This window comes from Labedella populi, from assembly GCF_004078655.1.
Classification (GTDB): domain Bacteria; phylum Actinomycetota; class Actinomycetes; order Actinomycetales; family Microbacteriaceae; genus Labedella; species Labedella populi.
The window spans coordinates 1-56,973 of the sequence record NZ_RZNC01000002.1 but is presented as its reverse complement, the minus strand read 5'-3'; the positions used below and the strand labels follow the sequence as shown (position 1 = coordinate 56,973).

Below are 56,973 nucleotides of genomic sequence, written 5' to 3'. Positions count from 1 at the left end.
CGGCGCGACCTCGTACGCGTTCTGGATGAGCGCGCCACCGAGGGCCCCCGCGTACGTGATCAGGGCGACGACGAGAGCGCCGATGACATAACCCCACCACGATGCTCGCGTCAGCACGACGATGAGCAGTACCCAGGCCAGGAAGAACACGACGACGGGGACGTAGAACGCCGCGCTCGTGAGGATCGCGGTGCTCGCCGCGGCGTAGTCGACGGATTCGCCCGCGACGAGCGGCGTCAGCAGCAGCGCCGCGAAGTAGAGGGCACCGAAGACCAGGGTGGTAAGGAGCCCGACGAGCACACCGAAGCCACGGTTGCCCTTCTTCTTGGGCGGAGTGGGAGCCTGCACGTAGACGGGGCGCTGCGCGGCGTCGGAGTCGGAACCGGAGCGGGAGTCGGAACCGGAGCGGCCGGTGCCGTCGGCGCGGTCGTCCCCGTCGTCTGCTGAAAGGTCACGGTCGAGTGGCGCGGTCGCTGGGCCCGCCGCTCCCGTCGCCGCGACCGCGGCGACGCCGGCGCCCGCGCCTACGGCTGCCGGCTCTCCGAGGGCCTGCGGCGGGTACGGGTGGTGCTCTTCGTCCGGGGACGGCTTCGTGAGCGGGGGCTCGGAGTCTGCGTCGGATTCCTGGTGGGCTCCGTAATCGATGACGATCTCCTCGCCACGCGGGCCTTCGGTTGCCGGCGCCGGCTCCGCGTCCGTCGCACCGATCGGATACGGCTCACGCTCCTCCCCCGCGAGATCGTCGGAACGCGCCGACGAAGACGTAGAGGGAGAGGTGGAGGTGGAGGAGGACGTGCCGGAAGCGACCGGAGCCTCGTAGACCTCGGCCGGCGTCGCGGGCTGCACCGGCTCGGCGGGCACTCCGGCCGCCTCGCGGTCCGGGGCGTGTTCCGCTGCTGCGTTCACTCCCGCGTCGTACTCTCCCTCGTTCGCGCCGCCCTGCCGCACCGCGTCGAGGTTCGTGTCCTCATGCGACTGTTGATCCGCGACGAACGACTGCTGATCCTCGACGAACGATCCGTCGGGCGACGTCTCGCGGGGCGAGTTCTCGTGGTCTGGCGTGTTCGACGTCATGGCGGAGCTCCCGTTTTTCTGCAGCGAGCAGGTCGTCTGCTCGGGCACGACTCTAACGCGGGAGTGCACCCCCGGCCGGGTGGCACGCGGGGGTCGGACGAGCCCGTCCGTTCGACGGCTCCCTCACCGGGACTACTCGGACGCCGGCCAGAGGGACTCGACGATGTCCTGCGTGTACCGGTCCGGTGCGAAGTTCACCCAGTGCGTCGCGATCCACACGCCGCCGCGGACGAAATGGGACTCACCCGTGCGGTAGGTACCGAGGTCGTCCGTGACGGTGTCGCTCTGGATGCAGCGCCGCCCCTCCGACTCGTCGTAGCACTCGAAGGCGAGTGCGTCGAGTTGCTCGAGGACGGCCGCCGCCGTGCCTTCGTCGACCTGCGTGATGTTGGTGTTGAGGCCGTACTCGCCCGCGAAGCCCCAACTGCACTTGACGGTGTTGCCGTCGGTGATGAGCGCGGCGAGGACCGGATCGGTCGCACCGAGGCTGTCCGTGACCGAACCGTCGTTGAGCGGAAGACCGGTCGACTCGAGGTAGTCGTACATGTCCGGCGAGTAGATCTGCTCGCAGTCCGTCGGGCGGGGGGCGGCGATGGCGGGCTCGACGGTCTCCGCCGGCACCGGACGCGAGCCGTCGCCTCCGGCGGTTCCCGTGTCGGGGCGGGTGGGGTTCGCCATGCCCGCGCCGCCCATGTGGGTCAGGAGCGCGAACACGCTTCCGGCGAGGAGGGCGAGAACGGCGGCGATCGCGATGGCCGAGCCGATCCACAAGCGGCTGCGAGGCGGCGGCGCCTCGCGGTCCCCGTCGGGCTCGACGGGCGACGAGTCACGGTGTTCACCGGCGACGTCGGGTTGCGTCATGGCTCCTCCAGGGGCGGTCGATCCTCCGTCGATGCTACCCGGCCACGCGCGACGCGCCGCTGCGGCGAACGGTGCCCTCACGGGATCGCGAGCCGACGGTGGTCGCTATTCGTCGGCTCCGTCCGTCGAATCGCCCGCGCCGAGCAGGACGTAGACGGAGCCCGTGGACGTCGCCGTGAACTGCTCCGTCTCCTCGTCGGAGGCGACTTGGAGGGACGTGATGAGGAACAGGCGTTCCCCGTGTTGCACACGGTCGACGAAGTCGAGCACGGCCTCGTTCGAGCCCGTGACGGAGACCGTGATCTGCATCGCGTAGAAGTTCTCGGGAGTGATGAGCGGATCCGTGATGACGGGCGGGCCGGACGGCTCGGCGGGTGCCGCCGGGGCGGCCGGGGCCTCTCCCTCGTTCGCCTCGGCTCCGTCAGACTCCGGGTCGACGGGGACCTCGACGACCGGCGGCGTATACGCGACGAGAGGCGAGGGCGTGACGTTCGTGACCGTCGTGCCGCTCGCCGCGGCGAGCGCGTCGAGCTGGTTGAACAGGAGCGTCGTGTCCTCCGTGACGGGGATGGAGCCGCGAAGATCCTCCCGCTCGTCCTCGAGCGCGCCGAGGCTCGCGAAGTCCTTCTCGAGGCGCGCGACCGTCGCCTCCGTGGCGAGGTTCTGGGCCTCGACGCCGCGACGTTGCTCGTCGGTCGCCCGCATCGCGGCGAGTTGCGGCTCCACGCCGACGAACCAGCCGAGCACGAGGACGGCCACCGCGACGATCGCGGCGCCGATGATCCACAGCCTCTGCGCGTTCATTCGCCGCCCTCCGTCGTGATGTCGGTGCCGTCGGTGGCGTCGGCCCCCTCGGCCCCGATCTTCTCGTCGTCCGGCGTGAAGCGCTGCGACCACGCCCCCTCGTTGATCTGCATCGTCACGGCCGACGTGTACGACTGGCTCTCCTCGTCGAGGGTGACCGAGTTCGGCGTCGCACTCACATAACCCGGGAGCTCGGCGAGGCCGTCAAGCCACGACGTCACGTCGGGAAGCGTGGCGCTCACGGCCGAGAACGTGAGCGTCGCGACCCGGGACTGCTGCAGCGGCTCGTCCGACTGGGCGAACTCGGCGAGCGGCGATGCCGACTCGACCGAGACCGACATGACGACGACGTCTGTCGGAAGCTTCGACTGGACGCCGAGCAAGTAGTCCTTCCAGAGGATCTCGGTCGATGCTCCGACCTTCTGCCCGCTCTCGATGAGGGCGATCTCCTCCTGCACGCGGCGGACCTCGATGTACTTCGCCTGTTCGGCCAGCAGATCCGAGGTTCGAGCCTGAGCGGCGAGGAGAGCGAACTGGCTCTGGACGTTGAGCCACGTCGCACCACCGGCCGCCAGCCCGACGACGACGAGCACCCCGAGGAGTCCGAGCAGGAGCCGACGCCTCATGGACTTCGCCCGGTGCGCGGCGATGATCTCCGGCGGCATGAGGTCGGCGCGTGGGCGCCGACCGACCGCGAGTTCCTCGATCGTGCTGCGGCCGCTCACGCTGCGGCCTTCCCGGCGGTTCTCGCCTCGGCGTCCCCGACCGCGAGGCCGAGGGCGACGGCGAACTCGGCCTGACGCGCCTGCAGCGCGGCGACATCGACGCCGCGGGCCGTTCCGAACGTCGGCAGGACGTCGACGGGGACGACGGGGAGCCGCGTCAACTCCGCAAGCGCCTCGGGAAGGCCGCGCAGGAAGCTCCCGCCCCCGCACACCTGGATGCGTCGGATGGGTGCGTCCGAGCGGGTGTGTGTGAAGTAGGCGACCGTGTTCCGGATGCTGCCGAGGAGGTCGCTCGTCACCTCGTTGATGATGTTCATCGCCGGTTCGAGCGACGACTCCGGGACCCGAGTGGTGAGACCGACGGAGCGCTTGAGGATCTCGGCCTCACTGTTCTCGATCTCGAGCCGGAGGCGCAGCGCCTCCGTCGTGTCGTCCCCGCCGGACGGGATGATGCGGAGGAACTGCGGGACGCCGTGGGTCGAGATCACGACGGTCGTCGCCGTCGCCCCGACCTCCACCACGGCCTCGGTGTCGAGGCCCGCGGCGGCCGACGCCGCCGTTCCCAGGAGCAGTCGTGAGAGGGCGAAGGGCACGAGGTCGACGCCGCGGGTCGTGAGACCCGCGAGTTCGACGGCCCGTACATTGCCGAGCACCGCCTCCTTGATGGCCGCGACGAGAAGCCCGTTCACCACGGGTCCCGATTCCGAGTTCGCCTCCGAGACGGGGTAGAAGTCGAGCAGCGCCTCCTCGACCGGCACCGGGAGGTGGTCCTGCACCTGGTACGGGAGGGATTCCCGAATGCGGGTGATAGACATCCGTGGGAGCGTGAGGTCACGGGCGAGGACGCGCTGGTTTCCCATGCCGATGACGACGTCCTTCGAGCCGAAGCCCGCAGTCGACCACAGCCGTTTCAGGGACGAGGCGACCGTGCGCTGCTCGATGACCTCGCCCCGGGACACGGCGCCTTCAGCGAGCGGGATCTCCCCGAACCGGAGCACTGTGGGCCGCGCCTTATCCGGGTCTTTGAGCTCGACTGCTCGGATGGCGACGCTCCCGATGTCGATGCCGACGACGCTCGATGCCATGTGGATCTCCTGTCCTGTGGTGCTGGTGGTGCGCGGGGTACTGGTGGTGCTGATTCCTGGTGGTGCGGGGTGCTGGTGCGTCTAGTACTGCACGTGCGTGTGCTGATGCGTGTACTGCTCCTGGCGGATCGGCCTCAAGCGAGGCCGAGTGATGAGAGATAGAGATCTGCGAGCGGCGCTCCGGCGACGATGCCGATCCATGCCCCGAGGAGCATCCACGGACCGAAGGGGATACCGGAGCCGCGGCGAGCGCGGCCGGTCGCGAGAAGGACGATCGCGAAGAGGCCGCCCGTGAAGAAGGCGCCGCACGCGCCGACGATGAGCTCTTCCCAGCCCAACCAGGCGAGGGCGAAGCCGAGGACTCCGGCGAGCTTCACGTCGCCGAGTCCCATCGCACCGGGCTTCACGAACGCGAGGACGAGGTAGAAGGCGGCGAGCACGACTCCTCCGATCGCCGCTCGTCCGAGCGCGCCCGGGTCGCCGGCGATGATCGAGGCCGTTCCGAGGAGGACGGTGAGCACGACGTATGCCGGAAGGACGATGCGGTCCGGCAGGCGGTGCACGTCGAGGTCGATGAGACCGAGCGCGAGTGAGATCGCGGCGAGGTAGAGGAACGCGACGAGCCCGAGGCCGGATGCGATCACGGCGGTCGGCGTTGCCTGGAGCCCCGTGCTCGCGGTCCACCACCAGGCGACGCCCACGAAGGCGGCGCCGCCGGCGAGCTCGACGAGCGGATACCGCGCGGAGATCGGTTCACGGCACGACCGGCACTTGCCGCCGAGGACGAGCCATGACAGCACCGGCACGTTGTCATACGGCTTGATGCCCTCGCCGCAACCCGGGCACGCGCTCGGCGGGCTCACGACCGAGAGTCCGTTCGGCACGCGGTACACGACGACGTTGAGGAACGAGCCGATGAGGAGACCGAAGACGCCGACGAGGACGGCCCCGACGGTGAGGAGGGGGACGAGATCGGCCGGAGTCATGCCGGGCTCCCATCGGGGTTGAAGGCCGTCTTGACCTCGACGATCTCCGAGACACCGTACGTGGTCGAGACTGGGGACAGGAACTTGGGCGGGGCCATGTACTTGAAGCGCGGATCATACGAGTAGCTCTTCACGTATCCCGTTCCCCCCGTTGTTGCGACCGGCCCGCGGAACTTCTGAGCGATAGCCCCCATCACGGTGAGAGTGCCCAGTCCATCACCCTTGTCATGGTTCTGGACGATGAAGGTGTGGGCGACGGAGAGAATCGCCGCGTCAATCCGTCGGTCCTTCGTGCTCGAGAGATTCTCGTAGTTGCTGCAGGTCGTCTTCCTTCCGTATCTGTCCTCGTTCCATGACGTACATTTCACCGGCTTGTGCACCCACACCGAATTCTCACCCACGAGTCCGAGGACGTCATCGGAGGCGCTCTCGTACCTGAGGTCCCCGGTCACATAGATGTAGTTCTGTGCCGCCAGCGTCACCTCACCGTCGAGGGTGCCTTTGACGTAGACATCGCCGTTACGACATCCATAGTGCGCCGGGGAAGCGTACGGCACTTCCTCATCGACAGCGGGATACCGGACGCTGGAGCCGAAGAGCCAGCTATTCCCGTCCGTACATGAGAAGGACGTCGGGTTCGTCGTCGTCGGCCAATAATTCACGTTGGTCGACCGGTCAGGAACGTTCTGCACGTAAATCAGGTTCTGCGGGATGACATCGATCGTTGCACCGGCCTCTGACCCGAGCTGCCCCGTGGCGGTGCCCACGGCGCCGCACTCGGGCGGGGTGCTCCCGTCGGCGGCCCCCTCTCCGAGGATTCGCGTCTGCTTCGTGAAAGGCGACTTGACGTTCATTTGCCCGTCGCTTGTTAACGTGATGATCGTGGGACCGGTGTATAGACAACCGGGCCGCTGCACCGTGTCGAGGTCCGTGCGGGTTTCGCTCAGCATCTGCGAATTGGTCTTGGGCATGCCCACGCTTTTCGCGACCTTCGGCTTGACGGTGAAGACGGGATCCCCCGGGCAACTCCACCCGCCGACCTTCTTGTACAGATCGCCGACGCTGTTGGCCGTCGTGAACTCACCGCGGAATTTCGTCTGGCCGCAGACCAGCACCGTGTCGTTCGAATGAAGCGGACCGTTGATGACGTCATTCGCTGCGAACTGGATGTCCGTGCAATACGACGGATGCTGATTGTACGGGCTCGACCACGCGTAGGCCGGGACACAACGCGAGTTCTTGGTGAGGATGGGGTCCGTCATCTCGTAGTCGGTGAAGTAGAGGTAGTCGACAAAACCTTCCTGCTTCACATTGACGACAATCGTGCGAACGACATCCCCGACGCGTCCGCTCGAACGGACGCGGAGAGACCCCGTCGCCTCGTACTGCCTGTTGTCGACCTCATATCGGAATTGGGCACCGTTGGTGCTACCGGGAACAGACGCCCATGTGCCGGCGATTCCTGATCCGAAGGCGTCGTTCGGTTCAGTCGGGAGCCTGACGTCGCTGCCGGCGCTGAAAACGGCGCCCGGGTCGCCGTACCTGACATAGGTGTTGTCGTTGGACAGCCGCGATTTGTAATCCTCGACACCGGCATAGGCGGCCGCGATCGCGGCGTTCCAATCGGCATCGTGCGAAGACTTCCGCGTCCCGCTCACCGCGATCGCGGTCGCCGTGCCGACGAAGACGAGCAGAACCATGCCGATGATGATCGTCATGGCGAGCGCTGCGCCGTCGTCAGCTCCATCCCGCCACCGCGACAGGACACGGGCGAAGCGGCTCACGGGAGTGTCCGATTCTGACCGAGGTTCGGGATGCCCACCGTATTCACGAGCGTCACCCGCGCACGTTCGTCCGTGGTCGATCCCTGGATGGTCAGCGTGATGGTCACCGAAGCGATGCTGCGAAGAGTCTCCTCATCCGTCACACCGCCCGGCGGCACCGTGATCGCCGCCCCGTTCACATCCGAATAGGTGAACAATGGCTGGCGCGCTCCGCCATCCGACAGCGCCTCGGCCTGCGGCACCACCGAGGCCGCGAGCTCACGCGTCGCCGTCGGCGCTTCCCAGGCGGGGAAGCTGTAGAACCCGTTGACGGGTCCCGCCGCCGCCCACGTCGTCTCCATCAGATTGTCATCGACGACGGAGAAGCGCACGCGAACCGGAGTCTGATCACTATTGGCGAGGTTCACGTACGCATACATGGTGAGCGAGGTGCCATCGGCCGCGACGAAAGTGGGCTTCGGCTCGATCGCCCCCGCGACCGGGTAGGGAGTGCCCGCGCGAACGACGCGAGTCATCTCGTTCATGCCGTTCGAGGCCATCCGGGTGTTCGTGTCGAGCGAGGACGAGACGGAAACCACCTGGACGGTGCTGATGTAGAGATTCGCGATGAGTGTCGTCACGATGCCGAAGACGAGGATGCCGACGACCAGTTCGACCAGCGACATCCCGCTCTCACCCGTCTGGGAGGAATAGCGCCGCCGCGCGCGCTCGCGTTCCAGCGTCATGGAGTCACCACCGGTCGGCGAGGATCGAGAATGACGAGTCCGTTGGTGGAGCTTCCGCCGGTCACCGGCACCGCGGACGTGCCCGGCATCACGCCCACCGTGCCGGAGCTGGTCGTGAAGGACCAGACTCCGAACGGCATCACGAATTGTTTCTCTCCGCTGATGGAGCCGAGCACATAGGTCATCGAGGTGTCACACCCCGGCGCATCGCCCGAGGGGGTGTCTTCGGAGGCACTGACCGAACGTGCCGTCACGGTCGCCGTCGACCCGGCCGGCATCGTCAGTTTGACGACAGCCACCGGAACGGAAGCGGTCGTCGACGTCCCCGGTGCCGCTGACGTCGGGGGAACGACGAATCCAGAGACAGCGGCTCCGTCCGCCGCTGTCGTATCGGGCCAGCGTGCCGGGTCGATCGCATCGCACGCGATACCGCCGCCGGACACCTCGGAGATCTTGCCCGCCAGGACGGTGTAGCCCGAGTCGGAGGGGAACAGCTTCGGGCGGACCGAGCCGACGGTCGTCGTGACCGTTCCCGCCGTGCTCGAGAAACTGAGATCCAAAGCCTCCGGAGCGGTGACACTTCCACCCGCACCGTGAATGAACGTCGGGGCGAAGTCGACCGCTAGGTCATAGGAGAACGAGACGGCGGTGGCAGACCCTTGAGTGACGCGACGATCCTTCTGCGTTTCGACTGCCGCGTGTGCCGAGGTGACGTACCCGTCCTTCGCGATCGTCACGTCGTAGTTGCCGGGCTTGATCTTCAGGGCATAGGTGCAACCACTCAGGTCCGTCACCGGGATGGGTTCCGTGGGCGACTCCGCACCTTCTGGCGTCGACGACGGTTTGACCGTTACGGCGATACCGGGAGCGCCCGTGCCGTCTGCGCGCGTCACCTGCACCGTGATCGTCCCCAGAGTCGGATCGTTGATCTTCGATCCGGGAGCCACGACGGTGTCGGAACGCACCGTCCGCGCGGCGCCACCGACACCCCAGGATACGGCGACATTGATCCGCTTGTGTTGGAGAACGCCATCGCCCGACCCGCAGTCGGACGACGCGATACCGCTGTTCACCCAACCCGTGCTGCGCGACACCGTGTAGGGGACGCCGTCGACCTCCTGGACGCGTGTGGCGTTCTGGATGGAGAAGATGTCGTCGACGGAGCGGACGAGGTCGATCTCCTGCGCCGCGAGGTTCGCGGCGACCTGACGCCCACGGTTGTCCCGAGAGGACTGCAGTGTCGCGAGCATGGAGTAGGCAACGCCTAGGGCGAGGATCGCGAACACCATCATCGCGACGACGAGCTCGACGAGGGTGAGGCCGGAGTCCGGGGAGGAGGGCGTCGCACGGATCGAGCGGGAGGGAGCGGGGAACACCCTGCGGAGTTCTGGCATCGTTCCTTCCTCTTTTGCATGAAGCAGGGCGGCGCTTGAAGCCTTGTTCCGGTGTCGCTTGGCAAAATTCACGCCCGTTAGAACGCCGGCGTCGTCGGACGCTCGAGCTTAGGAGCTGGCTGCGTAACGGACGACGGTGGGGCGCCAAACAAGCGACGCCCCACCGGACCACTATCGAAGCCGAGCCTCGAACAGATCAGCGATTTCTCGTTACGGGGTTGCAGTCGGGCAACCGCCGTCTTCTACGCCACCCGCCGAGGTGATGTGGAATTCTTTCGCGGCGTCATCAGCGCGCGGCGCCTCGATGCAGAAGGCGTCCGCCGCACCTGTGACGCTGATGGTTCCCGTGTCCGTCGACTGGGTCCAACCGTAGTTTTCAAGTGCCGTCTTGGTCGCCGCAACGGTCTCGTCCGGGAACGTTCCGTCCTCGGTTAGGTATGCAGTGACCGCGATCTTCGCATTCGTCAGGTCGGACTGAACCGCGGAGTTCCGGGCATTGTCCTGAACACCGATGTAGATCGGGATGGCGATCGCGGCGAGGACGCCGATGATGATGACGACCACGAGGAGCTCGATGAGCGTGAAGCCCTTGTCGCTGTCCTTGAGGGCGGCCTTACGTGCGGCGAGTGCCGCGGTGATACGAGCAACCATGAGGGGTTCCGTTCTTGGTGATGTGCGTGCAGGGCGTGGGTCGTAAGGCCGGGTTTTCCTTGACCCTGGACGATGTTAGGCGTGAACAACTGCTCGTGAAGACACGCCAACGGGGGTGAAAATGCCCCGGTCGTTACCCCAATATCGGGGTGGCACCCCCTCCGGGCGTACACCGAACGGGGGGCACGTGTGCCGCAGTCGGGGGGTGAATCGTGTGAATTGAGAGACCACCTCCGGATCTTCATTTCGGGGTGACTACGGCGGGTCGGGTTCGGTCGTATGGGTGCGGCCGGCCGGGCTCGTCCACACGAGTCGCGCTCCCCCGCCCGTCGGCGCAGGATCCGTCCGCGCGACACTCCACGCCGTCTCGTGCTTGAGGTGGTGGTGCCCGGAGCACAGCGCGGCGAGGTTGTCGGCGGCCGTCTCGCCGCCGTCGGCCCAGGCGACGGTGTGGTCGATCTCGCAGCCGCGAGCGACCCGGCCGCAACCGGGAAAACGGCACCGTCCGTCGCGCAGCTGCACGAAGCGTTTGAGATCGGCGGGCACGGCATACGAGTCGCGGCCCACCGAGAGGACGACGCCCGTCTCCGGGTGGGTGAGGATGCGCGTGAAGCTCGGCGCTTTCGCGGCCAGACGTCGCGCGGTGTCCGCGTCGATGGGGCCGTAGCCATCGAGCGCGCCGGGCGCCTCTGAGGCCCCCAGAAGCGTCAGGACGGGCACCGTGACGTGAACGGTCGGCCGGATGGCGTCCGCCCCGGAGACACCCTCCGAGGCCGCACCGAGGAGGAGGTCACGCGCAATGTCGGCTCGCGTCTGCGCGAGGGTGCGGCCGCTCCCCCGCGCGGCTCGTCGAGCAAGGCGCGACAGCCGTGCGTAGGCGGCGTGCGCCTCCTCGGCCGGGAGGTAGTGGTGCAGCCAGGCCATGCCGTCGTCGGCGTTCTCGAGCACGACGCGGCGCTCCGACGTCGCGCGGCGCACCCGCACCTCGATTGACTCCGGAAGCAGCCGCTCACGAACACGACGCGCGCGTCGACGCACCGCTGGAGGGTTGAGCGCCTCGGCGAATGGCACGGTCTCGGCTTCGAACCGTGCGAGCCGCTTCTCCGCGTCTCGCGGATCGGCGTCGCTCGGGTGCGCGCCGAGCCCGATGCTCTGCTCGACGAGGACCCGCGCATGTCGCTCACCGATGCGCCCCTCGGCGAGCGCCATGAGTGTCTGCGGAAGTCGCCGGACGAGCCGCTCCGCCTCGTCGACGTCGCGGGCGATGACGGCCTCGGACTCGTGCACGGCCGTCGCGATCTCCGCGATCAGAGCCCGATGCGCAAGTTCTGCTCGCCGCCCCGGGTCGAGCCCGACGGATGCCGACCAGCCGCCGCGGCGCCCCAGTTCGTCGGCGACCTCGGCGGCCGCACCGATGCGGTCGAACTCGGGCTCGCGGGAGCGCAACTCGACGAGGACCCTCGCCTGCAGCGCCGCCTCGCGCGACGCGACAGCTCGACTGGCGACGAGCGCGTCGAGCAGCGCCGCGCGGGAGGCGGTGGCGAGCTCGTCGGGGTCCATGAGGAGAGTGAACCATGGGCCACCGACAAACGGATTACGTCCGCCATCAGGGGTTCTACTCGGTGGATAACGGCGGGAGGCGACACCTGTGGACGACGGTTGCGAGGGCGAGGAGCGCGCCCGAAAAGCGCACAGCGCCCGCACCGAACAGCACAGCGCCCGCCCTCACCGAACCGCTCCGCTCCGCCCCCACAGCCCGTCCCGAGAGCCCCTACTCGATCGCCGTGTAGATGCTGAAGATCGGCAGGTACAGCGCCACGATCATGCCGCCCACGACGATTCCGAGGAACGCGATGAGCAACGGCTCGATGAGCGCCGTGAGCTGAGCCGTCGTCGTCTTGACCTCCTGGTCGTAGAAATCCGCGATCTTGTCGAGCATCTGCTCGAGCGCTCCCGAGTCCTCACCGACGGCGATCATCTGCGTCACCATCGGGGGGAAGACCTTCTCGTCGATGAGCGGCGCTGAGATCGACTGCCCCTGCCGCACGGCGTCCTGCACGCGCGTGAGCGCGTTCTCGACGACCCAGTTGCCCGAGGTCTCCCCCACGATCTGCAGCGCTTGCAGGATCGGCACGCCGGCGCCGATCATGTCCGAGAAGTTCCGTGCGAACCGCGCCACGGAGAGTTTCGTCATGAGCGGCCCGAACACCGGGGCCTTGAGCTTCAGCGGGTCGACCGTGCGTCGCACCTTGTCGGTGTTCTTGTTCTGCCGCCACCACACCGTGCCGGCGATCGTCAGCACGAGCACGAGCGGCCCGAGCCACACCATCTGCTTCGACAGGATGACGAGCAGCATCGTCGGCGCCGGCAGGTCCGCCCCGAACCCCGCGAACATCGTCTCGAAGATCGGGACGATGAAGATGAGCATCGCCGCGACGGACACGAAACACATGATGATGACGATCACGGGGTACGTCATCGCCGACTTGATGCTGTCGCGCAGCTCCACTTCCTTCTCGAAGTTCGTCGCGACCGTCGCGAGCGCGTTGTCGAGGAAGCCGCCCGTCTCACCCGCACGCACCATGTTGATCATGATGGGAGGAAAGTCGCGGGGGTGCTTCCGCATCGCGTCGGAAAGCGATGTCCCGGCCTCGACGTCGTCGCGCACCCGCGCGAGGATCTTCGCGAGACCCGCCGACTCCGTCTGCTCGGCGAGGATCGTGAGGGTGCGAAGGAGCGACAGCCCGGCGCCCGACATCGTTGACATCTGCCGGCTCATGATTGCGAGGTCCTTGAGCGTGACGCCCTTGGACAGCCCGGGGATCGAGATCTCCCGGTTGAGTCCCGTCCCGTCCGATGCCTGCTCGATCGAGACGGGCGACAGCCCCATGACCCGCAGCCGGGACGCGACCTGCGCCTCGCTCGTCGCGTCGACCCGGCCCTTCACGATCTTGCCGCTCGCGTCACGCCCCTTGTAGGCGTACCCGGTCATCGTGGGCATGGTGCGGCTCCCCTCAGAGCGAGGGCCGAAGCACGCTCACGGTGCCGAGTCGTCACGACGCGCTCCCGGAGAACGCATCGCCGAAGTCGATCCCGGACGCACGCATCGCCTGGGCCGCGGCCTCCGTCGGCGACTCGGCGCGACCGAGCAGGCGGGCGAACGCCGCAGGATCGTGCGCTTTCGCCTCGGCGGCCTTCCGCGTGATCGACCCGGCGTTCACGAGCTCGGCGAGGTGCTGGTCCATCGTGTGCATGCCGAGGTCCTTACCGGCCTGCATCGACGAGATGATCTGGTAGGTCTTGCCCTCACGGATGAGGTTCCCGAGCGCCGGCGTCATGACGAGGACCTCGGTCGCGACCACGCGGCCGGAGCCGCTCGCCTTCGGCACGAGCGTCTGACAGACGACTCCCTGCAGGGTCCCGGCGAGCTGCGTGCGGACCTGGTCCTGCTGGTGCGGCGGGAACACGTCGATGACGCGGTCGATCGTCTGGGCGGCGTCCTGCGTGTGCAGTGTCGCGAACACGAGGTGCCCCGTCTCGGCGGCCGTGAGCGCGACGGAGATGGTCTCGAGGTCGCGCATCTCGCCGATGAGGATGACGTCCGGGTCCTGGCGCAGCACGTGCTTGAGCGCGTTCGCGAAGCTCCGCGTGTCCTGACCCACTTCACGCTGGTTCACGATCGACAACTGGTTCGGGTGCATGAACTCGATCGGGTCCTCGACTGTCACGATGTGATCGCGCCGCGTCTTGTTGACGAGGTCGATGAGAGCCGCGAGCGTCGTCGACTTGCCTGAACCCGTCGGTCCCGTCACGAGGACGAGCCCGCGCGCGAGGGTCGCGAAGCGCGACACCGAGTCGGGCACGCCGAGCGCCGTGAGCGGCTTGATCTCGGTGGGGATGAGACGGAAAGCCGCGCCGATCGAGCCGCGCTGCTTGTAGTAGTTGACGCGGAAGCGGCTCGCCTCCGTGAGCGGGTGGGCGAAGTCGAGCTCGAGTACCTCCTCGAACGCGTCGCGCTGGCGGTCGTCGAGGATCGCGAGGAGCTCGCGTGACACGGCCGCCGCGTCCCAGGGGCGCGCGCCCTCGATCGGCTGAAGCCCTCCGCTCACCCGGATCGTGGGCGGGGCGTCGCGCGTGATGTGGAGATCGGAGCCGCCGAGGGCGACGAGCTCGTGGAGCGCCTCGGAGAGCGACACGTCGCGAAGCGCAGCGCCGGACGTGGACTCTGCCGATCCGGTCGGCGCTGAGGCAGCCGGTGCCGATGCCGGTGCCGGTGCCTGTGCCTGTGCCTGTGCCGCGAACGATTGCGCCGCCGGGGCCGGAGTCGGCGTAGCGGCCTCCGCTCGCGCCGCCTCGACCGCCGCGGCCGCCTCAGCAGCCGCGGCGGCCTCCGCGGCCGCCGCCGCGAACGCATCGGTCTGCGTGCTCGCCTGCCGCTGTGCGCGACGGGACAGCTGCCCGGGCTCGCCGGGCGTCCAGCCGCCGGCCTCGTCGCCCGGCGGGGTCACCGGGATCTCGTAGATGGGTCCGGTCACGCGTCTCTCCCTCGTCTGGTGCTGTCTCGTTCGCCGGTCTGCGCGCTCACACGGCCACCCGGAGGATCTCCTCGAGGGAGGTCAGCCCGAGCAGGGCCTTCGCGAACCCGTCCTGCCGCAGCGTCAGCATGCCCTGCCGCTTCGCGACGCGGGCCACGTCGGCGCTCGACGCCCGTTCGACGGTCAGCCGCTCGATCTCCTCTGAGACCGCCATGACCTCGTGCAGCGCGATCCGCCCGCGGTAGCCCGTGTTCGAGCACTGCCGGCATCCGACGGGGGCGAAGAGGTGCACGGGCGAACCGTCGGGGCCGACCGAGGGGAAGCCGAGCCGGTCGAGTTCCTCGACCGTCGGCTCCGCCGGCTGCTTGCACCGGTCGCACAGCTTCCGCGCGAGGCGCTGCGCGACGACACAGTCGAGGGCCGACCCCACGAGGAACGGCTCGATGCCCATCTCGGTGAGGCGCACGACCGCGCTCGGGGCGTCGTTCGTGTGCAGCGTTGACAGCACGAGGTGACCGGTGAGCGACGCCTCGATCGCGATCTGGGCGGTCTCGTGGTCGCGGATCTCACCGAGCAGGACGACGTCGGGGTCGCTTCGCAGGATCGACCGCAGTGCGCTCGCGAAGGTCAGTCCGGCCTTGGGATTCACTTGCACCTGGTTGATGCCGTCCATCCGGTACTCGACCGGGTCCTCGACCGTGATGACGTTGATCTCCGGCCGGGCGACGGCCCCGAGCGTCGAGTAGAGCGTCGTCGACTTGCCGGAGCCGGTCGGCCCCGTCACGAGGATCATGCCGTGCGGCTTCGAAATGGCCTTCTCGTACACCGCGTAGTTGCGCTCGAGCAGGTTGAGGTCGCGGATGCTCATGGCCGTGTTCGAGTTGTCGAGGATACGCATGACGACCTTCTCGCCCCACACCGTCGGCAGTGTCGCGACGCGCAGATCGATCTGACGGCCCCCGTGAACGACCGACATGCGGCCGTCCTGCGGCTTCCGACGCTCGGCGATGTCGATGTCGCTCATGATCTTGAGCCGCGAGATGACACCGTTCTGGATCGCCTTCGGCGCGCTCTGCATCTCGTGGAGGACACCGTCGATGCGGTAGCGGACGCGCAGCTCGTGCTCGGCCGGCTCGATGTGGATGTCGGACGCCTGGTCCTGGATCGCCTGCGAGACGAGCAGGTTCACGACGCGCACGATGGGGGCGTCGTCCTCCGACGACTCCGTGACGAGCGCGGCATCGCTCGACGTGCTCTCCTCCTCGAGCGTCGTCGTGAGGTCGCTCAGCTCGTCGTCGGCCCGGAGGTACCGGTCCATCGCGGCCGCGAGATCGTGCTGCTCCGCCATCACGGGCTCCACGACGAGGTGGGTGGCGGCGCGCACGTCGTCGATCGCGAAGACGTTGTTGGGATCGGCCGTCGCGAGGCGGATGCGGCCGCCCTCGACGCCGATCGGGAGCACGCCGTGGCGCCGACAGATCGCCGAGGACACCATCGACACGGCCGTGCGGTCGACGGGGTACTCGAGGAGCTCGACGAAGTCGAGACCGCGCTGGATGGCGCGCGCGCGAGTCACGTGCGCCTCCGTCAGGACGCCGTCCGCGACGAGTCCCCGGACGACGGCCTCCTCGTCGGAGTGGTTGCGGCTCAACCGCTCGAGTCGATCGAGGTGCTGCAGGGGCAGGATCCCGTGCAGGATGAGCGTTTCCGTCATCGACGCCACGTCGGTCACCTCCGAGTTCCCCGTGGCGGATCACACCACTTCCGCCGGTCGTGTCTGGTGCACACGGTCATCGGCCCGAGTAACGCTATTCGACGCTCATCGGGGGGAACAGTCCCACAATGTGGTCTCCCCCGTTCGGAGGGCGTGGGAAGGACTCTCTCGGGAACGCACATCCCGGGTACGCCGAAGGGCCCCGGCTCATGCCGGGGCTGTCCCCACGCGTCGATAGGCGGCATGGCGTGCGGAAGTCCACGAGGTCGCACGGCCCGGGTACGCCGAAGGGCCCCGGCTGGTGCCGGGGCCCTTCGGCGTGGATCGCGTCTCTCGGAGACTCCTGCCTAGCTGTAGTTGCCGGGCGTGAAGTCGTCGCTCGAGAAGCTGTCGAAGTCGACGAACGAGAGGTCCGCCTCGCTGAACGCGCCGTCGTCCGCGAAGATGCGGTTCGGGTAGCGCTCGGCCTTCGCCTCCTCCGTCGCCTCGACGGCGACGTTGCGGTAGCGCTGGAGACCAGTGCCCGCGGGGATGAGCTTTCCGATGATGACGTTCTCCTTGAGGCCGACGAGCGGGTCGCGCTTGCCTTCCATGGCGGCCTGCGTGAGGACACGCGTGGTCTCCTGGAACGACGCTGCGGACAGCCACGACTCGGTCGCGAGGGACGCCTTGGTGATACCCATGACCTCCTGACGAGCCGACGCCGTCTTCCTGCCCTCGGTCAACGCCTCACGGTTGAGGTTGTTGTACTTCGAGCGGTCGACGAGCTCACCCGGCAACAGGTCGGTGTCGCCGTGGTCGACGACGGTGACCTTGCGGAGCATCTGACGGACGATGACCTCGATGTGCTTGTCGTGGATCGGCACGCCCTGCGAGCGGTAGACGCCCTGGACGCCACCCACGAGGTGCTTCTGGACCTCGCGGACGCCCTGAACGCGCAGGACCTCCTTGGGGTCGACGGCACCGACGTGGATCTTCTGCCCGAGCTCGACGTGCTCGCCGTCCTCGACGAGGAGGGTCGCACGCTTCAGCACCGGGTAGACGACCGGCTCGTCGCCGTTGTCGGGGGTCAGGATCACCTTGCGGCTCTTGTCCGTCTCCTCGATCGTGATGCGACCGGCGGCCTCGGCGATCGGGGTCGCACCCTTCGGGGTACGGGCCTCGAACAACTCCTGCACGCGGGGAAGACCCTGCGTGATGTCGTCGGCCGACGCGGAACCACCCGTGTGGAAGGTACGCATCGTGAGCTGGGTTCCCGGCTCACCGATCGACTGGGCCGCGATGATGCCGACGGCCTCACCGATGTCGACGAGCTTTCCGGTCGCGAGCGAGCGACCGTAGCAGGCAGCACACACACCGACAGCGGACTCGCACGTGAGGACCGAGCGGACCTTGATCGACTCGACGCCGGCGGCGACGAGCTTGTCGATCAGGACGTCTCCGACGTCCGATCCGGCCTCGGCGATGACCGTGCCGTTCGCGTCGACCGCGTCGGCCGCGAGCGAACGGGCGAACACGGAGTTCTCCACGTTGGCGTCACGGACGAGCGTGCCCTGAGCGTCGAACGCCGCGATCGGCAGTTCGAGGCCCTTGGTCGTCCCGCAGTCGTCCTCACGGATGATGACGTCCTGCGACACGTCGACGAGACGACGCGTGAGGTAACCGGAGTCGGCCGTACGGAGGGCCGTGTCGGCCAGACCCTTACGGGCACCGTGCGTCGCGATGAAGTACTCGGCCACCGACAGACCCTCGCGGTACGAGGAGATGATCGGACGAGGGATGATGTCACCCTTCGGGTTGGACACGAGTCCACGCATACCGGCGATGTTCCGGATCTGCAGCCAGTTACCACGAGCACCGGAGGACACCATGCGGTTGATGGTGTTGTCGACGGGGAAGTTGTCCCGCATCGCCTTCTGCACGTCGTCGGTCGCCTGCGTCCAGATCTTGATGAGCTCCGCACGACGCTCGGCGTCGGTCGTGAGTCCCTTCTCGAACTGCGACTGCACCTTGGCGGCCTGCTTCTCGTAACCCGCCACGATCTCGCGCTTGTTCGGCGGCGTGAGGATGTCGGACAGCGCCACGGTCACACCGGAACGCGTCGCCCAGTGGAAACCGGCGTCCTTGATGCGGTCGAGCGTCGCCGCGACCTCCACCTTCGGGTAGCGCTCGGCGAGGTCGTTGACGATCGACGAGAGCTGGCCCTTGTCCGCGACGGCGTCGACGAACGGGTAGTCCACCGGGAGCGCCTCGTTGAAGAGGGCACGACCGAGGGTCGTGGTGTGCAGGAACGGCTTGCCCTGCTCGAAGCCCTCCGGCGTGCTTCCCTCACCGAAGTACAGGCCTTCGAGACGGATGCGCACCTCGGCGTTCAGGTCGAGCGTGCCCTGGTCCTTCGCGAGGATCGCCTCGGCGATGCTCGAGAACGCACGTCCCTCGCCCACGGCACCCGGGGTGACGGTGGTGAGGTGGTGCAGACCGATGATCATGTCCTGCGAGGGCAGGGTCACCGGACGGCCGTCGGACGGCTTCAGGATGTTGTTCGACGCGAGCATGAGGATGCGCGCCTCGGCCTGGGCCTCGACGGACAGCGGGAGGTGGACGGCCATCTGGTCACCGTCGAAGTCCGCGTTGAACGCGGCGCAGACGAGCGGGTGGAGCTGGATGGCCTTGCCCTCGACCAGCTGGGGCTCGAAGGCCTGGATGCCGAGACGGTGCAGGGTGGGCGCACGGTTGAGGAGCACGGGGCGCTCGCGGATGATCTCCTCGAGCACGTCCCACACCTCGCCGCGCGAGCGCTCGACCATACGCTTGGCCGCCTTGATGTTCTGAGCGTGGCTCAGGTCGATCAGGCGCTTGATGACGAACGGCTTGAACAGCTCGAGCGCCATCTGCTTGGGCAGACCGCACTGGTGGAGCTTGAGCTGCGGGCCGACGACGATGACCGAACGGCCCGAGTAGTCGACGCGCTTTCCGAGCAGGTTCTGACGGAAACGTCCCTGCTTTCCCTTGAGCATGTCGGACAGCGACTTGAGCGCACGGTTTCCGGTACCCGTGACCGGGCGACCACGGCGACCGTTGTCGAACAGCGCGTCGACGGCCTCCTGGAGCATGCGCTTCTCGTTGTTGACGATGATCTCGGGCGCACCGAGGTCGAGCAGACGACGGAGCCGGTTGTTGCGGTTGATCACACGACGGTAGAGGTCGTTGAGGTCGGAGGTCGCGAAGCGGCCACCGTCGAGCTGCACCATCGGGCGCAGCTCCGGCGGGATCACCGGAACGACGTCGAGCACCATCGCCGCCGGCGAGTTGCCGGTCTGGACGAAGGAGTTGACGACGCGCAGGCGCTTGATCGCACGGATCTTCTTCTGGCCCTTGCCCTCGGCGATCTGCTGGTGGAGCAGTTCCGCCTCGGCCTTCAGGTCGAAGGCGAGCAGGCGCTTCTTGATCGACTCGGCACCCATGTACGCCTCGAAGTACAGGCCGAAACGGTCCTGCAGCTCGTGGAACACGGCGTCCTCGGGCTTGAGGTCGCCGACCTTGAGGGTGCGGAAGTCCTCCCACACGCGCTCGAGGTGGGCGATCTGCTCGTCGAAGGACTTGCGGGTCTGACCCATCTCCTTCTCAGCGGCGTCCTTGGTCTTGCGCTTCTGGTCGGCCTTCGCGCCTTCCTCCTCGAGAGCCGCGAGGTCGTCCTCGAGCTTCTTGAGGCGGTCGGCGATCCGGGCGTCACGCTGGTCGCCGAGCGTCTTGATCTCGAGCCGCAGCTCGTTCTCGAGACCCGGCATGTCCTGGTGACGCGCCTCCTCGTCGACGCTGATCACCATGTATGCGGCGAAGTAGATGACCTTCTCGAGGTCCTTCGGCGCCATGTCGAGCAGGTAGCCGAGACGGCTGGGAACACCCTTGAAGTACCAGATGTGGGTCACGGGAGCGGCGAGCTCGATGTGGCCCATGCGCTCGCGACGGACGGAGGACTTGGTGACCTCCACGCCGCAGCGCTCGCACACGATGCCCTTGAAGCGCACGCGCTTGTACTTGCCGCACGCGCACTCCCAGTCGCGGGACGGTCCGAAGATCTGCTCTCCGAACAGGCCGTCCTTCTCGGGCTTCAGCGTGCGGTAGTTGATGGTCTCCGGCTTCTTGACCTCACCGTACGACCAGCGACGGATGTCGTCGGCAGTGGCCAGGCCGATGCGGAGTTCGTCGAAAGTTGTTGCGTCGAGCAATTCTTATCTCCTACGGAATGTTTCTCGAAGTTCTAATGACGTGGAGGCGCTGGGCCTGGATCAGATCTCGTCGATGGACGAGGACTCGAACCGCGAGGAAATGTTGATGCCGAGCTCTTCCGCCGCGCGGAACGCATCGTCGTCGGTGTCACGGAGACTGACCGCCGTGCCGTCGGCCGAGAGGACCTCGACGTTCAAGCAGAGCGACTGCATCTCCTTCATGAGGACCTTGAAGCTCTCGGGGATGCCGGGCTCCTGGATGTTCTCGCCCTTGACGATCGCCTCGTACACCTTGACGCGGCCGAGGATGTCGTCGGACTTGATCGTGAGGAGCTCCTGGAGCGCGTATGCGGCGCCGTAGGCCTCGAGAGCCCACACCTCCATCTCACCGAACCGCTGGCCACCGAACTGCGCCTTACCACCGAGCGGCTGCTGGGTGATCATCGAGTACGGTCCCGTGGAGCGGGCGTGGATCTTGTCGTCCACGAGGTGGTGCAGCTTCAGGATGTACATGTAGCCGACCGAGACGGGTGCCGGGAACGGCTCGCCCGAACGACCGTCGAACAGGCGCGTCTTACCGGACGAGCCGATGAGACGGTCACCGTCACGCGTGACGTTCGTCGAATCGAGGAGACCGGCGATCTCGTCCTCCGCGGCACCATCGAACACGGGCGTCGCGACCTTCGTGCCGGGAGCCGCCTCGCGGGCCTGCTCCGGCAGGTTCTTCGCCCACTCCGGGTCGCCCTCGATCTTCCATCCCTGCTGGGCGATCCAGCCGAGGTGGAGTTCGAGCACCTGTCCGAAGTTCATTCGACCGGGGATGCCGAGCGGGTTGAGGATGACGTCGACCGGCGTGCCGTCCTCGAGGAACGGCATGTCCTCGACGGGCAGGATCTTCGCGATGACACCCTTGTTGCCGTGGCGGCCGGCGAGCTTGTCGCCCTCGGTGATCTTGCGCTTCTGGGCGATGTAGACGACCACGCGACGGTTGACGCCCGAGCCGAGCTCGTCGTCGCCGTCCTCCGCGTTGAACTCCTTCACCGCGATGATCGTGCCCGACTCGCCGTGGGGCACCTTGAGGCTCGTGTCACGCACCTCGCGGCTCTTCTCGTTGAAGATCGCGCGGAGCAGGCGCTCCTCGGCCGACAGCTCGGTCTCGCCCTTCGGTGTGACCTTGCCGACGAGGATGTCGCCCGGACGGACCTCGGCGCCGATGCGGATGATGCCGCGCTCGTCGAGGTCCTTGAGCAGCTCGGGGCTCACGTTGGGGAGGTCACGCGTGATCTCCTCCTTGCCGAGCTTCGTGTCGCGCGAGTCGACCTCGTACTCCTCGATGTGGATCGACGAGAGCACGTCGTCCTTCACGAGGTTCTGGCTGAGGATGATCGCGTCCTCGAAGTTGTGACCCTCCCACGTCATGAACGCCACGAGGAGGTTCTTACCGAGCGCGAGCTCGCCGTTCTCCGTCGCGGGGCCGTCGGCGATGACCTCGCCGACCTCGACGCGATCGCCCGCGTTGACGATGACGCGGTGGTTGTAGCTCGTGCCCTGGTTGGAGCGGTCGAACTTCCGCAGGTAATAGGTCTGCGTCCCGCCCTCGTCGAGCTGGATGGTGACGACGTCGGCCGAGACCTCGGCGACGACACCGGCCTTCTGTGCGGTGAGCACGTCACCGGCGTCGATGGCCGCGTAGCCCTCCATACCGGTTCCGACGAGCGGCGAGTCGCTGCGGAGCAGCGGGACGGCCTGACGCTGCATGTTCGCACCCATGAGGGCGCGGTTCGCGTCGTCGTGCTCGAGGAACGGGATGAGCGACGTACCGACCGACACCATCTGGCGCGGCGAGACGTCCATGTAGCCGATGTCCTCGGCCGGCACGAGGTCGACCTCTCCGCCGGTCTGGCGGGCGAGGACGCGGTCCTCCTGGAAGTGACCGTCGGACTTCAGCGGCGCGTTGGCCTGGGCGACGATGAAATCGGCCTCCTCCATCGCGGTGAGGTAGTCGATCTGGTCGGTGACCCGGCCGTCGACGACGCGACGGTACGGCGTCTCGATGAAGCCGAACGCGTTGATACGGGCGAACGACGCGAGCGAACCGATGAGGCCGATGTTCGGGCCTTCCGGGGTCTCGATCGGGCACATGCGACCGTAGTGCGACGGGTGGACGTCACGGACCTCGACGCCGGCACGCTCACGCGACAGACCACCGGGGCCGAGCGCCGAGAGACGACGCTTGTGCGTGAGGCCCGCGAGCGGGTTGTTCTGGTCCATGAACTGCGACAGCTGGGAGGTTCCGAAGAACTCCTTGATCGCGGCGACGACCGGACGCACGTTGATGAGCGTCTGCGGCGTGATGGCCTCGATGTCCTGCGTCGTCATTCGCTCGCGGACAACGCGCTCCATCCGGCTGAGGCCCGTGCGGACCTGGTTCTGGATGAGCTCCCCCACCGCGCGGATGCGACGGTTGCCGAAGTTGTCGATGTCGTCGGTGTCGAGACGGATCTCGGCCGGCTTGCCGCCCCGGAGGCCGTTGAACGTGGTCTCCTCAGCGTGCAGGCGGACGAGGTACTTGATCGTCGCGACGATGTCGTCGACCGTCAGGACCGAGTCGCTGAGCGGAGCGTCGAGACCGAGCTTCTTGTTGATCTTGTACCGGCCGACCTTCGCGAGGTCGTAGCGCTTCGAGTTGAAGTAGAAGTTGTCGAGGAGCGCACGAGCGGCCTCGGCGGCCACCTGCTCGCCCGGACGGAGCTTCCGGTAGATGTCGCGGAGCGCGTCCTCCTTGGAGAGGATCGTGTCCTTCTCGAGCGTGAGCTCGATCGACTCGTAGCCCTTGAACTCGTCGAGGATCTGCTCGCTCGTGAGGCCGAGGGCCTTGAGGAACACCGTGACCGACTGCTTGCGCTTGCGGTCGATGCGGACGCCGACCTGGTCGCGCTTGTCGATCTCGAACTCGAGCCACGCACCGCGGCTCGGGATGATGCGAGCCGAGTAGATGTCCTTGTCGGACGTCTTCTCCTGCTGGCGCTCGAAGTAGACGCCCGGGCTGCGGACGAGCTGGGACACGACGACACGCTCGGTGCCGTTGATGATGAACGTGCCCTTCTCGGTCATGAGCGGGAAGTCGCCCATGAAGACCGTCTGGGTCTTGATCTCACCGGTCTGGTGGTTCATGAACTCGGCCTCGACGTAGAGCGGCGCGGCGTAGGTCTTGCCGCGCTCCTTGCACTCCTCGATGGAGTACTTCTCGGGCTCGAGGTACGGGTTCGCGAACGAGAGCTGCATGGTCTCGCCGAGGTCCTCGATGGGGGAGATCTCCTCGAAGATCTCGTCGAGTCCGCTCTTGGAGGGCAGGTCCTGTCGGCCTTCCGCCGACGCTTCGTCGACGCGGGCCTTCCAGGCCTCACTGCCGACGAGCCAGTCGAAGCTCTCGGTCTGCAGCGCGAGCAGATCGGGAACGGTCAGGGTGTCGCTGATCTTCGCGAACGACAGTCGGGAAGCCCCGCGGCCGTTCTTGGGTGTGGTGGGAGTTGCGTTGCGCGCAGCAGCCAAGGAAATAACCTCCGTGGACCCCGTCAGGTCGTATCACTGTCAGTTGATGAGGGAAGACTCGCCGGACGCACAGAAAGGAGCACCTCGAAACCACGGGGAAGTGGGATCATCGTGCACACGGGCCGACCGCAATATGAAGGCAGAGTGAAACGTCTGGGAGCGCAAAGGTCAATCATATGCCGAGTTATCCCCGATGTCTACTTCTCGGCTTGACCTTTTCGGCGAGTCTCCTGTATAAACGCGAGCCGCTCGGATTCATTCCCGTCCGCGCGTCCCGTCGTGCAGCCACCGCGACCCGCCGATCGTTGTAGTTTCGAGGAATGGATCATCCCCACGTCCGTCTCGAGGGCAGCGGCTTCCAGGCGGTCATCGAGCCGGACCGCTTCGTCCCGGGGAGCTATCAGCTCGTCGTCGACGGCACCCCGCAGTCGCACGTCAACCTCGAAGACCCGAGCGACCTGAGCTTCGAGTACGTCCGCCGCATCGGTCATGTCGTCGACCTGGCCGCCGAGCCCGGAGCGCCGATCACGGCCGTGCACCTCGGCGCCGGGGCACTCACCCTCCCCCGCTACGTCGAGGCGACACGACCGGGGAGCCGGCAGCAGGTCGTCGAGATCGAGCGCGGGCTCGTCGACTTCGTCCGCGAGCACCTCCCTCTGCCCAAGCGCGCATCGATCCGCGTGCGCTACGGCGACGCCCGCGAGGTCGTCGGAAAACTCCCGCCGGCCCTCCACGCCTCCTGCGACCTCGTCATCGTCGACATCTTCCAGGGCGCACGCACACCGGCGCACGTCACGAGCGTCGAGTTCTACCGGGAGGTCGCGCGACTGCTCTCCCCGACCGGGCTCCTCGCGGTCAACGTCGCGGACGGACCGGGACTCGCGTTCGCCCGCAGCCAGGTGTCCACGCTCGCCGCCGCACTCGACCACGTGGCCGTCATCGCCGAGGCGCAGATCATCAAGGGCCGTCGCTTCGGCAACCTCGTGCTCGTCGGGTCCCCGTCCGAGCCGCCCTTCGACTTCCTGCCGCGGCTCCTCGCGGGCGGGCCGCACCCCGCGAAGGCCCTCGTCGGCGCGGAACTCCGCGAGTTCGCCGCGGGCGCGCCCATCGCGACCGACGCGACGGCCACGGGTTCACCTCCCCCGTCGAAGTCGGTCTTCCAGGTCAAGTCCGGTCGCTGACACGTCGATCCCGGACGCGGAGGCCGACGAGGCGATCGCATCCCGCGACAGGCGGGCGACGGTCGCGGAGCGGACGCGATCCGCGCCTACAGTTGGTCCGGTGACGAACAGCATCATCCTCGGTTATGACGCGGCGAGTCTCCGCGAGAAGGTCGACCTCAAGGCCGTCGGCGAGCGCCTCGACGAGCTCGGTGACCTGCGCAGCCTCACCGCGCTGTGCGAGAAGGCGTGGTTGCTGAAGGTCGCCGGCCAGTTGGACGAAGCGCTCGAGATCGCGAACGAGGCCGTACGCCTGGCGCGCTTCACGGGCGACCGCAAGGAGCTCATCCGACCGCGCCTTCTCCGCGCCCAGGTCCTCCAGTTCCGCGGCGCCTTCGACGACGCGATCCACGAACTGAACGCGTGCGCCGACGAGGCGCACACGCACGAGTGGACGCTCTACGAGGCATTCAGTCTGCAGCACCGCGGCAAGGTCTACTTCGACATGAAGCGGTTCGAGGAGGCGCTCGAGGATTTCCGTGCCGCGGCGGAACTGCGCCGGCGACTCGGCGCTCCCGACGAGCAGATCGAGTCGTCGCTCATCGCGATCGCCGTCACCGAGTCGTACCTCGTCGACGCGAGCTGACGGTTCCCTTCCTCCGATCGGCACGGCTCCACCCGCGATGTCGGCGGCCCGTTATAACGTGAGTCCATGGCAGATCTCGCTCGAGTGAGGGTCTGGGCCGACGCGCTCATCGCTCTCCACCTCGACCCGTCCGTCTGGAGCTTCGGCTTCGACAACGCGAAGAAGCGCGCCGGCTTGTGCAACTTCACCGACCATCGCATCACCGTCTCGCGGTATCTCGCGGCTCGCTACGACGACGACGAGGTGCACCAGATCCTCCTCCATGAGGTCGCGCACGCCCTCGCCGGCGCGTCCGCCGGGCACGGCAGCACGTGGAAGCGTATCGCCGAGGAGATCGGTTACGCCGGCGCACGCCTTCACTCGGGTCAGACAGCCGATGAACTCGCGCCATGGGTGGGGTCGTGCCCCGCCGGCCACACGGTCTACCGGCACCGGCGTCCCAGCCGCCGCAGTTCGTGCGCGGTGTGCTCTCGCAGCTTCGATCTGCGGTTCGAGATCCTCTGGCACCGGCGCGAGATCACCCCGGCCATGCGTCGGAGCGCCGCAGCGTCGGTCGCGTCTTGATCGGCACGCCGTCATGAGCAGGAGTGCGTTCGTGAACAGGAGTGCCGCGGCCGATCCGGATCCCGCCGGGCTCTCGATCGCGCTCCTGCGCGGCGTCAACGTCGGCGGGATCACGGTGAAGTCGGTTCCCCTCGCCGAGGTGTTCGTCGGCCTCGGATACTCGTCCGTCCGCACGGTGCTCGCGAGCGGCAACGTCGTGTTCGACGCCGACGGTCGGGAACCGGCCACCGTGAAGTCGGAGATCGAACGGGGCCTCGAGCGCGCGTTCGGGTACGACGCCTGGATCGTGCTGACGACGCAGCGGCACGTCCGGGACGTCGTCGACGCCTTCCCCTTCCCCGAGGTCGACGACCGGCAACCGTACGTCGTGTTCGGGTCGGACACGGCGGTCCTCGACGAACTCGCCGCCTTCTCCGAGACCGAGACGGACCCGGCGATCGAACGCATCGCCCGCGGTGACGGTGTCCTCTACTGGGACCTTCCCCGGGGTTCGAGCACCGACACGGCATTCGCGAAGCGCTCGGCCCGCAACCGATACCGTTCCTCAACGACGACGCGGAACCTGCGGACGCTGAGGAAGCTGCTGTAGCGGGGCATCAGCTCGCCGACGCGTTCGGTCGAGGCAGAACAGCTGGCCACCTGGGTAACCGACTATGTTGGTTACATGAGAGTCGCCTCGCGAGTGGATGTTCCGACCGGTCAGTGGTTCGAGTCCTCCGACGGCGTGAGGTGGTGGTTCGACAGCGGCTCCCTGGCCCTCGACTTCGCGTACACGGGCGGACTCGGCGCCGCCGACGGCGACATCGACATCCCATGGGAGTTCCTGCGCTCCACGGCCGACCTCGACCACTGGATCGGCGAGCGCATGGCGACGGCCCCGTCGACGGAGCGCGACATCCTCGACGCGCACGCGCTCCGCGGCGCGATCACCCGACTGGCACTCGCCCGATCACGAGATCTGCCGCTCACGGGAAGCGATGTCGACCTCGTCAACCTGTATGGGGCGACGCCCGACATCCCCCCGCGCCTCGAAGGTGGATCCCGCCAGGCGGGGCGGACCTCCGCACGCGCCGCGCAGGCCCTCGCAACGATCGCTCGCGACGCCATCGCCCTCTTCGACCCGGAGTCGAGTGGACGCATCCGCGAGTGCGACGGAGAGGACTGCTCTCTCGTCTACCTCGACACCTCTCGAGGCGGAACCCGGCGTTGGTGCTCGATGTCGCGGTGCGGCAACCGGCACAAGGTGCGGACGCACCGCGAACGTCGCGCCGCGAGCGCCCGGCTCTGACGGAGGACCGCCGGCACCGGGCGCCCGCGCACGATGCGGGAGGTCACTCCCCGACGGTCACCCGCGGGTCGAACGCGACGTATCCCGCGAAATCCTTGCCGACGCGCTCGGCGGCGCCATCGTACGGCTCCGGGTAGGACCACGCGATGTCGCTCGGCCCGTCCGAGAGGGAGTAGTACTGGCACACGCCCTTCCACGGGCACGTGTACGGGGTGGGGCTCTCCTCGAGGCTCGACCAGTCGATCGACGCCGGGGGGAAATACCAGTTCCCCTCGATGCGGATGAGGTCGTCCTTCTCGGCCGTCGCGATGACGCGGTCTCCGAGTATTGCCTGCATTGTGTCTCCTCGTCTGACGCGGCCGGTCCTCGGGACGGCTTGCCCGCCCGCTCCCCGACCGCTCTCGACGTTACGCCGACGGAGCGCGCAGCACCACGGCGTCCCCGTCGGCGTCGACCTGTGCGAGCGCCCGCAGCTCGGCCCCGGCGAAGCGGCCCGACGCCACCAGTTCCTGGCCGGGGACGGACGCGGTCACGAGGTGGCCGACGGCCCCCGAGAGACCGACGAACGCCGCACACGCGACGGCCGCTTCAGGCGAGGTGAAGTCGATGCCGAGAGTCGACAGGGCGTCGATCACGGCACCGGCCGCGAGAACGTCGACACTCGAGAACCCGCCGCCCTCCGTCGCCGCCACGATCGACACGGCGACGCGGCGGCCGACCGCGACCTGGTGGTCCAGGATCCAGCGGGCGACGGCGGCTCGGGAACGGAGCGTCGCCGCCACGATCGCCGCGTCGGGCGACACCGCTGCGACGTCGACACCGGCCTCCGAGGTGCCGAGCGCGTCCACCCAGACCACGACGTCCGCTTGCCCGATCCGGGCGAGCCCGTCGATCCCGACGTCGAAGCGGACCTGGTACTTCCCTTGTGATGGAGGCGGGAACACGGGAGGATTCGTCACTCCCCAATCGTATTCGAGGCCCGACCCGGGCTCCGCGCGCCGCGACTCACTACGTCATCGAGGACTCCGGCGCTCACGATCTCAACGGCGGGGCGACTCACGGATCCGCTCGCCCGGCGCCACGCGCATCGCCTGCTCGATGACCTCGAAGTCGTGTCTGCTCAGTTCGAGGAACCCCTTCCGCAGCTGCAGTCCCCAGTCGAACGAGTGCCGAGTGAACTCGAGCACGTGCAGCAGGGGGCGGATCGGGGCGTCGGCGACCTCGAGCCGATAGTCGACACGGCGACGCCAGGGCCGCCAGCCGGAGTCGGCCCCGCCGACTCGGTAGAGCTCGTCGTCGGCCACACGGCCGATCGCCGTGAAGGAGCGTACGGGGTTCCCCTCGGCGGTATCACGCGCCGAATAGAACGCGATCCCGTCCGATTCCCGCATGCCGTCGAGTCCCTCCCGGCGACCGAAGTTCAGTTGTGCGACGCCGAGGTCGACGACGCGCCGCACGTGATCGCGCTGCATCACACCCAGCCAGTACCGGATCGCCACCGGGCGCCTATCGCTCGGCCGGTTCGCGAGCGCGTAGGACCGCGACGAGGAGAGGCACGGATCGCTCGTCGAGGCGGGAGTCGTCGGTCACACGATCAGTCTAGGAAGTCGGACCGACGCCGTCCTTCGCGCGGCGTGGCGAGCCTGTCAAGGGCGGCCACCGAGCGGACGACGTGTGCATCATGTTGCCATGAGGATCCAGCTCAAGACCGTGCTCGATTGCGAACCCGACGTCGCGTGGCGCGCACTCCGCTCACCCGCCGCGCTGCAGGAGATCTACGGACCGCTGCTCGCCATGAAGTCCGTGACCCCGCTGCCGACGATGTGGACGGCCACGACGGCGGAGGTCGCCTTGGCGGTGGCGGGTCTCGTTCCGACGGGCCGTCAGCGCATCGACATCTCCTTCGACGACCACCGGGCCGACGGAGTCCGGATCCTCGTCGATGACGGCGCGCCCCTGACCGGTCCGCTCGCCCTGCTCGGATCGTGGCGGCACCGGATGGCGGTCGCACCGGCACCGCATGATCAGGGAAAGACGCTGTACCGCGACCGCCTCGACATCGGAGGCGTCGCGGCACCCGCTCTCTGGTTCCCGCTCTGGACCGTGTGGCAGTGGCGGGCGTCCCGCCTCGCCGAACTCGCCCCGACCTGGGCGTACGACCCCGAGATCGCGGCCGTCGACGACGCGGACGAGGACCCCGCCGTCGACGGATCGGGCGACGCGACGCGGACGCCCACGGGCAACTGACGCCGCGCCGTCGGCAACTCGGTGGGGACGCCCGGCACGTTTCGGGGGTTCGTCCGCTAGACTGGGAGCAACGGCGAATCCATCGACGGATTCCCGGCGTCGTCAGAACGCTCTTCACATCTCTCACCCACTGGCACGTGCCTGCCGATAGTCAGGCGCATCGTGTCCACACCGGGGAGCGGTCCACTCGGATCGCGTGGGATCTCTGTTGAACCGTGCGCGGTGGTCATCCGCCCGCACCGTTCCAAACGGCGAACGATCGTGCCACGAGGCACCTTCGCCACCTCAGCACCCACTCCCCCGGCATCGACCGGCGGGCTCCGGCGTGCGAACGATGCCTGAAAGGCACCAGTGACCGACACCACCTTCAGCACGCTCGGCGTGCCCGCTCCTCTCGTCTCCGTCCTCGCGGCGGACGGGAAGACGACCCCGTTCCCCATTCAGGAGGACACCCTTCCCGACACTCTCGCGGGACGCGACGTCCTCGGGCGCGGCAAGACCGGCTCCGGCAAGACGATCGCGTTCGCGATCCCGCTCGTCGCTCGTCTCGGCGGGGCGCTGGCCGGCGGCAAGCGCCGTCCGGGGCGCCCGCTCGCCCTCGTGCTCGCTCCGACGCGTGAGCTCGCGACGCAGATCGACGCGACTCTCGCGCCCCTCGCGGCGGCGTACAACCTCACGACGACCACGATCTTCGGCGGCGTGAGCCAGAACCGCCAGGTCGCCGCCCTCAAGTCCGGCGTCGACATCATCGTGGCGTGCCCCGGCCGCCTCGAGGACCTCATGCAGCAGGGCTTCGTGTCCCTCGACGCGATCGAGGTCACCGTCATCGACGAGGCCGACCACATGGCCGACCTGGGCTTCCTGCCCGTCGTCACCCGCATCCTCGACAAGACGCCGTCGACCGGCCAGCGGCTGCTGTTCTCCGCGACGCTCGACAACGGCGTGGACAAGCTCGTCCGCCGGTTCCTCCACAACGAGGTGCTGCACTCCGTCGACGAGGCCAACTCACCCGTCGCCGCAATGACGCACCACGTCTTCGAGGTCGAGAGCGTCGAGGGCAAGAAGGTCCTCGTCGAGAAGCTCGCCTCCGGCACCGGCCGTCGCATCCTCTTCCTCCGCACCAAGCACCACGCGAAGAAGCTCGCGAAGCAGCTCACCGCTTCGGGCATCCCCGCCGTCGACCTGCACGGCAATCTCTCGCAGCCGCAGCGCGACCGCAACCTCAAGGCGTTCGGCGAGGGCAGTGTTCGCGTGCTCGTCGCGACCGACGTCGCGGCTCGCGGCGTCCATGTCGACGACGTCGAACTCGTCGTGCACGTCGACCCGCCCATGGAGCACAAGGCGTACCTGCACCGCTCCGGCCGCACCGCTCGTGCGGGCAGCGCCGGCGACGTCGTCACGGTCTCGCTCCCCACGCAGCGCGGCGACCTCGCCTCGCTGCTGCGCAAGGCGAAGATCTCCGTCAAGCCGACGGTCGTGACGGCCGACTCCCCCGAGGTCACGGCGCTCGTCGGTGACGTCGCCCCCTTCGTCAAGCCTGCTCCCGAGGAGCGTCGCCCGCAGGGCGGCGGAGGCACCTCGCAGGGCACGAACGCACGTCGCAAGCGCGCCGCGCGCGACGAGAACGGCTCGTCGAGCGGTGGCGGCCGTGGCCGCGGCCGCGGTGAGAGTGGCCGCGGCCAGGGCGAGGGCCGTGGCCAGGGCGAGGGCCGTGGCCAGGGCGGCGGACGCCGGTCCGGCGCTCGCGACGGCTCGACGCGCGACGCCGCTCCCCGCACCGGGGGCGCCTCGACGGGCGGACGCCGTGGCGGCGGCGCATCCGGCGCGTCCGGCGCCAAGGCGCCCATGCGTGTCGGCAGCCTCGTCGGCGGCCGCTCGGGCGGCACGAGCCGCGGCAACGGCCCGCGCCGGGCCCAGGGCTAGTCAGACACACCAGACGCACACAGACGGATCCCCGGTTCGGCGGCGCACAGCGTCATCGGACCGGGGATCCGTCGTCTCCCGACCACTCCCACTCCGATTTGGGAGCCCGAGCACGTCCCGGTATCGTCGGCACATGGAGACCATTTCCGCCACCGTGAGGCCCGTTCGGGACGTCGACGCCGAAGCCCTCGGCCGTGTCCACGCCACCTGCTGGCACGAGACGTACGACCATCTCGTGAGTGCCGCGACGCTCGAGAAGCTCTCCCCACGACGGATGGCCGAGTTGTGGACGCACTGGATGAACCAGGGTCCGGACTACGTGCAGTACGCGGCCCTCGTGGACGGCGAGATCGTCGGCTTCGCCGGGTGCGGTCCCGCTCGCGACGACGACGCACCGCGGCCCCGGGAGCTCTACTTCATTTATCTCCTGCACGCCTACCACGGCACGGGTATCGGACAGCAGCTCTTCGACGCGGCCTGCGGCACGGAGCCGACGTATCTCTGGGTCGCGGAGGACAACCCTCGCGCCCACGGCTTCTACCGTCGCAACGGCTTCGCACCGGACGGCGCGGCCCACGACGAGCCGTTCCTCGGCGAGGTCATCCACGAGGTCCGGCTCGTCCGCTGACCGTCCACCGGTCACGCGGAAACGGCTCCATCAGAAGTCGAAGTCGAACCCGTCGCCGTCTCCGAAGCCGCTCATCAGACCACCGATGACGAGACCGCCGACGACACCCCCGAGGATGTCCCCTCCGCCGCCCCGGCCGCGACCGTAACCGCCGTAGCCTCCGTAGCCCTGCTGGTACTGCTGCTGCATCTGCTGCTGCTGATGCGCCTCGATGTCGCGTTGACCGAGTGTCACGGCGAGCGCCGCGAGACTCGCGGCCCGGCGGACCTGACCGAGCGCCGTCGTCGCGTCCGGTGCGGAGTCGAGCGTGTCGAGCAGGCGCTCCGCCTCGGCGAGCTTCGTTCGAGCATCCGGCCCGATCGGACCGCGGTAGCCGGAGAGGAAGTCGCGGGCGACGCCGATCTGTCGCTCCGCGTCGTCGAGCGCCGGGCCGATCGCGGCGAGGGAGTGCTCCTCCTGCTGCTGGCGACCGCGTACGTCGGCGACGACCCGGTCGAGCGCGGAGTTCGCCTCGCGGAGGCTCTCGAGTTCCCCGAGCGGGTCGCGACGGTCGGCGATCGGCGAGAGAGCCTCGAGCGCGGCGGCCGCGCGCGCCGCCGCCGACTCGATCGCGGATCGCGCCGCCGGCTCTCGAACCGTCGACAGCAATCGGCGCGCTTCGACGATGTCGGACTCGGTATCGGCGACGACGGCCGCGAGCGTCGACTCCGCACGCAACGCGTCGACCTCGAACCTCTCCACGGCGGTCACGAGCTGACCGGCCCGGTGCACCGCCTCCTCCGGGGTCTGCAGTGGGACGGTCGCATCGGCGGCCCGGCGCGACCCGAGCCGGTCCTCGGCGACCTCGAGGCTCCGCTCGGCGTAGACGACGAGCTCCTTCGCCTGGGAGGGGTTGCGGCCCACCGCACGCAGCGCGTCGTCCGAGTACCGGGAACGCAACCGCTCCAGCAGCCGCTCCGACGACTCGATGCCCGGCTGCACCTCGGCGATCCGCGCGCGCACCGTCCGCACGGCCGACGGCGCCTGCTGCTCGAGCGAGCGGAGCGACGTGAAGGCGGCCGACTGCTCGGCGAGCGCTTGCTCGGCCGACGCCGCCAGCTCGATGATGCGCCGGTTCCAGTCGCGTCGCTCGTCCACCGTGTCGGGGAAGGCGTCCTCGAGGCGCTGTTTCAGCTCGAACGCTTCCCGCAGTCGCGCCCGCGACCGAGCGAGCGCTCGCGTGAAGTCGGCCGTCGCGGATTCTCCGAACTCGGCGACGGCGAAACCGACCTCGTCCTCGCTCGCCTGGACACGGTCATCCGCGTGGACGAGGGCGCTGCCGGCGCGCGTCTCGAGCTCGCGCAGCTCCGACTCGGTCGCCGCGATCCGACGACGTCCCGCCCGCCGCACGAGAGCGGTCACGACTCCCGCGACGGCTCCGATGCCGACGACGATGACGACGAGAGACACGAGGATTTCGGGGAGGCCCATGGCCTGATTCTACGGACTGCAGCGGAGAGATCGCCGAGCGGCGACGACGCCCGTGCAGGAGACGTGATGCCTCACGCGGAGGCGACGAGCCGCTCGACCGCCGCGAGCGGGATAGTCAGCCATGCCGGTCGATTCCGCGCCTCGTAGAGCGTCTCGTAGACGGCCTTGTCGAGTTCGAAGGCGTCGAGGACGTCACGGTTCTCCACGAGGTCCACTCCCGAGCGCGCGCTGTAGCCACCGGAGAACGACGCACGGCCGGCGGCGGCCCAGCCGCCGACGCCCGCGGCATCGCTCCCCCCGTCCTGACCGAGCGACCCCGCGACGTAGTCGAAGGAGCGCAACATCCCCGCGACGTCGCGCAGCGCCACATCGGGGCGGGTGCGCTCGGCCATCGTGCGCAGGGGCTCACCCTCGAAGTCGATCACGATCCAACCCCGGCGATCGGACCACAGCACCTGTCCGAGGTGCAGATCTCCGTGGATCCGCTGAAGGTCCGGCCACCGCGCGCCCGCGGCACGGTCGTAGACCGCCTCGATCGCGTCGCGATACGCCTCGAGCTGCGGTACCTCGGCTGTCGCCGTCCGGAGGCGCGACCGCATGACGGCGAGTGCCTCGTCGACATCAGCAGGACCCGTCTCGACGGTAGGGAAGACGGCGGCGAGCGTCTCGTGCACTTCGGCGACCGCTTCTCCGAGCGCGCGGGCCCTCTCGGAGAAGTCCTCGCCGGCCGCCGCCGCGCGGAGGGCCACGCGCCACGCGTCCTCGGAGCCGGGCAGGAACTCCTGAACGGCCGCGAGGTGCCCGACGGCGATTCCGTCGGCCCGCCCCGGGTCGGGCCACGATCCGGTGAGCACGCCGAAAGACCGCGGGACGCGGTCGGATCCGGCCGCACTGATGCCCGACTGCAGTGTGACGTCAGGGTTCTCCCCGTGGTGGATGAGACGGAAGACCTTCGCGATCACGTGCGGCAAGGGCCCGCCGTCCACGTCGACGACGATCGAGGTGTTCGATTGCTCACCCGAGAACACATGGGAGGCGGTCGGCGTGCCGGGGTCGACCGCCGGCTCTCCGACGGCGCGCGCCTCGTCGCCCTCGAGCCGACCGCCGTCAGCGATCGTGCGCACGAGGAGCTGCACGTACGCCGCGTCGTGAGGACCGTCGTAGAGGAAGCGCCCGTCGACCTCTCCGATGAGGGCGCCCTGAGCGTCAGGTGCCTGCTCGGGGCGGAACACGACGGGCACCTGATAGAGGAGAGGCTCGGCCGGGGCCTCGTCGAGGAGCAGGAAGACCGTGACCCGCACCCCCGGTGCGCCGCCGTCGAGACTCGCGACGACGCTCAGAGCCGGTTCGGCGCCCTTCGCCTGATACCAGCGCTGACGCGCCATCCATTCGGCGATGACAGTGACCACGGCGCTCATGCCGCGACTGTAGCGGCTCCCGCTCCCCCCGCATGAGGGGTCGCTTTCATGCGTCCGTCATGACATGGGGCGGTGGCCGCGCCGGCGATCAGCGCAAGCGGCCGACGGAAGCGAGAGCCGAGCGGACGAGGCTGCCGCGGCCGCCCTCCATCTCGGCCGATACGGCATCCGACGACGCCTCCTCCGGTGTCATCCACGTGACCTCGAGCGCATCCTGGCGCGGTTCGCAGGTCCCGGTCACCGGGACGACGTAGGCGAGGGACACGGCGTGCTGCCGGTCGTCCGAGAACAGGGAGACGCCCGGAATCGGGAAGTACTCGGCGATTTGGAAGGGCACGGGCGACGCGGGGAGTTGCGGGAAGGCCATCGGACCGAGGTCCTTCTCGAGGTGGCGGAACAGCGCCTCGCGGAGCGTCTCGCCGTAGAGCACGCGTCCGGAGACGAGCGTGCGCGTCATCTGGCCGGTGGGGGTCGCGCGGAGGAGCACACCCACCTCGGTCACGACCCCGAGCCCGTCGACGCGGACGGGCACCGCCTCGACGTAGAGGAGAGGGAGGCGCTGCCGCACCTCGGCGAGTTCGATGTCGCTCAACCATCCGGGGTTGACCGATGGTCGCGGCGACTCGGCCGGCTCCTCGGGGACGTCGGGATCGGGATCGGGGGTTCTCACGGCCATTGGGCCATTCTGCCGTGCGTGGCGGGCGTCCGGGTGCGTGGCCTCCGTGAGTCGCGCGCGCCCGCCACGCGACCCGACGTCGGAGCGCGTCGTTACGCTGGAGAGGACGGACCCCGAACGGAGTCCACGACGGGAGGACCACGAGTGATCGGTGTCGAAGACGGACGGGGGCGTCCATGAGCGCCGTCGAGATCGACGACGACGCCGTGTTGTGGTCTGCGGGGCCCACGGACCGGGTCGATCGCCCGCTCCTCGTCCTCCTCCACGGCTACGGATCGAACGAGGGCGATCTCTTCGGCCTCGGAACGGGTCTGCCGCTCGAGCCCGTGATCGCGTCGTTGCGCGCTCCTCTCGCAGCGCCCTGGCCGCTCCTCGGGTGGTCCTGGTATGCGCTCGACACTCCGGGCGCCGTGGACCCCACCGGCGCGCCGGACCCGTCGGGCGTCGACGAGGCCGTCGACGCGGTCTTGCGGTGGCTCGACCGGCTCGAAGTGGCTCCCACGTCGATCGGCCTCCTCGGCTTCTCGCAGGGCGGATCCCTCGTTCTCCAGCTCCTCCGCGCCGCTCCCGATCGATTCCGCTACGCCGTGACGCTCGCCGGTTTCGTCCCGACGCTCGACCACGACGGCGACGAGGCGCTCGCGGCCGCAGCCCCACCCGTGTTCTGGGGACGGGGAACCCTCGATACCGTCATCCCGGCGGCCGCCGTGCTGCGGACGACGGATTGGCTGCCACGACACTCGACGCTCACGGGCCGGATCTACGAGGGGCTCGCCCACTCCGTCTCCCCCCAGGAGCTCACCGACGTCTCGGCCTTCATCTCGCGCGAACTCTGATCCCCGAGTCTCGGCGAACGCCGCCTCCGCCCTACACGAGGGCGTCGCCCTGAGCGACCGTGTACCCGGTGTCGGTGGTGTGTGTTTGCATGAATCCGTGAGCGACGTCCTCGATCGTTTCTCCCCCGCCACGCGTGAGTGGTTCCAGGGGGCGTTCGACGCACCCACCCGGGCCCAGTCCGGCGCGTGGGACGCCATCTCGCGCGGCTCGCACGCGCTCGTCGTCGCACCCACCGGCTCCGGCAAGACGCTGTCCGCGTTCCTCTGGTCGATCGACCGGCTCATCGCGTCAGGGGCCGTTCCCGCTCGAACGACCGCGGCGTCGACGCGGCCAGCGACGACGACGAAGAAGAAGACAGCGGTCGACGAAACCGCAACCGGCACGCGCGTCCTCTACATCTCGCCGCTCAAGGCCCTCGGTGTCGACGTCGAGCGCAACCTCCGGTCACCCCTCGTGGGCGTCACGCAGACGGCGAAGCGGCTCGGACTCGACGTCCCCGACATCCGGGTCGGCGTGCGCTCCGGCGACACCCCTCAGGCGGAGCGGCGCGCACTCCTCAAGAACCCGCCCGATATCCTCATCACGACGCCCGAGTCCTTGTTCCTCCTGCTCACCTCGGCCGCTCGTGAGACGCTGCGCGACGTCGACACCGTGATCGTCGATGAGGTCCATGCCCTCGCCGGCGGCAAGCGCGGCGCCCACCTCGCGGTATCGCTCGAGCGCCTCGACGATCTGCTCGAGAAGCCCGCGCAACGCATCGGCCTGTCGGCGACCGTGCGGCCGCACGAGGAGGTGGCGCGCTTCCTCTGCGGCCGGGCCGCCGTCGAGATCGTCGCGCCGACGGCGGACAAGCGCTTCGACCTCACGGTCGTGGTGCCGGTCGACGACATGACGGATCCCGGCGCTGGAGACTCCGCACGAGACGCTTCCGGTCCGCGGGAGGGCGCGACCGCCGGGGCCCTCATCCCCGACGGCGAACGCACGGGCTCCATCTGGCCTCACGTCGAAGAAGCCATCGTCGATCGCATACTCGAGCATCGGTCCACGATCGTCTTCGCGAACTCCCGCCGTCTCGCCGAGCGCCTCACCGCTCGCTTCAACGAGATCTGGGAGGAGCGCAACGCCCCAGAACCGATGGGCGACGGCGATGGTGGCAGCGGCGGTGATGGCAGCAGCGGTGGCGGCGCTCCCGCTGGGGCGCCTCGACGAGCTCCGGCCGCACTCATGGGCGGGAGTGGGCAGACCGCGGGTTCGCGCGCGGGCACCGCCCTCCTCGAACCCGGGGTCTCCACCGAGGCGATGGGCGCTCCCCTCGCACGGGCGCACCACGGCTCCGTCTCCAAGGAGCAGCGTTCCGACATCGAGGACGCGCTCAAGACGGGCCGGCTGCGGTGCGTCGTCGCGACGTCGAGCCTCGAACTCGGCATCGACATGGGCGACGTCGACCTCGTCGTCCAGGTCGAGACGCCGCCGTCTGTCGCGAGCGGCCTGCAGCGCGTGGGGCGAGCAGGTCACCAGGTCGGCGAGATCTCCCGCGGCGTCCTCTTCCCGAAGCACCGTTCGGATCTCGTGAGCACGGCCGTCGCCACGGAGCGCATGGTCACGGGTCAGATCGAACGGCTCTCGGTCCCGGCGAACCCGCTCGACGTGCTCGCCCAGCAGACGGTCGCCGTGTGCGCGCTGGAGCCGGTCGAAGTCGAGACGTGGTTCGAGACGGTGCGGCGGAGCGCGCCGTTCCGCTCCCTCCCGCGCTCGGCGTTCGAGGCGACCCTCGACCTCCTCGCGGGACGGTATCCGAGCGACGACTTCGCCGAGCTCCGGCCGCGCCTCGTCTGGGACCGCGACGCGGGGACGCTCACCGGGCGGCCCGGCGCGCAGCGCCTCGCCGTGACGAGTGGCGGCACGATCCCCGACCGCGGGATGTTCGCCGTCCACATGGTGGGGGGCGACGCGAAGGGCGGCACCCGGGTCGGCGAGCTCGACGAGGAGATGGTCTACGAGTCGCGGGTCGGCGACGTGTTCGCCCTCGGCGCCACGAGCTGGACCATCCAGGAGATCACCCACGATCGCGTGCTCGTGACCCCGGCGTTCGGTCAGCCGGGGCGGCTGCCGTTCTGGAAGGGCGACGGGCTCGGCCGCCCCGCAGAGCTCGGCGAGGCGATCGGGGCCTTCGTGCGCGAGACCGATTCGGCCACGCCGACACAGGCGGAGAACCGTCTCTCCGCGGCGGGACTCGACACGCGCGCCGTCGGCAACCTCCTCACGTACCTCTCGGAGCAGAAACGAGCGACGGGCCACCTCCCGACCGACCGCACGCTCGTGGTCGAACGCAGCCGCGACGAGCTCGGCGACTGGCGCGTCATCCTCCACTCGCCCTACGGCATGCACGTCCACGCCCCCTGGGCTCTCGCCGTCGCGGCGCGCGTCCGTGAACGCCTGGGCGTCGATGGCGGCGCGACCGCGAGCGACGACGGCATCATCGTGCGGATCCCGGACACCGATGCCGAGCCCCCCGGAGCCGACCTCTTCGTGATCGACCCGGACGAGCTCGAGGCCATCGTGCGCGACGAGGTCGGCGGTTCCGCGCTCTTCGCGTCGCGCTTCCGTGAGTGCGCGGCGCGAGCGCTCTTGCTTCCCAACCGGCGGCCGGGTTCCCGAGCCCCACTGTGGCAGCAGCGGCAGCGCTCGGCCCAGCTCCTCGACGTGGCGAAGAGGTACCCCGATTTCCCGATCCTGCTCGAGACGGTCCGCGAGTGCCTGCAGGACGTGTACGACCTCCCGGCCCTGCTCGATCTCGCGAAGCGCATCGGATCTCGCGCGGTCCGCGTCGTCGAGACCACGACCGACACGCCGTCCCCCTTCGCGGCCTCGCTGCTCTTCGGCTACGTCGGCGCGTTCATGTACGAGGGCGACAGCCCGCTCGCCGAGCGCCGGGCGGCCGCTCTCGCCCTCGACCAGGGCATGCTCTCGGAGCTGCTCGGCAACGTCGAGCTCCGCGAACTGCTCGACCCGGGCGTCATCACCCGCACCGAACTCGAGCTGCAACGGCTCCTCCCGGAGCGCCGCATGCGCGGACTCGAGGGGGTCGCCGACCTCGTGCGCATGCTGGGTCCGCTCACGGTCGACGAGGTAGCGGCCCGACTCGAGGCGGAGCACCCCGCGGCGGCGCTGCCCGACGCGTCGGCCGCCACCCCGCCACCGGCGCTCGGCGGCCCCGATGGCGCCGACGACGCGCCGACCCCGTCCATCGACCTCGATGCCGGCCACGCCACCGCCGACGAAGCGCTCGTGCACCTGCGGAGGCTCGAGTCGGCGAAGCGCGTCATCCGGTCGTCCTTCGCCGGAGCGGAGTGGTGGTCGGCCATCGAGGACTCGTCGCGCTTGCGCGACGCGCTCGGCGTGCCGCTGCCCATCGGCGTCCCTGTCGCGTTCATCGAACCCGTCACCGATCCGCTCGGCGACCTCGTCGCGCGCTACGCGCGCACGCACGGCCCCTTCACGACGGCCGCCGTCGCGCGGCGATTCGGCCTCGGGCCGGCCGTCGCGCGCCACACGCTCGGTCGCCTCGCGGACGAACGGCGCATCGTCAGCGGCGAGTTCCTCACCGCGGCACGGGAACGAGGTGCGGACGACGACGAGTGGTGCGATTCCGAGGTCCTGCGGCGCTTGCGGGTCCGCTCTCTCGCTGCGCTCCGACACGAGGTCGAGCCGGTCGACCAGCAGACGTTCGCGCGCTTCCTGCCGGTGTGGCAGCACGTCGGGAGTTCACTCCGCGGCGTCGACGGCGTACTCACCGTGGTGGAGCAACTCGCCGGTGTGCCGATCCCCGCGTCGGCGTGGGAGTCGCTCGTACTTCCGCAGCGGGTGCGCGACTACTCCCCCGCGATGCTCGACGAGCTCACGGCGACGGGCGAGGTCTCCTGGTCCGGCGCCGGCTCACTCCCCGGTAACGACGGCTGGGTCGCGCTCCACCCGGCGGACGCGGCGCCCGTCACCCTCCCGATCGCGCGCGACCACGAGCCCGACGCCCTCCAGCGCGAGGTGCTCCTCGCGCTCGGGACGGGCGGGGCCTACTTCTTCGGTCAGCTCGCCGAGAGCACGGGAGCCGCAGACGACAAGGCACTCGTCGCCGCGATCTGGGACCTCGTCTGGGCCGGCCTCATCACCAACGACACGTTCAGCCCTCTGCGCACGCTCACGGGCGGCGGAGGCTCTCATCGCGCCACCCGGGCGACGCCGCGCGCGCGGACCTACCGTGGCCGCTCGGTACCGCGGCCGACCATGACGACGCGAGTCGGAGGGCCGCGTCTCGGCGGTCGCTGGTCGATCCTGCCGCTCGCCGAGGGCGACCCGACCATCCGGGCCGCCGCCACCGCCGAGATCCTGCTCGATCGCTACGGGATCGTCACGCGCGGGTCGGTCGCGACCGAGGGCGTGCCGGGCGGCTTCGCCCTCGCCTACAAGGTGTTGAGCGGCTTCGAGGAGAAGGGCCGTGCGCGCCGCGGCTACATCATCGACGGACTCGGCGCCGCCCAGTTCTCGACCTCGGGAACGGTCGATCGGGTGCGCACCTTCGTCCGGTCCGAGCCCCGCGGCGAGAAGCCGGGCGAGAAGCTCACCGCGGTGACACTCGCCGCCACGGACCCCGCCAACCCGTACGGAGCCTCACTCCCCTGGCCGAGCACCGAGACGACCGGCACGAAGCACCGCCCCGGTCGCAAGGCCGGAGGCCTCGTGACGATCGTCGATGGCGAGATCGTCTTCTACCTTGAGCGCGGGGGCTCCTCCCTGCTCGCGTTCACCCCCGACGAGCAACTCGTCCACGACGCCGCCGTCTCGCTCGCGAACATCGTCCGCGACGGCCGCGTCGAGAAGCTCTCCGTCGAGAACGTCAACGGCGAATTCGCCCTCGGCAGCCCGCTCGCCCTGCCGTTGCGGGAGGCCGGTTTCGTCGAGACGCCGCGGGGCCTGAGGATCAGACGTGCCTGAGGGAGACACCGTCTACCGCACGGTCGCGCAGCTCAACCGTGCACTCGCGGACGACGTCGTCACGCTCTGGGACCTCCGCGTCCCGGCGTTCGCGACGACCGATCTCCGCGGCGAGCCGATCCACGAGGTCGTCGCCCGCGGGAAGCACATCCTCCACCGCGTGGGCGATTTCACCCTGCATACGCACCTCAAGATGGAGGGGTCGTGGCACCTCTACCGTCCCGAGTCTCCCTGGCGCCGGCCCGACCACACCGTGCGGGCGGTCGTCGGCACCGAGACCTGGACGGCGGTGGGATTCGAGCTCGGCGTCACCGAGCTCATCCCGCGCGACCGCGAGAACGACGTCGTCGGGCATCTCGGTCCGGATCTGCTCGGCCCGGACTGGAACGCGCGCGAGGCGATCGACCGACTCGGCTCGGATCCCGCGCGCCCCGTCGCCGTGGCCCTGCTCGACCAGCGGAACCTCGCCGGCCTCGGCAACGAGTACGTCAACGAGTTGTGCTTCCTGCGGGGGGCGCTCCCCACCCGGCCCATCGGCGAGGTCGACGTCCCCCGCACCGTCGAGCTCGCGCATCGTCTCATCCATGCGAATCGCGATCGAGTCGAGCGCACCACGACGGGCGACCTCCGCCCGGGCCGACAGGTCTGGGTCTACGGTCGCGACGGCAAACCGTGCCGACGGTGCGGGACGCGCATCCGGAAGGGTGAGCTCGGCGCGAACGAGCTGGCACTGCGCGTCACCTACTGGTGCCCCTACTGCCAGACGTAGCCCTGCAGGCGCACCCCGGTCGGGTGAGGAACAGCGGCGTCGGGCGCAGACCCCCGCGGCGCTCGATCAGGCGTCGGGCGTCTCGTCGACCGCCCACCGCGACTTTGCGGTGATCGTCCGCCAGCGGGCGAGGAAGACCGCAGCCGCGTCGTCGTGAATCAGGCCGTCGGCGGCCGTGAGCACCGGGTAGGGCGTCGAGGGGATCCCGTCGGCCGGCCGTACGTCGACGTGCGCCACCGAGTATCCGTTGGCATGCAGCCAATCGGCCATCGCGTAGTCGGACCGCGAATCGCCCATCGTCCGCCACACGCGCGGGATGTTGAGCCCGTGCTCGCGCGCGAGCAGGATCGCGCGCTGAGCGCCGAGGTCCTTACCGAGTGCCGGGTGCTCGATGTCGGTCGAGATGATGGTGGGGTCGATGCGGACCGTCACACGCCCCGCGCCGCCGAGGTCGACCTCCGCCTCCCTCTGCACGCCGCCGCCCGTTGCGAGCACCCGCTGGCGGACGTCCTCGTCGAACCGCACCTGGGCCTCGTGGTAGACGGCACGCGACACCTCGACGATCTGCTCGACGGAGATCATCGCGAGCTTCTCGCGGTCGAAGAACATCGTGTCCGCATAGTTCTCCGCCACTCGCCCCTCGACCCACGTCTCGAGGTCCGTGTCCATGGCGAGCGCCCGATCCACCTCCGGCTCGTCGAGTGAATCCGCATCGAACCCGAACCACACGGCGCCCTTCTCGCAGACGGCCCACAGCCGGTGACCCGAATCGAGGCCGGCGCCCCTCACTGCGGGGACGACGACGTCTCGGATGAAGGCGGCGGCACGGCCCGTGTTGAAGACGACGAGGGCACCGGCGTTCGCGAGCGCCGCGAGGTCGGCGGCGATTTGCTCGAGCCGCACCGTCCGGGTGTCCGGGCTCGCGATCGGTCCGTCGACGTCGAGGAGCAGGGCGACGGGCGGCGTCGCACCGTCGCTCGAGGTCACGGGCGGGACAGCGGATGCCGAAGACGTCATCGCACCATCGTATGGCCGCGGACAGTGTCGCCCGCCGAACCGCCCGCTCAGGAGGCTCGAGCGCCGACGCGTTCCGAGCGACCGGCCGCTGCAGGCTCCGTGTGGGCCGCGAGGTCCAAGCCGTGCGCCGAGAACGACTGCGTCATCATCTGCTCCAACCAGGCCTGATTGAGTGACGGCACCCGGTTCCCCGAGTAGGCGAACGAGATATCGCTGTTACAGCTGATCCAGAGGGCCTCCGTCGCCATCCGAAAGTCGGAGGCCTGGAGCGTGAGCAGGAAGCTCTCCCGACGCCGCAACTTCTGCGTGACGATCACACTGATGTGCGCGAGAAGACGGTCCTCAAGGGCGATCTCGCGTGTTCCGTACTTGAGCATTCCCATGGGACATCCCCTCACAATGGTGTGACCGCATCGGCGAACCGGTCGAGACTCAGTGTGCGCGTTTTCCGCCTCCCCCGTTTTGCCACTTGACTTTCGGCGGCCCCATCCCGAGAACGCCGAGGAGACCACGCCGGGCCGAGCTCTCCGCGCGCGTTTGCACGTCTCAGCCCGAGCGCGACGGGGTTGACCGTCCTCGGACCCCCGCGTTCACTGGAAGCATGCAGCGCATCTACTACACGAACGACACCCTCGTCACCGGCACCGAGGTGGCGCGCGCGCTGCTCGAGTACGCTGCGGCGCTTGCGCGGGTGGACTCCGCGCAGACCGTGAGCATCCCGATTCGTCGCGCAGACGGGTCGTCCGCCCGGGCGACGCTGCTCGTCGGCCCCGCGAGCCAACTCGTCGCCGAGGACGTCGCCGAGGACGAGGAACTCGGCGAGGAGATCCGCGACGACGTCCTCGTCGCACGCCTCAAGGCGATGACGTCGGAGCTCGCGGCGCCCCGCGCGATCTCGACGCGCGCGGGGTCCAGCACCCTCGACGAGGTCGCCGTCGACGCCGACGAGGACTCGATCGAATGGCTGTGACCGCAACGTGATTCGAGCGGCCGGAACGGCCGCACCCCTGCTGAAACGGGGGACGACCCCGGACCGAACGGTCCGGGGTCGTCCCGTACGTCGGACGACTACTCCTTGTGGAGGGCGTCCTGCACCGCACCAGCCATCTTCTCGACGCGGTTCGGCAGCTCGGTCGTGCCGTAGAAGCGCGAGTCGGGGTGCGTGGGGGGAGGCATCGGCACCGTCGACTGCGGACCGTCGAGGTAGCTGAACTCGCCCTTGCCGTCCGGGGTGGGGCCAGACGCCCACGAGCCATCCTTCGCGTGCTCGCCGTCGGAGAAGTTGATGTACTCGTACGACACGTCCCTGTCTTCCTTCTTGATGGGGAAGTTGCTCGGCACGGGCAGGAGCTCGAGGCCCTCCTCCTGCAACTCCATGGCCGCCCGGGTCCACTGGTTCTGGTGCATCGTGTCGCGGGCGAGGAGGAACTTCAGCAGGTCCCGGACGCCCGAATCGTCGGTCATGTGGTACAGCCGCGCCACCTGGAGTCGACCCTGCATCTCGGCGTTGGCGTTCGCCGTGAAGTCGGCGAGGAGATTCCCGCTCGCGGTGATGTAGCTGCCCTGCCAGGGGTTCCCCATGCTGTCGACGGGGCGCGCGCCCGCTCCGGCGACGATGCCGTGCTGGATGTCCGTACCGCCGATGACCGCCGCCACCGTGGGGTCGGACTGGACGGCGTCGTCGGTGATCCCGAGCGGCGCCTTCTCGAGGAGCTGCGCGATCATGACGGCGAGCATCTCGACGTGCCCGAACTCTTCGGCCGCGATCCCGTAGACGAGATCGCGGTACTTTCCGGGGATGTGCATGTTCCATGCCTGGAAGCTGTACTGCATGGCCACGGAGATCTCGCCGTACTGACCGCCGAGGACCTCCTGAAGCTTGCGGGCGTAGACCGCGTCCGGTGCGTCGGGTGTCGCCTTGTGCTGCATTTCTTGCCGGTGGAAGAACATCTGGCCTGTTTTCCTCTCGTGGTGGACGGGCCGGTTCATTCCCGGCCCTGTCTCACGGTAGGTCCGCACCCCCCGCACGGGTCCACGGCTTTGCGTTGACGGATCCGCTCCCTACAATGCGTCCCGCCTCAGGACCTGCGGCCGACTCCCTCCTGCTGCGCCTCAGGCGCCGCAGCTGCACCCGTCTTCGGCTCCGGCACGTCGTCCAGGTTGAGTCCCCGGACGGAGTGGGACGCCTCGAGCAGGTTGTGGAGCCACTCCGCGTTGAGGGCGATGGAGCGCTGTTTCGTGAAGCGGAAGTGCAGCATGGAGCCCTCGTGAATCCACACAGAGCGCCGCCCCGAGCCCTGGTCGGCCGGGTAACTCCACGTCAGCAGGAAGGACTCGTTGCGCCGCAGCTTCTGAGTCGCGACGAACTTCACATGCTCGAGGAGGCGATCGTCGAGAGTGAACTCGTCGGCTCCCACGATGAGGGTCGCCATCTCACTTCACCTCGTGGTCATCCGACGCCGTCGGGGTGAGGAGGTCGTTACGGTCGGACGGAATCGCGCGTGCGCGGTCGAGGGGTACATTCACTTTCCTCACGCTAGGCAAATCCGCGGGGCCGCTAAGAGGCTTGACAAGAGCGGACTTGGTCCGGGCCAACATTCACGTCGGCCCGGGGCCCCGCGACAGCTAACAGACCCGCTCAGAACTGTCAAGACCCCGGCTCCCTCGTCCGCGGTCGACGAAGCTGTAATGACACGAGAGAGGGGGCTCACCATGACGATCACGACACCGCTGCGGCCGAGCCGCCGGACCGTGGAGACGATCGCCCTCACCGAGTCCTCGTGGCGCGTGTGCGACGCCGATCTCCCGGATGACGATGCCACCCGCCTGATCGCCTACGTCGAGCAGAACGACGTCGGTTTCGAGGTCTTGTGGATGTGGCCGTTCCCCGGCTCGTGCACGACCTATGCGGCACTCGACGAGGCATTCGAGGCCGTGACCGAGCGACTGCGGCAGCGCCGCACCTTCCGGGAGGCGTCGTGAGGGCGATGACCGGAGCGGATGACAGGGAAACCGAGACGACACGGTACCTCGACGACATCGCGGTCTTCGCTCGCGGCATTGCCTTCCCCGCGGCGCGCTCAGACCTGCTCCTGCAGGCGATCCTCGCGCATGCGACGCCACGGCTCATCGGCGAGTTGCGGTCGCTCCCCGACTCGGTCTTCGCGGACGCAGACGCGCTCCGCGGCGCACTCCGCGACCGCTGACCCCATCGGGGGCACGGGCGAGCGTCGGCCGTCCACTCGCCCTGGTGGGATCGCGGCGTTAGGGTGGGACGAACTACTGCGGGCGATGAGCCCTGATCACGAGGAGCCGCACAATGGGAAAACTCGTGTACGGAGACTCCGACATCGACATCGACATCGACGACCGGTCGCTTGCCCATCTGCAGATCGTCATCGGCAACAAGCTGCGACGCGGTGAGAGCTTCTTCTTCTCCTGGAAGGACGATCCCGCCGTGGGCGACGGCCGCTCGGCGATCTGGCTCGACCGCGCCATCCCCCTCTACTTCAAGTTCACCGGCAGCCGCGCGCCGGCCATCAACCGCGAATGGATCGACGCGCTGAACGCCTCGGCCAACAGCGGAACGGGACTCATTTTCACGGACGAACCCGGCCAGGCCCACGGCCCCGCGTCGAGCCTCCGCGGTCACATCTGACGGCGAAGCGGGGCCGGTTCCTGACCATCCCCTCCACTGCTGTCAGCACCTCTTCCATCGGTCCCGGGGTCGTGAAAGACTGATGGCACGGAGAGCGACAACCCCACGTCCTGTGTGATACCCCGTGCAGATCCGTACGGCTCCTGCTGGTCGCGGCTCATCCGACACATCCGGCGCTGACTCTCGCGCCGTCCCCCACGCTGATCTCCTTCCCTTCTCCGCACGAGAATGACGTTCCCGGAGGTCCGCGATCCCGCCCCGCTGACGCGACACGCGTCCTCGCCGCAACGCACGACTCCGAGACGATCGCACACGATGTGGTCGTCCCGCCGGAAGGATCCCCTCATGGCCATGTTCACGTACGGCACGACCGCCACGACGCTCGAGATCGACGACCGTCAGCTCGCCCACCTGCAGCACACCATCGCGCAGCGGTTCCGGCGGCAGGAGAGCCTGCTCCTCACATTCCTCATCGAGCAGGGAGGCTCACGGCGCCGCCGCACCGTGTGGCTCTCGCCGGCGTCCCCGCTCGAGTTCGACTACGACGCCGACGCCTCGCAGAGCCTCAACCGCACCTGGCTCGAGGAGCTCATGCAGCAGTCGTACTCCGTCAACGGCATCGTTCTGGCCCAGGAGCCGGGGAACGACGCGTCGTTCGCGACGGCGCGGGCGACCGACTCGCGTGAATCCCTCGCCCCCGTGACCGCGCTCGGCTGAGCGCGACACCGCTACGCAGCACGGCCCCACGACTCACCCGAAGGTGGACGTGGGGCCGTTCTCGTGCGGCGCCCCCCTCGTCATGACGAAGCCGGCATGATGAAGCACGCCGCCGAGGAGCTCTCCGAACGCCCAGAACCCCGAGTCGTCGAGGTAGGAGATGCGTTCGCCTCGAACCCAGTAGCGGCCGGTGTACGCGTCGACACGGCCGCCACGGGTCTCGGTGTAACGACCCGTCGGGAGAAGATGCTGATCCAGCCCCCGTGACACGTCGCTCCAGACACCGACCCACGTCGCTGAGACGGCGCCGTCTGCGACGTCCGCTCCCGCCGCTCGCACCGGTCTGCCATCGCGGGCCTCGATGTGCCCGTCGACGAGCACCGCCTCCAGGTCGTGCGGTGCGACCACGAGCATCCGGCGGATCTCCTGATCGGTGACACGCCGCCGCACGACCGCGAAGGTCGCAGGATTCGCCGGTTCGAGACGGGCTTCGATCGCGCGCGCCCGGCCTCCCTGGCGCAGAGCGGACTCGACCTGGAGGGGGACGACGAACGCGCCCTCCGCGCGGATCACCTCGGCCCCCTCGACGGGGAAAGTCGCGGACACGATCCGGTCGGCGACGACGACGAGGTCCCGTCGTTCCCAGCGCCATGCCGCGTCGCGTCCATCCACCGACATCGCGACGACGCCGCCCGTCACGACGAGACCAGCCCGTTGCTCGGTCGTCTTCTCACTTCGGATCATTCCCCGAGTGTGACGGACAGGGGCTCGGGGAGGGAGGGCGCCGCGCCCCCAGGAGCGGTGCACCCTGTCTGCGCCGCCGGACCCGTCCTCCGAGTCAGTGCGAGGCGTCGGCGGTCACGCCCCGCCGCGCGACCCGCGACACGCCCATCACGACGCCGACGATGACGAGACCGAGCGCAAGACCGAACACGGCCGACAGCGCGGTGTCGACGATCCAGATCACGACGGGCCCGGAAGCCTCGATCGCGTGCGTGACGACGTGCACCACGTCATAGGGACCGTGCCAGAACGTCTCTGCGAGGTTCGCGATCACGAGATGTCCGCCCACCCACAGCATCGCGACGGTACCGACGACACTGATCACGCGGAAGACCGCGGGCATGGACGCGACGACACGAGCACCCGTGCGCCTCACTTGCCGCGACTCACTCTTCATCAGGCGCAATCCGATGTCATCGATCTTCACGAGCAGGGCGACGGCGCCATAGACGAGGACGGTCATGCCGAGGCCGATGATCAGGAGGGCGCCGAGCGTCATCCAGATACTGAACTCGGTCGGGAGACCCGTCAAGGCGATGAGCATGATCTCCGTGCTCAGGATGAGGTCCGTGCGGATGGCGCCGAACACGAGCCTCTTCTCGTCGCGCGGCTCGTCCTCGGCCGACTCGTGGTGCATCCCGAACCACTCCAGCACCTTCTCGGCGCCCTCGAAGCACAAGAAGCCGCCACCGATGATGAGGAGGAACGGGAGCACTCCGGGCGCGAACGCCGTGAGCAGAAGCGCGATCGGGATGATGATGACGAACTTGTTGACGATGCTGCCGAGCGCGATCCTCCAGACCACGGGCAATTCGCGCGCCGGCGTGATCCCCTGCACGTACTGCGGCGTGACGGCCGCATCATCGATGACGACGCCGGCCGTCTTCGCGCTCGCCTTCAGTGCGGCGGTCAAGATGTCATCGACGACGGCGAGCAGACCGACCGACATGTGCTTCTCCTCGTTGTTCCGTGGTGTTCGTCGCGACTTCCGGAATACGGGTGTCGCTCGACAACCGTACCCGAGCCCGTCCCGTCGGCAGGGACTGTCGTGCCCGCTCCGCTTCCGAGCCGCGAGCGCAACCCCGATGGGCCCGGCTCGAAAGCACGTAGCCTCAGCTGACCCATCCGGGTGGCTCCATCCCCGTGACATCACACCAGAGGGACATCCGTGTCTGACAAGAAGACATCCAGCAAGAAGAAGCAGAAGCGCGTCGACAAGAAGAAGTACGAGAAGGAGCTGCGGCGGCTCCAGACCGAGCTCGTGAGCATGCAGCAGTGGATCACGGCCTCGGGCGCGCGCGTCCTCGTGATCTTCGAGGGACGAGACGCCGCCGGAAAAGGTGGCGCGATCAAGCGCGTCATGCAGTACCTCAACCCCCGGAGCGCACGCGTCGTGGCCCTGCCGCAGCCCACGGAGCGCGAGAAGGGCCAGTGGTACTTCCAGCGCTACATCGAGCGGCTTCCGACCACCGGGGAGATCGTCCTCATGGACCGGTCCTGGTACAACCGCGCGGGTGTCGAGAAGGTCATGGGTTACTGCACCGACGAGGAGTACGACCGTTTCCTCGCGCAGGTCCCGATCGTCGAGCGCATGCTCGTCGACGACGGCATCATCGTCCTCAAGTACTGGTACTCCGTCTCGGACACGGAGCAGGAGAAGCGGTTCCACTCCCGCCTGAACGACCCGATGCGGCGATGGAAGCTCTCGGAGACCGATCTGCTGTCCATCACGAAGTGGGAGGACTACTCGGAGGCGAAGGACGCCATGTTCGAGGTCACGGACCACGAAGCCGCTCCGTGGTGGTCGATCAACAGCGACGACAAGAAAGCGGCCCGGCTCAACACGATCAACCATCTGCTGAGCCAGATCCCCTACGACCGGCTCGACCCCGACGAGGTCCACTTCCCCGATCGACCGGCGGCCGAGGGAACCGCGCGACCGCCCATCGACGATCACCGGTTCGTGCCGGACCACGCCGCGTCGCTGTAACGCGGTCCGTCGCGATCCCCGCTCCTCCTCGATCCGGGGTCTTCCCGATTCCGGCGCCGCCCGTCAAGGGGATTCTCCGCGTGCCCGGCGCGCGCGATGGTGGAGAGGGTCCGGCTCACCCGGTCCGGACGAGATGAGGGGAGGACCGATGGACGTTCGAGTTGCGGTCCGGTCGCTCGCCCACACACCGCTCCGGGTGTGGGCCGTCCTCGTCGGCGTGTATGCGACCTGCCTGATCATCGGGCGACCGGCCGTGCACGAGCTGCTCGGCGCCGCCGCAGTTGCCGCCGGAGTGGAGGCGGTGTCGCCCGGTTCGTTCCCGGCGCTCCTGACCTCCCCTGTCGCGTGGCTTTTCGGCTCGGCGGCATTGCTCGTGTCCGTCGCATCCGCTCTCGTATGGACGGCGCTGACACTCGCCGTCGTGGCACGCGGGTTCGACGATGCTCGGACCGTCCGTGCGGTTCTCACACGCGCGGCGGTGATCCTCCGGCACTGGACGCGGTCGGGCCTCGCCCTCCTCGCCGTCCCTCTCGCCCTGCTCAGTCCCCTCGCGGGTTTCGGAGTCCTCTCTCCCCTGACCGCGAGCCTGTCCATCCCGCCGTTCATCGCCCGCGAGTTCCTCAAAGCGCCGTTGTCCGGGGCGCTCTGGGTCGCCATGATGACGGCGACGGTACTCGCGTCGTTCGCCGTCATCATGCTGCTGTCGTGGAGCAATGACGGAGAGCCCCGTTCCGTTCGCCGCGCGCGACGCGAGGCGAGGGAATCCCTCCGGAGATTGCGAGGTCCCGCGTGCGCCGTCGCGGTCGTCGCCGTCGCGACCGCGGTGATACCTCCCGACGCCACCATCGTCTCGGGTCTCGTGTCTGTCCTCGCGTCACTCGCCATCGCCGTCGCGTTCGTGACGTCCCGATACACACCCCCGTCGACTGCCGTCGCGTCGCACCGGCCAGCGGCGTGGTCGCCGGCACGCGCGACGGTCGTGATCGCCCTCGGCGCGGTGGCGCTCACGATCTCGGGGTCGGTCGTCGCCCCGACCGCGTCGTCAGCGGGAGAAGCCGACGGTCCCCTCGTCATCGCACACCGCGGCTACGACCGCGGCGGACCGGAGAACACGATCTCGGGTCTCGAAGCCGCCGCACGCCGGGGAGCCGACGTCGTCGAGGTCGACATCCAGCAGACGGCGGACGGCGACTTCGTCGCGGCTCACGACACCAATCTGCTCGTGCTCGCGGGGATCGACCGCTCCGTCTCCGAAATGACGACGAGTGAACTCACCCGGACGACCGTGAGCATGCATGGCCGCAGCGACACGATCCCCACCATGGAGGACTACGTCCGGCGGGCGCACGACCTCGGCGTCCCGCTCCTCCTGGAGTTCAAGGTGACCGGGCAGGAGACTCCCGATTTCGTCGAGAGGGCGCTCCGTCGACTCGACGCTCTCGGGGCACTCGACGGCCGGAACACGTTCCAGTCCCTGGACGTGGAGACCGTGCGGACTCTCGAGCGCCTGCGCCCAGACCTCAGCGTGGGTGTCGCCCTCGCGATGTACTCGGGCGAACTTCCCCGGATCGGGGCCGACTTCTTCGTGGTCGAGCAGGCCTCGGTGACCGCAGCGATGATCGCCGACGCGCACGATCGCCGCGCACCCCTCTACGCGTGGACGGTCAACGACGACCTCGAGATCCGCGCGCTACTCGACCTCGGTGTCGACGGCATCATCACCGACCGCATCGACTCGCCCGTACTCGGGGGCGACGGTGCTCGTCCGTGAACGCTCCATCGTCAGCGGCCGAGTTCGGCCCCGCTGCCCGCGCCCATCAGATCGCACGCGTCGAGGTCGACGAACTCTCCCCCGTCACCGGCTCGCGCGGAAATGCTGCGACGGCCGCCGGCCGGCTGCGGCGCCGCGCCTGCGGGCGCGAGATACTCGTCATCCATCCTTTTCCTCCTCGACGGTCACGGTAGGTCGTGGTCACGTCACACGCTCGGGGGTTTGACCATTCCGATTCCCCAGCGCCGGAGCTTCCCTGACGACTCACGAGGATAGGCAGATCGACGGCACCTTGTCCATCGTTTGGCCGACACGCAATTCGGATATTCAGGTCCGCGGGTACAGCCCGTCGAGTAGTCGCGGCCGCTCCCACGAACACCGTCGTCGATGAAAGAGGCGGCGTCGCAGCTTCTTCTGGCAGCGAGTTCCCTCTCGCCGGTAGGCGCACTCACGTCGTCAGACGGCGAGTTCCGCGCGCACCGCCGGCAGGATCTCCGTGGCGAGCAGTTCGATCGAGGCGAGCGTGTCCCGTCGAGAGAGCCCCCCGAGTCCGACCTGGGCGAGGAACCGCGTGTGCCCGAGGATCTCGTGCTCCCAGAGGATCTTGTCGACGATCTCGGCCGGGCTGCCGGCGAAGAGCGCACCTCGCGGCCCCGCCCAGGCGTCCAGCGCTTGACGATCGAGCCGGCCCGTCCTCGGCATGTTCTGCTCGATGTACGACGAGTAGTGCGGGAAGAACCTGTCGCGGGCGCCCTGAGATGTCGGCTCCGCGTAGAAGTGCGACGTGACCGCGATGCGGCTCGGCTCACGACCCGCCTGGCGGGCGGACGTCCTGTACAGGTCGGCGAGCGGCGCGAACCGTTCCGGAGCTCCGAGGATCGCGAGGTACAGGGGCAGCCCTTTCGTCGCTGCTCGGACGACGGACGCCGGCGTACCGCCGACAGCGATCCAGATCGGGAGTTCATCCTGGAGAGGACGCGGCCAGATGCCGACGTTGTCGAGCGGAGGGCGCGTCGTCCCCGACCACGTGACCGGATTCCTCGAACGGATGCGCAGAAGCAGGTCCAAGCGGTCCTCGAAGTACTCGTCGTAGCGTTCGAGCGCCTGACCGAACAGCGGGAATGATTCGACGTACGCGCCGCGCCCCGCCGTGATCTCCGCGCGGCCGCCGCTCAGGAGGTCGAGTGTCGCGAAGTCCTCGAAGACACGCACAGGGTCAGAGCTCGACAACACGGTTACCGTGCTCGTCAACCGGATCCGGCTGGTCTGCGCGGCGATGGCCGAGAGCACCATCTGTGGCGAAGTGATCGCGAAGTCGTCACGGTGGTGTTCTCCGACGCCGAAGACGTCGAGCCCGGCTTCGTCGGCCACCCGCGCCCACTCGAGGACATCGGCCAAGCGCCGAGCAGGGTCGATCGGTCGCCCGGCGGCGTCCTTGGTCAGCTCACCGAAGGTGAAGACGCCGATCTCGAACGGTTCGACGGGGTCCATCAGCGTGAGACGGCGTCCACGCCGACGTGCGTGATGAGGAAATCACGGACGTCCGCGAGTTCCTCTGAGCTGATGCCGTGTGCAAGTCCGGGGTACACGCGCGCGACGAGGGAGCTGTGCTGAGGGAGGAATGTCGCGGTCCGCTCGACGGCCGCGGTCGTGATGACGCGGTCCTCAGCGCCTCGACCCCAGAAAGCGGCCGGACGGTCGGACTCGAGGACGCCGTCGGCGGGTTGCGGCGCGCCGAGCACGAATCCGCCGAGCACGACCGGCGCGACGACCCGATCGGGTCGGGTGCGCAGCAGCTGACTCGCCATGAGCCCGCCCTGCGAGAAGCCGATCGGGACGATCTTCACCGCGCTCGGGATGTTCTCGTCGACCCATGCCCAGATCGCGGCCGTGGCCTCCTCGACAGGTAGGGCGTCGGGGTCACCGGGCCTCGTGATGGTGAACCAGGCTGCTCCCCCGCCGCCGATCTCGACCGGTGCACGGAGCGACACCCACGGAAGGGTGAGCCCGAGGGCCGATGCGAGCCCGGTCAGGTCGTACTCGTTCGATCCGTACCCGTGGAGGAAGACGGCGACAGCCGACGTCGAGCCGATCGCGGACGTCCACTCGCGTGAACGCTCAGCGTGAAGTTGTGATGCGCTCATCGTGCGAGCACCTCCTCGGTCGTGACGTCGGGAAGCGCGATCGTGACCCGGGTACCCCACGGATCGGTCACGACGACGGAACGCCCGTCCGACGAGAACGGCACCGAGCGGAACGCGAGACGGCCTTCGAGTGCCTCGAGTTCCTGCCGGGCGGGAACGGTGATCGAGACGTCGCCGAGCCCGAGGCTCGCGGCTCGCGGTCCAGCGCCTCGGCTGTTCCAGACGTTCATCGCGACGTGGTGGTGGTATCCGCCGGCCGAGGCGAACAATGCGCCCGGGTACGACGTCTGGGTCGTCTCGAAGCCCAACGCATCGACGTAGAAAGCTCTGGCCGTGTCGACGTCGCCGACCTGGAGGTGCACGTGCCCGACGCGGCCGGCGAGACCCGGTCCGGCGTCGACGGCGCTCTGGGTGAGGTGCTCCCGGAGATAGGCGTTGGGGTCGAGATACGCGGTGGCCATCCGGATCTCGGAACCGTCACGGATCCACACGGATCGATCGCGGTCCGTGTACAGTTCCACACCGTTCCCCTCCGGGTCGGTGAAGTAGAAGGCCTCGCTGACGAGGTGGTCGCTCGATCCGACGAACCGACTCGAGGGCAGCTGCGCCGCACGATAGACGGTCGCGGCGAGGCTTGCGGCGTCCTCGAAGAGGAACGCCGTGTGGAAGAGGCCGGCCTGGCGCGGGTCGACTCCGGGAAGACCCGGGGTGTGCACGAGCTTCACGAGCGGCGCACGACCGCGGCCGAGCACGCGGTGGATCTCCCCTCCGCGGCTGCTCTCCTCGAGAGGCTCCATCGCGAACGCCTGCGAGTAGTAGCCGGACATCGACTCGAGGTCGCCGACCCGGAGGGTCACGGCTCCCATCGTGGTGTCGGCAGCGAGGATGTCCTCCGCGGGAGACGTGGTCATGGCGGTGTCTTCTTCCTGGAGATGAGGAGCCCCTCCGTCCCGGCGGTCTCGTCGGGACGGAGGGGACGGGTTCAGTTGATGACGCCGAAGCCGCCGGTCCAGCTGACCTTCTCGCCGGCGGCGAGGGTGAGCTGCAGGAAGCCGAGCGCTTCGAGCTCGTGAGCGCGCTTGAGCGATCCGGCATCGATGGCCTTCACGCCGCCTGCGGACACGAGGGCCGCGAGGGTGCCCTTGGCGTCCGCGTCGTCGCCGGCGATGAGGACGGTCGTGTCCACGGGTCCGACCTTCTTTGCGGCGAGGGTGCCGGCGAACGTCGTGTTGAAGGCCTTGAGGACCTTCGCGCCGGGGACGAGGGCCGCGAGCTCGGCGGCGGCGGAGCTGCCGACGGGGACGACCAGGGCGTCGAACGTCTCGAAGTCGAGAGGGTTCGTGATGTCGACGACGATCTTGCCCTCGAGCTGGTCGGCGTACGCGGCGGCGATCGGGGCGAGCGCGGCGTACGGCACGGCGAGAACGACGACCTCGCCCTGGATCGTCGCGGTCTCATCCGGACCGATGTGCTGGACCGATGCGCCGCCGGCGGCGACGACTCCTGCGATGGCGGTTCCCATGTTGCCGGTTCCGAAGATGGTGACGGTGCTCATGCTGTTGCTCCTTCGTGACCCGAGGGCCAAATGATTGTCGGTACAACTAATGTACGACGAAATGCTTGTAGATGCAACCTTTTGGATAGAATGGTTCCATGACGGATACCCGATGGCTGAGCGACCCCGAACGAGAAGCGTGGGTCCGATTCTCCGCCGTGCTCGAACTACTACCCGCTGCACTCGATGCACAGTTGACGCACGACGCGTCGCTCACGCACTTCGACTACTTCACTCTCGCGATGCTCTCGGAGGCACCGGGACGCGTGCTGCGGTCCTCCGCACTCGCCGCGCGGACGAACGCGTCGCTGCCGCGGCTCTCGAAAGTCATCAGTCGGCTCGCCGAGCGCGGCTTCGTCACCCGGTACCCGTGCGCCGAGGACAAGCGGGCGACGAACATCGAGCTGACCGAGGCCGGCTGGAAGAAGGTCGTCGCCTCGGCTCCCGGGCATGTCGAGAACGTGCGCGCCATGGTGATCGACGCATTGACGGCGGATCAGGTCTCGCAGCTGTCGGCAATCTCCGCCGCTCTCCTGACGAGACTCGATCCGGACGGAAAGATGCTCGCCTCCGCGGCGCACGACGAGCCGAGCACCATCGGCGA

Annotated in this window: 52 protein-coding genes (1 of these 52 only partly in view); 19 read left to right on the top strand and 33 right to left on the bottom strand. The window is 68.6% G+C overall.

Annotated features, from left to right (window positions below; all coding sequences use genetic code 11):
* The 16 genes from ELQ92_RS05935 to rpoB form a co-directional block, all read right to left on the bottom strand.
* On the bottom strand, positions 1-1,074 hold the 5' portion of the coding sequence (locus ELQ92_RS05935) for a class-II aminoacyl-tRNA synthetase family protein (RefSeq protein WP_128498105.1). It extends 195 nt beyond the left edge of the window; the window shows 1,074 of its 1,269 coding nt (coding positions 1-1,074); its start codon is at positions 1,072-1,074; its stop codon lies off the left edge, out of view.
* Between the two features lie 132 nt (positions 1,075-1,206).
* A complete protein-coding gene (locus tag ELQ92_RS05930) occupies positions 1,207-1,935 on the bottom strand; it encodes a hypothetical protein (protein WP_128498104.1) in 729 nt (242 codons plus the stop codon).
* A 105-nt stretch (positions 1,936-2,040) separates the two neighbouring features.
* Positions 2,041-2,739, bottom strand: a complete 699-nt coding sequence (locus tag ELQ92_RS05925) for a hypothetical protein (protein WP_128498103.1) — start codon at positions 2,737-2,739, stop codon at positions 2,041-2,043.
* The gene (locus ELQ92_RS05920; RefSeq protein ID WP_128498102.1) at positions 2,736-3,464 is read right to left on the bottom strand and encodes a hypothetical protein; all 729 of its coding nucleotides are present in this window, start codon (positions 3,462-3,464) and stop codon (positions 2,736-2,738) included. The genes ELQ92_RS05925 and ELQ92_RS05920 overlap by 4 nt, the downstream gene beginning before the upstream one ends.
* Entirely contained in the window at positions 3,461-4,549 is a 1,089-nt protein-coding gene (pilM, locus tag ELQ92_RS05915) for a type IV pilus assembly protein PilM (protein ID WP_128498101.1), read from the bottom strand. Before pilM ends, ELQ92_RS05920 begins: the two co-directional genes overlap by 4 nt.
* Before the next feature lie 134 nt (positions 4,550-4,683).
* Positions 4,684-5,535, bottom strand: coding sequence for a prepilin peptidase (locus ELQ92_RS05910; RefSeq protein WP_128498100.1), 852 nt, complete (start codon positions 5,533-5,535; stop codon positions 4,684-4,686).
* Positions 5,532-7,193 (bottom strand): hypothetical protein, encoded by a 1,662-nt coding sequence (locus tag ELQ92_RS05905; protein WP_243694900.1) that lies wholly within the window; start codon positions 7,191-7,193, stop codon positions 5,532-5,534. Before ELQ92_RS05905 ends, ELQ92_RS05910 begins: the two co-directional genes overlap by 4 nt.
* A gap of 122 nt (positions 7,194-7,315) precedes the next feature.
* On the bottom strand, positions 7,316-8,044 hold the full coding sequence (locus ELQ92_RS05900; RefSeq protein WP_128498099.1) for a hypothetical protein: 729 nt from the start codon (positions 8,042-8,044) through the stop codon (positions 7,316-7,318).
* Entirely contained in the window at positions 8,041-9,438 is a 1,398-nt protein-coding gene (locus tag ELQ92_RS05895) for a prepilin-type N-terminal cleavage/methylation domain-containing protein (protein WP_128498098.1), read from the bottom strand. Before ELQ92_RS05895 ends, ELQ92_RS05900 begins: the two co-directional genes overlap by 4 nt.
* Positions 9,439-9,648: 210 nt before the next feature.
* Positions 9,649-10,089 carry a type IV pilin protein gene (locus ELQ92_RS05890; RefSeq protein WP_128498097.1) on the bottom strand — a complete coding sequence of 147 codons (441 nt, stop codon included), beginning with the start codon at positions 10,087-10,089 and terminating at the stop codon, positions 9,649-9,651.
* 255 nt (positions 10,090-10,344) lie between these two features.
* Positions 10,345-11,649 carry an HNH endonuclease signature motif containing protein gene (locus ELQ92_RS05885; protein ID WP_128498096.1) on the bottom strand — a complete coding sequence of 435 codons (1,305 nt, stop codon included), beginning with the start codon at positions 11,647-11,649 and terminating at the stop codon, positions 10,345-10,347.
* 211 nt (positions 11,650-11,860) lie between these two features.
* Positions 11,861-13,090, bottom strand: a complete 1,230-nt coding sequence (locus tag ELQ92_RS05880) for a type II secretion system F family protein (protein ID WP_128498095.1) — start codon at positions 13,088-13,090, stop codon at positions 11,861-11,863.
* 52 nt (positions 13,091-13,142) lie between these two features.
* The gene (locus ELQ92_RS05875) at positions 13,143-14,624 is read right to left on the bottom strand and encodes a type IV pilus twitching motility protein PilT (protein WP_279432153.1); all 1,482 of its coding nucleotides are present in this window, start codon (positions 14,622-14,624) and stop codon (positions 13,143-13,145) included.
* A gap of 46 nt (positions 14,625-14,670) precedes the next feature.
* Entirely contained in the window at positions 14,671-16,347 is a 1,677-nt protein-coding gene (locus ELQ92_RS05870) for a GspE/PulE family protein (RefSeq protein ID WP_128498094.1), read from the bottom strand.
* Positions 16,348-16,685: 338 nt separating this feature from the next.
* On the bottom strand, positions 16,686-20,567 hold the full coding sequence (rpoC, locus tag ELQ92_RS05865; protein WP_128498093.1) for a DNA-directed RNA polymerase subunit beta': 3,882 nt from the start codon (positions 20,565-20,567) through the stop codon (positions 16,686-16,688).
* Positions 20,568-20,627: 60 nt separating this feature from the next.
* On the bottom strand, positions 20,628-24,119 hold the full coding sequence (gene rpoB, locus ELQ92_RS05860) for a DNA-directed RNA polymerase subunit beta (protein WP_128498092.1): 3,492 nt from the start codon (positions 24,117-24,119) through the stop codon (positions 20,628-20,630).
* Positions 24,120-24,439: 320 nt separating this feature from the next.
* Here rpoB and ELQ92_RS05855 point away from each other — a divergent pair, with 320 nt between their 5' ends.
* The 5 genes from ELQ92_RS05855 (at position 24,440) to ELQ92_RS05835 (ending at position 27,777) form a co-directional block, all read left to right on the top strand.
* Positions 24,440-25,300, top strand: coding sequence for a spermidine synthase (locus ELQ92_RS05855; RefSeq protein ID WP_128498091.1), 861 nt, complete (start codon positions 24,440-24,442; stop codon positions 25,298-25,300).
* Between the two features lie 100 nt (positions 25,301-25,400).
* Complete coding sequence (locus ELQ92_RS05850; RefSeq protein ID WP_243694899.1) at positions 25,401-25,925, top strand: tetratricopeptide repeat protein; 525 nt, start codon at positions 25,401-25,403, stop codon at positions 25,923-25,925.
* 66 nt (positions 25,926-25,991) lie between these two features.
* Positions 25,992-26,489, top strand: coding sequence for a SprT-like domain-containing protein (locus tag ELQ92_RS05845; protein WP_128498090.1), 498 nt, complete (start codon positions 25,992-25,994; stop codon positions 26,487-26,489).
* A gap of 31 nt (positions 26,490-26,520) precedes the next feature.
* The gene (locus ELQ92_RS05840) at positions 26,521-27,078 is read left to right on the top strand and encodes a DUF1697 domain-containing protein (RefSeq protein ID WP_243694898.1); all 558 of its coding nucleotides are present in this window, start codon (positions 26,521-26,523) and stop codon (positions 27,076-27,078) included.
* A 75-nt stretch (positions 27,079-27,153) separates the two neighbouring features.
* Complete coding sequence (locus ELQ92_RS05835; protein ID WP_128498089.1) at positions 27,154-27,777, top strand: CGNR zinc finger domain-containing protein; 624 nt, start codon at positions 27,154-27,156, stop codon at positions 27,775-27,777.
* A 43-nt stretch (positions 27,778-27,820) separates the two neighbouring features.
* On the opposite strand, the gene ELQ92_RS05830 is transcribed toward ELQ92_RS05835, so the two are convergent.
* The 3 genes from ELQ92_RS05830 to ELQ92_RS05820 form a co-directional block, all read right to left on the bottom strand.
* Positions 27,821-28,114: a DUF427 domain-containing protein gene (locus ELQ92_RS05830; protein WP_128498088.1), complete on the bottom strand. Its 294-nt coding sequence runs from the start codon at positions 28,112-28,114 to the stop codon at positions 27,821-27,823.
* 70 nt (positions 28,115-28,184) lie between these two features.
* The gene (locus tag ELQ92_RS05825) at positions 28,185-28,736 is read right to left on the bottom strand and encodes a hypothetical protein (RefSeq protein ID WP_128498087.1); all 552 of its coding nucleotides are present in this window, start codon (positions 28,734-28,736) and stop codon (positions 28,185-28,187) included.
* A gap of 81 nt (positions 28,737-28,817) precedes the next feature.
* On the bottom strand, positions 28,818-29,276 hold the full coding sequence (locus ELQ92_RS05820; RefSeq protein WP_243694897.1) for an EVE domain-containing protein: 459 nt from the start codon (positions 29,274-29,276) through the stop codon (positions 28,818-28,820).
* Positions 29,277-29,466: 190 nt separating this feature from the next.
* On the opposite strand from ELQ92_RS05820, the gene ELQ92_RS05815 reads away from it, so the two are divergent.
* From ELQ92_RS05815 to ELQ92_RS05805, 3 genes are all read left to right on the top strand, one after another.
* Positions 29,467-30,024 (top strand): hypothetical protein, encoded by a 558-nt coding sequence (locus tag ELQ92_RS05815; RefSeq protein WP_128498086.1) that lies wholly within the window; start codon positions 29,467-29,469, stop codon positions 30,022-30,024.
* 351 nt (positions 30,025-30,375) lie between these two features.
* The gene (locus ELQ92_RS05810) at positions 30,376-31,947 is read left to right on the top strand and encodes a DEAD/DEAH box helicase (RefSeq protein ID WP_128498085.1); all 1,572 of its coding nucleotides are present in this window, start codon (positions 30,376-30,378) and stop codon (positions 31,945-31,947) included.
* Positions 31,948-32,080: 133 nt separating this feature from the next.
* Complete coding sequence (locus ELQ92_RS05805) at positions 32,081-32,575, top strand: GNAT family N-acetyltransferase (RefSeq protein ID WP_128498084.1); 495 nt, start codon at positions 32,081-32,083, stop codon at positions 32,573-32,575.
* Positions 32,576-32,605: 30 nt separating this feature from the next.
* Here the strand turns inward: ELQ92_RS05805 and ELQ92_RS05800 are convergent, their stop codons facing one another.
* From ELQ92_RS05800 to ELQ92_RS05790, 3 genes are all read right to left on the bottom strand, one after another.
* On the bottom strand, positions 32,606-34,045 hold the full coding sequence (locus ELQ92_RS05800; RefSeq protein WP_128498083.1) for a hypothetical protein: 1,440 nt from the start codon (positions 34,043-34,045) through the stop codon (positions 32,606-32,608).
* Between the two features lie 71 nt (positions 34,046-34,116).
* Positions 34,117-35,463 (bottom strand): maltokinase N-terminal cap-like domain-containing protein, encoded by a 1,347-nt coding sequence (locus ELQ92_RS05795; RefSeq protein ID WP_128498082.1) that lies wholly within the window; start codon positions 35,461-35,463, stop codon positions 34,117-34,119.
* Positions 35,464-35,551: 88 nt separating this feature from the next.
* Positions 35,552-36,139, bottom strand: coding sequence for an NUDIX hydrolase family protein (locus ELQ92_RS05790; RefSeq protein ID WP_128498081.1), 588 nt, complete (start codon positions 36,137-36,139; stop codon positions 35,552-35,554).
* A gap of 176 nt (positions 36,140-36,315) precedes the next feature.
* On the opposite strand from ELQ92_RS05790, the gene ELQ92_RS05785 reads away from it, so the two are divergent.
* From ELQ92_RS05785 to ELQ92_RS05775, 3 genes are all read left to right on the top strand, one after another.
* Positions 36,316-36,975, top strand: a complete 660-nt coding sequence (locus ELQ92_RS05785) for an alpha/beta hydrolase (RefSeq protein WP_128498080.1) — start codon at positions 36,316-36,318, stop codon at positions 36,973-36,975.
* A gap of 97 nt (positions 36,976-37,072) precedes the next feature.
* Positions 37,073-41,965, top strand: a complete 4,893-nt coding sequence (locus ELQ92_RS05780) for an Lhr family ATP-dependent helicase (RefSeq protein WP_128498079.1) — start codon at positions 37,073-37,075, stop codon at positions 41,963-41,965.
* Complete coding sequence (locus tag ELQ92_RS05775) at positions 41,958-42,734, top strand: DNA-formamidopyrimidine glycosylase family protein (RefSeq protein WP_128498078.1); 777 nt, start codon at positions 41,958-41,960, stop codon at positions 42,732-42,734. Before ELQ92_RS05780 ends, ELQ92_RS05775 begins: the two co-directional genes overlap by 8 nt.
* A 66-nt stretch (positions 42,735-42,800) precedes the next feature.
* Here the strand turns inward: ELQ92_RS05775 and ELQ92_RS05770 are convergent, their stop codons facing one another.
* Both ELQ92_RS05770 and ELQ92_RS05765 read right to left on the bottom strand, forming a co-directional pair.
* Complete coding sequence (locus ELQ92_RS05770) at positions 42,801-43,751, bottom strand: hypothetical protein (protein WP_128498077.1); 951 nt, start codon at positions 43,749-43,751, stop codon at positions 42,801-42,803.
* Between the two features lie 47 nt (positions 43,752-43,798).
* A complete protein-coding gene (locus tag ELQ92_RS05765) occupies positions 43,799-44,134 on the bottom strand; it encodes a DUF7882 family protein (protein WP_128498076.1) in 336 nt (111 codons plus the stop codon).
* 218 nt (positions 44,135-44,352) lie between these two features.
* Here ELQ92_RS05765 and ELQ92_RS05760 point away from each other — a divergent pair, with 218 nt between their 5' ends.
* Positions 44,353-44,721, top strand: coding sequence for a hypothetical protein (locus ELQ92_RS05760; protein WP_128498075.1), 369 nt, complete (start codon positions 44,353-44,355; stop codon positions 44,719-44,721).
* Between the two features lie 98 nt (positions 44,722-44,819).
* Here ELQ92_RS05760 and ELQ92_RS05755 read toward each other — a convergent pair whose 3' ends face one another.
* Entirely contained in the window at positions 44,820-45,701 is an 882-nt protein-coding gene (locus tag ELQ92_RS05755) for a manganese catalase (RefSeq protein ID WP_128498074.1), read from the bottom strand.
* 128 nt (positions 45,702-45,829) lie between these two features.
* Positions 45,830-46,183 carry a DUF7882 family protein gene (locus ELQ92_RS05750; RefSeq protein ID WP_128498073.1) on the bottom strand — a complete coding sequence of 118 codons (354 nt, stop codon included), beginning with the start codon at positions 46,181-46,183 and terminating at the stop codon, positions 45,830-45,832.
* Between the two features lie 280 nt (positions 46,184-46,463).
* On the opposite strand from ELQ92_RS05750, the gene ELQ92_RS05745 reads away from it, so the two are divergent.
* The 4 genes from ELQ92_RS05745 (at position 46,464) to ELQ92_RS05730 (ending at position 48,126) form a co-directional block, all read left to right on the top strand.
* Positions 46,464-46,733: a hypothetical protein gene (locus ELQ92_RS05745; protein WP_128498072.1), complete on the top strand. Its 270-nt coding sequence runs from the start codon at positions 46,464-46,466 to the stop codon at positions 46,731-46,733.
* 5 nt (positions 46,734-46,738) lie between these two features.
* Positions 46,739-46,957: a DUF2795 domain-containing protein gene (locus ELQ92_RS05740; protein ID WP_128498071.1), complete on the top strand. Its 219-nt coding sequence runs from the start codon at positions 46,739-46,741 to the stop codon at positions 46,955-46,957.
* A gap of 113 nt (positions 46,958-47,070) precedes the next feature.
* Entirely contained in the window at positions 47,071-47,409 is a 339-nt protein-coding gene (locus ELQ92_RS05735) for a DUF7882 family protein (RefSeq protein ID WP_128498070.1), read from the top strand.
* A 345-nt stretch (positions 47,410-47,754) separates the two neighbouring features.
* Positions 47,755-48,126: a DUF7882 family protein gene (locus tag ELQ92_RS05730; protein ID WP_128498069.1), complete on the top strand. Its 372-nt coding sequence runs from the start codon at positions 47,755-47,757 to the stop codon at positions 48,124-48,126.
* Positions 48,127-48,159: 33 nt separating this feature from the next.
* Here ELQ92_RS05730 and ELQ92_RS05725 read toward each other — a convergent pair whose 3' ends face one another.
* A complete protein-coding gene (locus ELQ92_RS05725) occupies positions 48,160-48,870 on the bottom strand; it encodes an Atu4866 domain-containing protein (RefSeq protein WP_128498068.1) in 711 nt (236 codons plus the stop codon).
* Between the two features lie 94 nt (positions 48,871-48,964).
* The gene (locus ELQ92_RS05720; protein WP_128498067.1) at positions 48,965-49,858 is read right to left on the bottom strand and encodes a DUF808 domain-containing protein; all 894 of its coding nucleotides are present in this window, start codon (positions 49,856-49,858) and stop codon (positions 48,965-48,967) included.
* A 219-nt stretch (positions 49,859-50,077) separates the two neighbouring features.
* Between ELQ92_RS05720 and ppk2 the strand changes: the two genes are divergently transcribed.
* Complete coding sequence (gene ppk2 / locus ELQ92_RS05715; RefSeq protein WP_128498066.1) at positions 50,078-50,899, top strand: polyphosphate kinase 2; 822 nt, start codon at positions 50,078-50,080, stop codon at positions 50,897-50,899.
* Between the two features lie 148 nt (positions 50,900-51,047).
* Entirely contained in the window at positions 51,048-52,670 is a 1,623-nt protein-coding gene (locus ELQ92_RS05710; RefSeq protein ID WP_166426725.1) for a glycerophosphodiester phosphodiesterase family protein, read from the top strand.
* Positions 52,671-52,681: 11 nt separating this feature from the next.
* Here ELQ92_RS05710 and ELQ92_RS16245 read toward each other — a convergent pair whose 3' ends face one another.
* The 5 genes from ELQ92_RS16245 to ELQ92_RS05690 form a co-directional block, all read right to left on the bottom strand.
* Entirely contained in the window at positions 52,682-52,837 is a 156-nt protein-coding gene (locus ELQ92_RS16245; RefSeq protein WP_166426724.1) for a hypothetical protein, read from the bottom strand.
* A gap of 289 nt (positions 52,838-53,126) precedes the next feature.
* Complete coding sequence (locus ELQ92_RS05705; protein WP_128498064.1) at positions 53,127-54,161, bottom strand: LLM class flavin-dependent oxidoreductase; 1,035 nt, start codon at positions 54,159-54,161, stop codon at positions 53,127-53,129.
* On the bottom strand, positions 54,161-54,814 hold the full coding sequence (locus ELQ92_RS05700) for an alpha/beta hydrolase (RefSeq protein ID WP_128498063.1): 654 nt from the start codon (positions 54,812-54,814) through the stop codon (positions 54,161-54,163). Before ELQ92_RS05700 ends, ELQ92_RS05705 begins: the two co-directional genes overlap by 1 nt.
* Positions 54,811-55,725, bottom strand: a complete 915-nt coding sequence (locus ELQ92_RS05695) for a VOC family protein (RefSeq protein ID WP_128498062.1) — start codon at positions 55,723-55,725, stop codon at positions 54,811-54,813. The genes ELQ92_RS05700 and ELQ92_RS05695 overlap by 4 nt, the downstream gene beginning before the upstream one ends.
* A gap of 71 nt (positions 55,726-55,796) precedes the next feature.
* Positions 55,797-56,369 (bottom strand): NADPH-dependent F420 reductase, encoded by a 573-nt coding sequence (locus tag ELQ92_RS05690; protein ID WP_128495533.1) that lies wholly within the window; start codon positions 56,367-56,369, stop codon positions 55,797-55,799.
* A 98-nt stretch (positions 56,370-56,467) separates the two neighbouring features.
* On the opposite strand from ELQ92_RS05690, the gene ELQ92_RS05685 reads away from it, so the two are divergent.
* The coding region (locus ELQ92_RS05685) for a MarR family winged helix-turn-helix transcriptional regulator (protein ID WP_128498061.1) at positions 56,468-56,973 on the top strand (506 nt) is incomplete at its 3' end.

What these genes read in the sequence shown, in the direction of transcription:
- ELQ92_RS05930 (WP_128498104.1), bottom strand. Translation starts at nt 1,935, where the DNA reads ATGACGCAACCCGACGTCGCCGGTGAACACCGTGACTCGTCGCCCGTC.
- ELQ92_RS05925 (WP_128498103.1), bottom strand. Translation starts at nt 2,739, where the DNA reads ATGAACGCGCAGAGGCTGTGGATCATCGGCGCCGCGATCGTCGCGGTG.
- pilM (WP_128498101.1), bottom strand. Translation starts at nt 4,549, where the DNA reads ATGGCATCGAGCGTCGTCGGCATCGACATCGGGAGCGTCGCCATCCGA.
- ELQ92_RS05910 (WP_128498100.1), bottom strand. Translation starts at nt 5,535, where the DNA reads ATGACTCCGGCCGATCTCGTCCCCCTCCTCACCGTCGGGGCCGTCCTC.
- ELQ92_RS05900 (WP_128498099.1), bottom strand. Translation starts at nt 8,044, where the DNA reads ATGACGCTGGAACGCGAGCGCGCGCGGCGGCGCTATTCCTCCCAGACG.
- ELQ92_RS05895 (WP_128498098.1), bottom strand. Translation starts at nt 9,438, where the DNA reads ATGCCAGAACTCCGCAGGGTGTTCCCCGCTCCCTCCCGCTCGATCCGT.
- ELQ92_RS05890 (WP_128498097.1), bottom strand. Translation starts at nt 10,089, where the DNA reads ATGGTTGCTCGTATCACCGCGGCACTCGCCGCACGTAAGGCCGCCCTC.
- ELQ92_RS05885 (WP_128498096.1), bottom strand. Translation starts at nt 11,649, where the DNA reads ATGGACCCCGACGAGCTCGCCACCGCCTCCCGCGCGGCGCTGCTCGAC.
- ELQ92_RS05880 (WP_128498095.1), bottom strand. Translation starts at nt 13,090, where the DNA reads ATGCCCACGATGACCGGGTACGCCTACAAGGGGCGTGACGCGAGCGGC.
- ELQ92_RS05855 (WP_128498091.1), top strand. Translation starts at nt 24,440, where the DNA reads ATGGATCATCCCCACGTCCGTCTCGAGGGCAGCGGCTTCCAGGCGGTC.
- ELQ92_RS05845 (WP_128498090.1), top strand. Translation starts at nt 25,992, where the DNA reads ATGGCAGATCTCGCTCGAGTGAGGGTCTGGGCCGACGCGCTCATCGCT.
- ELQ92_RS05835 (WP_128498089.1), top strand. Translation starts at nt 27,154, where the DNA reads ATGAGAGTCGCCTCGCGAGTGGATGTTCCGACCGGTCAGTGGTTCGAG.
- ELQ92_RS05830 (WP_128498088.1), bottom strand. Translation starts at nt 28,114, where the DNA reads ATGCAGGCAATACTCGGAGACCGCGTCATCGCGACGGCCGAGAAGGAC.
- ELQ92_RS05815 (WP_128498086.1), top strand. Translation starts at nt 29,467, where the DNA reads ATGAGGATCCAGCTCAAGACCGTGCTCGATTGCGAACCCGACGTCGCG.
- ELQ92_RS05805 (WP_128498084.1), top strand. Translation starts at nt 32,081, where the DNA reads ATGGAGACCATTTCCGCCACCGTGAGGCCCGTTCGGGACGTCGACGCC.
- ELQ92_RS05800 (WP_128498083.1), bottom strand. Translation starts at nt 34,045, where the DNA reads ATGGGCCTCCCCGAAATCCTCGTGTCTCTCGTCGTCATCGTCGTCGGC.
- ELQ92_RS05795 (WP_128498082.1), bottom strand. Translation starts at nt 35,463, where the DNA reads ATGAGCGCCGTGGTCACTGTCATCGCCGAATGGATGGCGCGTCAGCGC.
- ELQ92_RS05790 (WP_128498081.1), bottom strand. Translation starts at nt 36,139, where the DNA reads ATGGCCGTGAGAACCCCCGATCCCGATCCCGACGTCCCCGAGGAGCCG.
- ELQ92_RS05785 (WP_128498080.1), top strand. Translation starts at nt 36,316, where the DNA reads ATGAGCGCCGTCGAGATCGACGACGACGCCGTGTTGTGGTCTGCGGGG.
- ELQ92_RS05770 (WP_128498077.1), bottom strand. Translation starts at nt 43,751, where the DNA reads ATGACGTCTTCGGCATCCGCTGTCCCGCCCGTGACCTCGAGCGACGGT.
- ELQ92_RS05765 (WP_128498076.1), bottom strand. Translation starts at nt 44,134, where the DNA reads ATGGGAATGCTCAAGTACGGAACACGCGAGATCGCCCTTGAGGACCGT.
- ELQ92_RS05760 (WP_128498075.1), top strand. Translation starts at nt 44,353, where the DNA reads ATGCAGCGCATCTACTACACGAACGACACCCTCGTCACCGGCACCGAG.
- ELQ92_RS05755 (WP_128498074.1), bottom strand. Translation starts at nt 45,701, where the DNA reads ATGTTCTTCCACCGGCAAGAAATGCAGCACAAGGCGACACCCGACGCA.
- ELQ92_RS05750 (WP_128498073.1), bottom strand. Translation starts at nt 46,183, where the DNA reads ATGGCGACCCTCATCGTGGGAGCCGACGAGTTCACTCTCGACGATCGC.
- ELQ92_RS05745 (WP_128498072.1), top strand. Translation starts at nt 46,464, where the DNA reads ATGACGATCACGACACCGCTGCGGCCGAGCCGCCGGACCGTGGAGACG.
- ELQ92_RS05740 (WP_128498071.1), top strand. Translation starts at nt 46,739, where the DNA reads ATGACCGGAGCGGATGACAGGGAAACCGAGACGACACGGTACCTCGAC.
- ELQ92_RS05735 (WP_128498070.1), top strand. Translation starts at nt 47,071, where the DNA reads ATGGGAAAACTCGTGTACGGAGACTCCGACATCGACATCGACATCGAC.
- ELQ92_RS05730 (WP_128498069.1), top strand. Translation starts at nt 47,755, where the DNA reads ATGGCCATGTTCACGTACGGCACGACCGCCACGACGCTCGAGATCGAC.
- ELQ92_RS05725 (WP_128498068.1), bottom strand. Translation starts at nt 48,870, where the DNA reads ATGATCCGAAGTGAGAAGACGACCGAGCAACGGGCTGGTCTCGTCGTG.
- ELQ92_RS05720 (WP_128498067.1), bottom strand. Translation starts at nt 49,858, where the DNA reads ATGTCGGTCGGTCTGCTCGCCGTCGTCGATGACATCTTGACCGCCGCA.
- ELQ92_RS05710 (WP_166426725.1), top strand. Translation starts at nt 51,048, where the DNA reads ATGGACGTTCGAGTTGCGGTCCGGTCGCTCGCCCACACACCGCTCCGG.
- ELQ92_RS16245 (WP_166426724.1), bottom strand. Translation starts at nt 52,837, where the DNA reads ATGGATGACGAGTATCTCGCGCCCGCAGGCGCGGCGCCGCAGCCGGCC.
- ELQ92_RS05705 (WP_128498064.1), bottom strand. Translation starts at nt 54,161, where the DNA reads ATGGACCCCGTCGAACCGTTCGAGATCGGCGTCTTCACCTTCGGTGAG.
- ELQ92_RS05700 (WP_128498063.1), bottom strand. Translation starts at nt 54,814, where the DNA reads ATGAGCGCATCACAACTTCACGCTGAGCGTTCACGCGAGTGGACGTCC.
- ELQ92_RS05695 (WP_128498062.1), bottom strand. Translation starts at nt 55,725, where the DNA reads ATGACCACGTCTCCCGCGGAGGACATCCTCGCTGCCGACACCACGATG.
- ELQ92_RS05690 (WP_128495533.1), bottom strand. Translation starts at nt 56,369, where the DNA reads ATGAGCACCGTCACCATCTTCGGAACCGGCAACATGGGAACCGCCATC.